The sequence below is a fragment of the Paenibacillus sp. L3-i20 genome (genome assembly GCF_022180385.2).
Lineage (GTDB): Bacteria > Bacillota > Bacilli > Paenibacillales > Paenibacillaceae > Pristimantibacillus.
The window spans coordinates 570,172-627,842 of the sequence record NZ_BQME02000001.1 but is presented as its reverse complement, the minus strand read 5'-3'; the positions used below and the strand labels follow the sequence as shown (position 1 = coordinate 627,842).

At 41.8% G+C, this 57,671-nt stretch carries 60 protein-coding genes (2 of these 60 only partly in view); 43 read left to right on the top strand and 17 right to left on the bottom strand.

What is annotated here, in order from left to right; all coding sequences use genetic code 11:
* The 5 genes from MFF31_RS03120 to MFF31_RS03100 all read left to right on the top strand — a co-directional run.
* On the top strand, positions 1–4,865 hold the 3' portion of the coding sequence (locus tag MFF31_RS03120; RefSeq protein ID WP_238186669.1) for an S-layer homology domain-containing protein. It extends 445 nt beyond the left edge of the window; the window shows 4,865 of its 5,310 coding nt (coding positions 446–5,310); its start codon lies off the left edge, out of view; it ends in the stop codon at positions 4,863–4,865.
* Between the two features lie 70 nt (positions 4,866–4,935).
* Positions 4,936–5,865, top strand: coding sequence for a DUF4430 domain-containing protein (locus MFF31_RS03115; RefSeq protein ID WP_238186668.1), 930 nt, complete (start codon positions 4,936–4,938; stop codon positions 5,863–5,865).
* Positions 5,862–6,755 carry an energy-coupling factor transporter transmembrane component T gene (locus MFF31_RS03110; protein ID WP_238186667.1) on the top strand — a complete coding sequence of 298 codons (894 nt, stop codon included), beginning with the start codon at positions 5,862–5,864 and terminating at the stop codon, positions 6,753–6,755. Before MFF31_RS03115 ends, MFF31_RS03110 begins: the two co-directional genes overlap by 4 nt.
* On the top strand, positions 6,728–8,407 hold the full coding sequence (locus MFF31_RS03105) for an ABC transporter ATP-binding protein (RefSeq protein ID WP_238186666.1): 1,680 nt from the start codon (positions 6,728–6,730) through the stop codon (positions 8,405–8,407). The genes MFF31_RS03110 and MFF31_RS03105 overlap by 28 nt, the downstream gene beginning before the upstream one ends.
* Positions 8,386–9,108 (top strand): ECF transporter S component, encoded by a 723-nt coding sequence (locus MFF31_RS03100; protein ID WP_238186665.1) that lies wholly within the window; start codon positions 8,386–8,388, stop codon positions 9,106–9,108. The genes MFF31_RS03105 and MFF31_RS03100 overlap by 22 nt, the downstream gene beginning before the upstream one ends.
* 120 nt (positions 9,109–9,228) lie before the next feature.
* Here the strand turns inward: MFF31_RS03100 and MFF31_RS03095 are convergent, their stop codons facing one another.
* Positions 9,229–9,366: a YjcZ family sporulation protein gene (locus tag MFF31_RS03095; RefSeq protein WP_238186664.1), complete on the bottom strand. Its 138-nt coding sequence runs from the start codon at positions 9,364–9,366 to the stop codon at positions 9,229–9,231.
* Positions 9,367–9,637: 271 nt separating this feature from the next.
* Between MFF31_RS03095 and MFF31_RS03090 the strand changes: the two genes are divergently transcribed.
* Positions 9,638–9,808 (top strand): hypothetical protein, encoded by a 171-nt coding sequence (locus MFF31_RS03090; protein WP_238186663.1) that lies wholly within the window; start codon positions 9,638–9,640, stop codon positions 9,806–9,808.
* A gap of 105 nt (positions 9,809–9,913) precedes the next feature.
* On the opposite strand, the gene MFF31_RS03085 is transcribed toward MFF31_RS03090, so the two are convergent.
* The 4 genes from MFF31_RS03085 to MFF31_RS03070 are packed head-to-tail and all read right to left on the bottom strand — an operon-like array spanning position 9,914 to position 13,836.
* Positions 9,914–10,378 carry a RidA family protein gene (locus MFF31_RS03085; RefSeq protein ID WP_238186662.1) on the bottom strand — a complete coding sequence of 155 codons (465 nt, stop codon included), beginning with the start codon at positions 10,376–10,378 and terminating at the stop codon, positions 9,914–9,916.
* Between the two features lie 45 nt (positions 10,379–10,423).
* Entirely contained in the window at positions 10,424–12,028 is a 1,605-nt protein-coding gene (locus MFF31_RS03080; protein ID WP_238186661.1) for an N-acyl-D-amino-acid deacylase family protein, read from the bottom strand.
* Positions 12,029–12,058: 30 nt separating this feature from the next.
* Positions 12,059–13,180, bottom strand: a complete 1,122-nt coding sequence (locus MFF31_RS03075) for an alanine racemase (RefSeq protein WP_238186660.1) — start codon at positions 13,178–13,180, stop codon at positions 12,059–12,061.
* Positions 13,177–13,836, bottom strand: coding sequence for a helix-turn-helix transcriptional regulator (locus tag MFF31_RS03070; protein ID WP_238186659.1), 660 nt, complete (start codon positions 13,834–13,836; stop codon positions 13,177–13,179). The genes MFF31_RS03075 and MFF31_RS03070 overlap by 4 nt, the downstream gene beginning before the upstream one ends.
* A gap of 181 nt (positions 13,837–14,017) precedes the next feature.
* On the opposite strand from MFF31_RS03070, the gene MFF31_RS03065 reads away from it, so the two are divergent.
* The 6 genes from MFF31_RS03065 (at position 14,018) to MFF31_RS03040 (ending at position 22,164) form a co-directional block, all read left to right on the top strand.
* A complete protein-coding gene (locus MFF31_RS03065) occupies positions 14,018–15,796 on the top strand; it encodes a cache domain-containing sensor histidine kinase (RefSeq protein WP_238186658.1) in 1,779 nt (592 codons plus the stop codon).
* Positions 15,793–17,211, top strand: a complete 1,419-nt coding sequence (locus tag MFF31_RS03060; protein ID WP_238186657.1) for a response regulator — start codon at positions 15,793–15,795, stop codon at positions 17,209–17,211. Before MFF31_RS03065 ends, MFF31_RS03060 begins: the two co-directional genes overlap by 4 nt.
* 138 nt (positions 17,212–17,349) lie before the next feature.
* The gene (locus tag MFF31_RS03055; protein ID WP_238186656.1) at positions 17,350–18,705 is read left to right on the top strand and encodes an extracellular solute-binding protein; all 1,356 of its coding nucleotides are present in this window, start codon (positions 17,350–17,352) and stop codon (positions 18,703–18,705) included.
* Positions 18,686–19,684 carry a CobW family GTP-binding protein gene (locus MFF31_RS03050; RefSeq protein ID WP_238186655.1) on the top strand — a complete coding sequence of 333 codons (999 nt, stop codon included), beginning with the start codon at positions 18,686–18,688 and terminating at the stop codon, positions 19,682–19,684. The genes MFF31_RS03055 and MFF31_RS03050 overlap by 20 nt, the downstream gene beginning before the upstream one ends.
* Positions 19,685–19,789: 105 nt before the next feature.
* Positions 19,790–20,251: a hypothetical protein gene (locus tag MFF31_RS03045; RefSeq protein ID WP_238186654.1), complete on the top strand. Its 462-nt coding sequence runs from the start codon at positions 19,790–19,792 to the stop codon at positions 20,249–20,251.
* 167 nt (positions 20,252–20,418) lie between these two features.
* Positions 20,419–22,164 (top strand): ABC transporter ATP-binding protein, encoded by a 1,746-nt coding sequence (locus tag MFF31_RS03040; RefSeq protein WP_238186653.1) that lies wholly within the window; start codon positions 20,419–20,421, stop codon positions 22,162–22,164.
* Between the two features lie 166 nt (positions 22,165–22,330).
* Here MFF31_RS03040 and MFF31_RS03035 read toward each other — a convergent pair whose 3' ends face one another.
* The gene (locus MFF31_RS03035) at positions 22,331–23,191 is read right to left on the bottom strand and encodes a DUF4358 domain-containing protein (RefSeq protein ID WP_238186652.1); all 861 of its coding nucleotides are present in this window, start codon (positions 23,189–23,191) and stop codon (positions 22,331–22,333) included.
* Between the two features lie 189 nt (positions 23,192–23,380).
* Between MFF31_RS03035 and MFF31_RS25360 the strand changes: the two genes are divergently transcribed.
* Positions 23,381–23,527: a VOC family protein gene (locus tag MFF31_RS25360; protein WP_375541296.1), complete on the top strand. Its 147-nt coding sequence runs from the start codon at positions 23,381–23,383 to the stop codon at positions 23,525–23,527.
* A gap of 154 nt (positions 23,528–23,681) precedes the next feature.
* Here MFF31_RS25360 and MFF31_RS03030 read toward each other — a convergent pair whose 3' ends face one another.
* From MFF31_RS03030 to MFF31_RS03010, 5 genes are all read right to left on the bottom strand, one after another.
* Positions 23,682–25,019, bottom strand: coding sequence for an FAD-dependent oxidoreductase (locus MFF31_RS03030; RefSeq protein WP_238186651.1), 1,338 nt, complete (start codon positions 25,017–25,019; stop codon positions 23,682–23,684).
* Between the two features lie 216 nt (positions 25,020–25,235).
* Positions 25,236–26,006, bottom strand: coding sequence for a TSUP family transporter (locus tag MFF31_RS03025; RefSeq protein WP_238186650.1), 771 nt, complete (start codon positions 26,004–26,006; stop codon positions 25,236–25,238).
* A 200-nt stretch (positions 26,007–26,206) separates the two neighbouring features.
* Entirely contained in the window at positions 26,207–26,689 is a 483-nt protein-coding gene (locus MFF31_RS03020; protein ID WP_238186649.1) for a hypothetical protein, read from the bottom strand.
* Positions 26,690–26,893 carry a helix-turn-helix transcriptional regulator gene (locus MFF31_RS03015; protein ID WP_238186648.1) on the bottom strand — a complete coding sequence of 68 codons (204 nt, stop codon included), beginning with the start codon at positions 26,891–26,893 and terminating at the stop codon, positions 26,690–26,692. It abuts the gene before it with no gap.
* 70 nt (positions 26,894–26,963) lie between these two features.
* Positions 26,964–28,001, bottom strand: a complete 1,038-nt coding sequence (locus tag MFF31_RS03010) for a M23 family metallopeptidase (RefSeq protein WP_238186647.1) — start codon at positions 27,999–28,001, stop codon at positions 26,964–26,966.
* Positions 28,002–28,212: 211 nt separating this feature from the next.
* On the opposite strand from MFF31_RS03010, the gene MFF31_RS03005 reads away from it, so the two are divergent.
* Positions 28,213–28,971, top strand: a complete 759-nt coding sequence (locus tag MFF31_RS03005; RefSeq protein ID WP_238186646.1) for a response regulator transcription factor — start codon at positions 28,213–28,215, stop codon at positions 28,969–28,971.
* Positions 28,968–30,749 (top strand): ATP-binding response regulator, encoded by a 1,782-nt coding sequence (locus MFF31_RS03000; RefSeq protein ID WP_238186645.1) that lies wholly within the window; start codon positions 28,968–28,970, stop codon positions 30,747–30,749. Before MFF31_RS03005 ends, MFF31_RS03000 begins: the two co-directional genes overlap by 4 nt.
* Positions 30,750–30,877: 128 nt before the next feature.
* On the opposite strand, the gene MFF31_RS02995 is transcribed toward MFF31_RS03000, so the two are convergent.
* The 3 genes from MFF31_RS02995 to MFF31_RS02985 all read right to left on the bottom strand — a co-directional run bounded on the left by MFF31_RS02995 (position 30,878) and on the right by MFF31_RS02985 (position 33,017).
* Complete coding sequence (locus MFF31_RS02995) at positions 30,878–31,852, bottom strand: glycine-rich domain-containing protein (RefSeq protein ID WP_238186644.1); 975 nt, start codon at positions 31,850–31,852, stop codon at positions 30,878–30,880.
* Between the two features lie 217 nt (positions 31,853–32,069).
* Entirely contained in the window at positions 32,070–32,738 is a 669-nt protein-coding gene (locus tag MFF31_RS02990; protein ID WP_238186643.1) for a PspA/IM30 family protein, read from the bottom strand.
* 63 nt (positions 32,739–32,801) lie between these two features.
* A complete protein-coding gene (locus tag MFF31_RS02985; RefSeq protein WP_238186642.1) occupies positions 32,802–33,017 on the bottom strand; it encodes a PspC domain-containing protein in 216 nt (71 codons plus the stop codon).
* Positions 33,018–33,353: 336 nt separating this feature from the next.
* On the opposite strand from MFF31_RS02985, the gene MFF31_RS02980 reads away from it, so the two are divergent.
* Complete coding sequence (locus tag MFF31_RS02980) at positions 33,354–34,640, top strand: MFS transporter (protein ID WP_238186641.1); 1,287 nt, start codon at positions 33,354–33,356, stop codon at positions 34,638–34,640.
* Positions 34,641–34,739: 99 nt separating this feature from the next.
* Here MFF31_RS02980 and MFF31_RS02975 read toward each other — a convergent pair whose 3' ends face one another.
* Entirely contained in the window at positions 34,740–35,843 is a 1,104-nt protein-coding gene (locus MFF31_RS02975; RefSeq protein ID WP_238186640.1) for a metallophosphoesterase, read from the bottom strand.
* Positions 35,844–35,992: 149 nt separating this feature from the next.
* On the opposite strand from MFF31_RS02975, the gene MFF31_RS02970 reads away from it, so the two are divergent.
* Positions 35,993–36,826 carry a lipoate--protein ligase family protein gene (locus MFF31_RS02970; protein WP_309296655.1) on the top strand — a complete coding sequence of 278 codons (834 nt, stop codon included), beginning with the start codon at positions 35,993–35,995 and terminating at the stop codon, positions 36,824–36,826.
* A 220-nt stretch (positions 36,827–37,046) separates the two neighbouring features.
* Here the strand turns inward: MFF31_RS02970 and MFF31_RS02965 are convergent, their stop codons facing one another.
* Entirely contained in the window at positions 37,047–37,592 is a 546-nt protein-coding gene (locus tag MFF31_RS02965) for a TetR/AcrR family transcriptional regulator (RefSeq protein ID WP_238186639.1), read from the bottom strand.
* Between the two features lie 211 nt (positions 37,593–37,803).
* On the opposite strand from MFF31_RS02965, the gene MFF31_RS02960 reads away from it, so the two are divergent.
* The 5 genes from MFF31_RS02960 (at position 37,804) to MFF31_RS02940 (ending at position 42,048) form a co-directional block, all read left to right on the top strand.
* Positions 37,804–38,787, top strand: a complete 984-nt coding sequence (locus MFF31_RS02960) for an ABC transporter substrate-binding protein (protein WP_238188463.1) — start codon at positions 37,804–37,806, stop codon at positions 38,785–38,787.
* An 84-nt stretch (positions 38,788–38,871) separates the two neighbouring features.
* Positions 38,872–39,864, top strand: coding sequence for a FecCD family ABC transporter permease (locus tag MFF31_RS02955; protein ID WP_238186638.1), 993 nt, complete (start codon positions 38,872–38,874; stop codon positions 39,862–39,864).
* 4 nt (positions 39,865–39,868) lie between these two features.
* On the top strand, positions 39,869–40,882 hold the full coding sequence (locus MFF31_RS02950) for a FecCD family ABC transporter permease (RefSeq protein ID WP_238186637.1): 1,014 nt from the start codon (positions 39,869–39,871) through the stop codon (positions 40,880–40,882).
* A gap of 631 nt (positions 40,883–41,513) precedes the next feature.
* Positions 41,514–41,786 carry a DUF6881 domain-containing protein gene (locus tag MFF31_RS02945; protein WP_238186636.1) on the top strand — a complete coding sequence of 91 codons (273 nt, stop codon included), beginning with the start codon at positions 41,514–41,516 and terminating at the stop codon, positions 41,784–41,786.
* 76 nt (positions 41,787–41,862) lie between these two features.
* The gene (locus MFF31_RS02940) at positions 41,863–42,048 is read left to right on the top strand and encodes a hypothetical protein (protein WP_248565385.1); all 186 of its coding nucleotides are present in this window, start codon (positions 41,863–41,865) and stop codon (positions 42,046–42,048) included.
* 338 nt (positions 42,049–42,386) lie between these two features.
* Here the strand turns inward: MFF31_RS02940 and MFF31_RS02935 are convergent, their stop codons facing one another.
* Positions 42,387–42,809, bottom strand: a complete 423-nt coding sequence (locus tag MFF31_RS02935) for a macro domain-containing protein (RefSeq protein WP_238186634.1) — start codon at positions 42,807–42,809, stop codon at positions 42,387–42,389.
* 232 nt (positions 42,810–43,041) lie between these two features.
* Here MFF31_RS02935 and MFF31_RS02930 point away from each other — a divergent pair, with 232 nt between their 5' ends.
* The 21 genes from MFF31_RS02930 to MFF31_RS02835 form a co-directional block, all read left to right on the top strand.
* A complete protein-coding gene (locus MFF31_RS02930) occupies positions 43,042–44,235 on the top strand; it encodes a LolA family protein (RefSeq protein WP_238186633.1) in 1,194 nt (397 codons plus the stop codon).
* Between the two features lie 148 nt (positions 44,236–44,383).
* On the top strand, positions 44,384–45,580 hold the full coding sequence (gene alr / locus MFF31_RS02925; RefSeq protein WP_375541266.1) for an alanine racemase: 1,197 nt from the start codon (positions 44,384–44,386) through the stop codon (positions 45,578–45,580).
* Positions 45,581–45,802: 222 nt separating this feature from the next.
* On the top strand, positions 45,803–46,084 hold the full coding sequence (locus MFF31_RS02920; RefSeq protein WP_116048851.1) for a CopG family ribbon-helix-helix protein: 282 nt from the start codon (positions 45,803–45,805) through the stop codon (positions 46,082–46,084).
* A 3-nt stretch (positions 46,085–46,087) separates the two neighbouring features.
* The gene (locus MFF31_RS02915) at positions 46,088–46,438 is read left to right on the top strand and encodes a type II toxin-antitoxin system PemK/MazF family toxin (RefSeq protein WP_087569551.1); all 351 of its coding nucleotides are present in this window, start codon (positions 46,088–46,090) and stop codon (positions 46,436–46,438) included.
* A 261-nt stretch (positions 46,439–46,699) separates the two neighbouring features.
* Positions 46,700–47,440, top strand: a complete 741-nt coding sequence (locus MFF31_RS02910; protein ID WP_238186631.1) for an SAF domain-containing protein — start codon at positions 46,700–46,702, stop codon at positions 47,438–47,440.
* Positions 47,437–48,288, top strand: coding sequence for a CpaE/TadZ family protein (locus MFF31_RS02905; RefSeq protein WP_238186630.1), 852 nt, complete (start codon positions 47,437–47,439; stop codon positions 48,286–48,288). Before MFF31_RS02910 ends, MFF31_RS02905 begins: the two co-directional genes overlap by 4 nt.
* Positions 48,285–49,661, top strand: a complete 1,377-nt coding sequence (locus MFF31_RS02900) for an ATPase, T2SS/T4P/T4SS family (RefSeq protein ID WP_238186629.1) — start codon at positions 48,285–48,287, stop codon at positions 49,659–49,661. The genes MFF31_RS02905 and MFF31_RS02900 overlap by 4 nt, the downstream gene beginning before the upstream one ends.
* Entirely contained in the window at positions 49,654–50,589 is a 936-nt protein-coding gene (locus MFF31_RS02895) for a type II secretion system F family protein (protein WP_238186628.1), read from the top strand. The genes MFF31_RS02900 and MFF31_RS02895 overlap by 8 nt, the downstream gene beginning before the upstream one ends.
* 13 nt (positions 50,590–50,602) lie before the next feature.
* Positions 50,603–51,493, top strand: a complete 891-nt coding sequence (locus tag MFF31_RS02890) for a hypothetical protein (protein WP_238186627.1) — start codon at positions 50,603–50,605, stop codon at positions 51,491–51,493.
* A gap of 32 nt (positions 51,494–51,525) precedes the next feature.
* Positions 51,526–51,675 carry a hypothetical protein gene (locus MFF31_RS02885; RefSeq protein ID WP_238186626.1) on the top strand — a complete coding sequence of 50 codons (150 nt, stop codon included), beginning with the start codon at positions 51,526–51,528 and terminating at the stop codon, positions 51,673–51,675.
* A gap of 128 nt (positions 51,676–51,803) precedes the next feature.
* The gene (locus MFF31_RS25140; RefSeq protein ID WP_282570410.1) at positions 51,804–51,926 is read left to right on the top strand and encodes a hypothetical protein; all 123 of its coding nucleotides are present in this window, start codon (positions 51,804–51,806) and stop codon (positions 51,924–51,926) included.
* Positions 51,923–52,348 (top strand): hypothetical protein, encoded by a 426-nt coding sequence (locus tag MFF31_RS02880; RefSeq protein WP_238186624.1) that lies wholly within the window; start codon positions 51,923–51,925, stop codon positions 52,346–52,348. The genes MFF31_RS25140 and MFF31_RS02880 overlap by 4 nt, the downstream gene beginning before the upstream one ends.
* 20 nt (positions 52,349–52,368) lie before the next feature.
* Positions 52,369–52,854: a hypothetical protein gene (locus tag MFF31_RS02875; protein ID WP_238186623.1), complete on the top strand. Its 486-nt coding sequence runs from the start codon at positions 52,369–52,371 to the stop codon at positions 52,852–52,854.
* Between the two features lie 54 nt (positions 52,855–52,908).
* On the top strand, positions 52,909–53,388 hold the full coding sequence (locus tag MFF31_RS02870; protein ID WP_238186622.1) for a PH domain-containing protein: 480 nt from the start codon (positions 52,909–52,911) through the stop codon (positions 53,386–53,388).
* Entirely contained in the window at positions 53,381–54,949 is a 1,569-nt protein-coding gene (locus MFF31_RS02865) for a PH domain-containing protein (RefSeq protein ID WP_238186621.1), read from the top strand. Before MFF31_RS02870 ends, MFF31_RS02865 begins: the two co-directional genes overlap by 8 nt.
* Positions 54,950–55,130: 181 nt before the next feature.
* Positions 55,131–55,673, top strand: coding sequence for an RNA polymerase sigma factor SigY (gene sigY / locus MFF31_RS02860; protein ID WP_238186620.1), 543 nt, complete (start codon positions 55,131–55,133; stop codon positions 55,671–55,673).
* Complete coding sequence (locus MFF31_RS02855; protein ID WP_238186619.1) at positions 55,651–55,992, top strand: DUF5345 family protein; 342 nt, start codon at positions 55,651–55,653, stop codon at positions 55,990–55,992. The genes sigY and MFF31_RS02855 overlap by 23 nt, the downstream gene beginning before the upstream one ends.
* Positions 55,977–56,198, top strand: a complete 222-nt coding sequence (locus tag MFF31_RS02850; protein ID WP_238186618.1) for a sigmaY antisigma factor component — start codon at positions 55,977–55,979, stop codon at positions 56,196–56,198. Before MFF31_RS02855 ends, MFF31_RS02850 begins: the two co-directional genes overlap by 16 nt.
* 26 nt (positions 56,199–56,224) lie before the next feature.
* On the top strand, positions 56,225–56,428 hold the full coding sequence (locus tag MFF31_RS02845; protein WP_238186617.1) for a PLDc N-terminal domain-containing protein: 204 nt from the start codon (positions 56,225–56,227) through the stop codon (positions 56,426–56,428).
* 2 nt (positions 56,429–56,430) lie between these two features.
* Positions 56,431–57,384 carry an ABC transporter ATP-binding protein gene (locus tag MFF31_RS02840; RefSeq protein ID WP_238186616.1) on the top strand — a complete coding sequence of 318 codons (954 nt, stop codon included), beginning with the start codon at positions 56,431–56,433 and terminating at the stop codon, positions 57,382–57,384.
* Positions 57,381–57,671: the 5' end (the start) of an ABC transporter permease gene (locus tag MFF31_RS02835; RefSeq protein ID WP_238186615.1), read on the top strand. It continues 576 nt past the right edge of the window; 291 of the gene's 867 nt are visible here — the first part of the coding sequence; it begins with the start codon at positions 57,381–57,383; the stop codon falls past the right edge of the window. The genes MFF31_RS02840 and MFF31_RS02835 overlap by 4 nt, the downstream gene beginning before the upstream one ends.

Sequence of the window (57,671 nt, the reverse complement as noted above, 5' to 3'; positions counted from 1 at the left end):
TCGAAGAAAACTTTTATTTAACCGGAATAAAAAATAGTGATGCTCGTCCAGTTAATATTCCAACTAAGATAGTAGATGCAATAAGTAAAGACGGTTCAATAGGAACAAAAGTAGATCCGAATTGGCTTGGAGCATCTGACTATTATAAAATGTCCGGCTGGATGGCGTCAGTCAATAATGCTTTTCTTAGCGTAGGGATGTCAGCTTATTTCCCTAAAGATGGGGATGTCATAAGAACACAATTTACTCTCTACGGTTATGGAGCGGATATTGGAGGGGGCTGGGATGGTAATGTTATAACGCCAGCGAACAAAGATGCGCTTACAGTAGCGATTAGTGATATTAACGTAAATCCGAATAAGACTGCTCTACTGTTACAAAAAACGATTAGAGTAGCTTACCTCCATGCCAATGAAATATTGGCTAACTTAGAGAGTACACAAGAGAGTATCGATGCGGCAAATGTACAATTACAAGCTGCAATTTCAAAAGCTAACGAGCCAGATAAAACCGCACCAGAAATTGTGGTGGAAGGTTTAGCGGCGTATCAGTCTGTTTCAGCGAATAATATTGCATTTAATGTGGCAGTAACAGATAACATCTATGACGCAGTGGACACAGAAGTTAAGTTGAATGGAGTTTCATTAGAGAAAACAACTGGCCCCTACAAAGTTGTTCTAAGTGAGCAGGACAATTTGATTACTGTAGATGCCGTTGATGTGGCAGGCAATAAAGCAACAAAGTCATTTTTTGTACTCTATTACGACATCGATCCGAAAGGTCATTTGGTCAAATCGTTAGAATACATACTTCAAACGTCTCAAAATCTGCAATATGGGATGGAGTGGACGATTCTTGCTTTGGCGAGATCAAATTACCCCGTAAATCCTGGTTATTATGATACCTATTACAATAATGTCGCTGAAAAAGTAAAAGAAAACATGGTTAAAAATAATGGAGTGCTGCATAAATACAACAGTACAGAGCATTCCAGAACAATATTAGGTCTTACTGCTATTGGCAGAGATATAAAAAATGTTGCCGGATACGATCTAAGTGCTGCGCTTGCGGATCACAACTATCCGAGCAAACAAGGCATTAACGGTTCTGTCTTTGCTTTATTGGCGATGGATAGCAATAAATATACAATCCCTAAGGCAAAAGAAGGAATTACTCAGACAACGAGAGAGAATCTTATCACTAATATTCTTGATAAGGAATTGAATAAGGGAACGGAAAAGTGGGGCGGCTGGGCATTCTTTGGAGCAAAACCAGATCCAGATATGACCGCAATGGCTATTCAAAGCCTCACGCCGTATTATAATTCGAATGCTGAGGCTAAGGCTGCTGTTGATAGAGGTATAAACCTATTGTCACAGCTACAAAATAGCAATGGTGATTTCGTATCCTATGGTGTAGCCGCAAGTGAAAGTGCTGCACAAACGATTGTAGCTTTAACGGGTCTTGGCATTGATCCGCATAAAGATCCGCGTTTTGTTAAAAACGGCAAGTCTGCTCTTGACTCGCTATTAAGTTTTGCTGTGCCAAGTGGTGGATTCATACATGCTTTGCCCAAAGATGCTAAGGCAGTCAAAGCGAATGGTATGTCAACTGATCAAGGGACATATGCCTTAAATGCATATGATCGATTTATTAATAAGAAAAACCGCTTTTATGATATGACGGATGTTCCTGAGAAGATGCCAGAAAAGCCTACGCTGATCAATCTTCCAGAGGGCAATAAACCTGAGGTTACAGTTCCACAAGATTATAAAGAATATTTTATTCCAATTAAATTAACAGACAGCGCAAAGGATATAGCCATAACAATCCCTAGCGATAAACAGTCTAAAGTATTCCTGCAATTGCTAGACAGTAATCTTCCGGGTATTAAAGCTGTTAAAGGCCAAGCGACAATTGTCATTCCAAAAGGTACAAAAATTATTAGCGGCAACAACAATAATATTGAATTAATTACGAATGTGGACGTTGCTGATTCGTCCCTGCGCAACAAAATTAGGGATCTTGTCCCTTCGAACAGAAATTTAAATGAGCTCGTTTTTGGTACTCGCATGGGCGGTACGATTAAGACTGAGTTCAGTGATTTTGTTACGTTAACGTTCGCAGGCATGGCCGGTAAAGAAGCAGCATTCCTACAAAGTGGAAAAGCTCAAGTTATTCAAAAGTACGGAAGCGATGAGCTTGGCAAAGCAAGCGGCAAAGGGGAATATGCTTATGATAGCGGTAGTGATTTAATCGTTAAAACAAAACATTTTACCGATTTTATTGCTTATTCTACAACGGCGAAAGATAACGGTAGCACATCTCCACTGCCAATTAACCAAGTAACGGTATCCGTTGATAAACTGACGATTAATAAGGGATACACGGTGTCGACTACGACTGTAACGTTGATTCCTGGCGATACAGCTTGGTCAGTATTGAAGAGAGTACTTGATAGCAGAAACATTGTGTATGACTACAGGTGGTACTCTAATTTTAACAGCGTATATGTTGTATCCATTGCTGGCGACGGTGAATTGAATCATGGAAGCGGCAGCGGCTGGATGTATAACGTCAATGGGACATATCCGAATATCGGAGCTAGTCTTACTGAATTAAAAAATGGCGACAAGATAGAGTGGCGCTATACGAAAAATATGGGTGAAGATTTAAAAGCCAATAACGGAACGGGCGGGACGAATTCAGGTGGCGGAGCGTCTGGAACACTTGCGCAAGAGAAGTTAGTTGAACTAAATGGCAAGCTTACTGTGGTCGACGTGCCACGCGACATTCAGAAGGATTACACGCTTCGTCTATCGAAAAGAACGACTGATATCGAGAGTGTAACTATCAATATCCCTGATGTGAAAGCAAAAGTTTTCTTAAATCTAGTCGACGTTGTCAACGATATTCCGCAGCTTACGATTAATAAAGGCAATCTGTCGGCACGTATTGAGAAGGGAACTAAGCTAACGACGAAATCTAACAAGCTTGAGCTGTTTACAGCACAGGAGCAAGGAACGACAAAGTGGCAGGAGTATATTGCGTCTAGCCTAGCTAGTCAAAATAAGTTTGATCGTATTCAGCATGGTTTTGTTATCGGTGATGCAGCTAATCCGATTAAGGTTGATAAACCGATTACCGTTTCAATTAAAGACGGTAAAGGTCAGCTGTCAGGAACAATAGCAAACGGTGCTTTCTTGTCCATTCCAACTTATGAAACGGAAGCAGAGGGCAACACAGCAGCAAAAGGCAAAGAACGTATCGCTTATGCTTTTGTTCAAGGCAATGATTTAATCATCAAAACAAACTATGTAGCATCATTTGTTATTTACACAACAAAAAAGACTGAACTTCAAGAGTTGTACGGTGATGCAGCTACAATATCCGATTGGGCGAAGCTAGCGGTTGCTGACGCTACAGCAAAGGGTATTGTTCAAGGGAATAACGGCAGCTTTAAGCCGAAATCCACCATTACGCGTGCTGAGTTTGCAAAAATGCTAGTTTCCGTAGTTGGTCTCGACACGAGCAAAGCCAGCAATAGCAGCTTTAGTGATGTTACCGTTAAAGACTGGTACTATCCTTATGTTCAAGCAGCGGCTGGGGCGGAGTATATAACTGGCTACAACGGAAAGTTTAACCCGAACCAAAACATTACGCGTGAGCAAATGGCTGTAACAGTAAGCAGAGCGCTCAAATTACAAGCTATTTCTGGGCAGTCTGGTCTTAAGGACATTGAAGATGTGTCCTCATGGGCTAAAGAAGCAGTAGAATCAATCGTTGCAAAACAATTGATGGTAGGAAGCGAAAATAATTTCGAACCACAAGATGTAGTAACAAGAGAAATGGCAACTGTTGTTGCATTAAGAGCTTTTGACTACAAAAATAAGAGTGGAAACAAGCAAGTCGATCCCATAGCGGATCTTAAACCAGCCGTTGACAAGCAAATAAAAGAAACAGCGGCTTATCTGCAAAAGACAGTCAAAGACCCCGTTATAGCAAGCATTGGTGGAGAATGGACGGTATTTTCTCTAGCGCGCTCGAATGTTCCGGCAGATGAAGCGTACTATGCGAAGTATTATGCCAATGTTGAACGTATCTTGAAAGAAAAGTCCGGCAAGCTGCATTCTATCAAATATACGGAATATGATCGGGTAATCCTTGCGTTAACTGCTATTGGAAAAAATGTTGACAACGTAGCAGGTTATAACTTGAGAGAGCCTCTTGCAGACTTCGACACGTTAACAAAACAAGGCATTAACGGACCTATCTTTGCGTTGTTAGCATTGGATAGTAATAAGTATGAAATTCCACTTGTAAAAGATGTGAAAACACAGACGACAAGGGAGTTATTGATCGACTTTATTTTGAACAGAGAAATTGCTGGCGGAGGTTGGGCGCTAGGCGAAAAAGCTGTCAACGCCGATCCAGATATTACTGCAATGGCGATTCAAGCGTTGACGCCTTACCATGCAACGAATGCAAAAGCAAAACTTGCAATAGAACAAGGTTTGAACTGGTTGTCTAAAGCTCAAAAGGCTGATGGAAGCTACGCAAGCGGCGATTCTATTAATGCTGAAAGCATCGCTCAAGTGATTGTAGCTTTAACAGGTCTTGGCATCGATCCTCATAGGGATGCTAGATTTGTCAAAAACGGCAAATCGGCTATAGACGCATTGCTTAGCTTCGCCGCTCCAGGTGGCGGTTTCTATCATATTAAAAAAGAAGGCATCACAAATGGAGGGACGAAACCAGGCGAAGTAGATATTATGGCTACTGATCAATCGATGTACGCCCTTGTAGCTTACGAAAGATTTTTGAATGGTAAAAGTCGTCTTTATGATATGACCGACGTGAAGTAATGACATAAAGAGCTGAGCAAGGGTGGTTGCATACACCCTTGCTTATCTATTTAAGGTGGGATGCTGCAATATGAATGCGAAGAATTGGCTTTGGGCTTGCCTCATTGCAGGGGTACTGGCTATCGCTTTTTTCTGGGGCGAAGATGTGCCGAATGATACGGAAAAGCTGCCAGTCGAAACGTTGGAAATGTCGGAATCAAAGTCTGCGTCATCTGCGGAAGTTCAGCAAGAACCTACTCCTACAACCAATGTTAAAGGGACAGATCAACCAACGAGTACACCTTCACCTGTTCCAACGGTAAAGCCGACCGAAGTGAGTGAGACATCGGAACCAGCCGGTCAAGTTAGCAAAAAGCCGGAAGTTGAGAAGCCCATAAAGCTTGAAAAACCTTCAAAGACTTCAAAGCCTACAGAGACTACAAAGCCTGAAAATCCTGAAAAGCCTGGCAAGACGACAGCTAAAGCGAGTCCTACAACAACAGCAAAACCGAAAAAAGATAAGTATGAAACAGAACCAGTACCAGAAGGTAAGCCAAAGCCAGTTGAGTGGCAAGACACTACGATCAACAAGAAAAAAACAGGATCAGTGACGTTGTCGATATCGGCTGCAACGATTTTGAATAACTTGGATAAGTTCAATGAAGATAAGCTTGAAGTATTGCCGGAAGACGGGATTATCTACCCCGAGGCAGCAGTTGCCTTTTATGAAGGGGAATCTGTGTTTGATGTACTTCTCAGAGAGATGAAAAACAATAAAATTCATATGGAATTTAATATGACCCCAATCTATAACAGCAATTATATAGAAGGCATTAACAATATATATGAGTTTGACTGTGGCGAATTAAGCGGATGGCTATATAAGGTGAATGATTGGTATCCGAACTACGGAAGCAGCCGATATGCTTTGACAGATGGTGATGTTATTGAGTGGGTGTACACTTGTGATTTAGGCCGTGACGTTGGCGCAGACACTGCTGCAACGAGTAAAGCCGAATGAAAAGAGACAGCTTTTCTTCCTATCATCCTGTCGTCAATATAATCTATTTCGCTCTTGTTTTAATGTTTAGCATGGTATTTATGCATCTTTATATGCAAGGCATCGCATTAATAAGTGCTGTCCTGTACGCTGTCTTGCTGAATGGCAGGAGAGCCATTCGATTTAATTTAGTCTATATGCTCCCGCTACTCCTTGTTATGGCAGTTTTGAACCCTGTGTTTAATCATGCGGGTGTTACCATTTTGTTTTATTTAAAAAACGGCAATCCCATTACGCTTGAATCGATTTTGTTCGGAGCAGCTGCGGCATGTATGTTCGTAACCGTGCTGATATGGTTTTCTTGTTACAATGCAGTGATGACCTCAGACAAATTTATTTACCTTTTTGGCAAAATAATGCCTGCACTTTCTTTGATCCTCTCCATGGTGCTTCGTTTCGTTCCAAGGTACATTGCCCAATTAAAAGTTATCTCTTATGCTCAGAAAAGTATAGGGCGAGATGTTTCGCAGGGGAGTCTGCTGAACCGAGCACGACAAGGACTAACGATTCTTTCTATTATGACGACATGGGCGCTTGAAAATGCTATAGAAACAGCCGATTCTATGAAATCGAGAGGATACGGCTTGCCTAATCGAACCAGCTTTTCAACTTATCGATTCGTACGACGTGATCAAATTATCGCCATTATAATGACGAGTTTATCTGCTGTCATTATTTTCGGAGCAATCAGGGGATATATCGAGATGCGGTTTTTTCCATCAATAAAAGCAGCGGAAGTGACTCCTATTAGCCTCATTATCTATTTTGCATATTTTTTATTATGTATGCTGCCTGTCATTATCCATCTGTTGGAGGAAATAAAATGGAGATCTTTGCAATCAAAGAGTTGAGCTTTACATTTCCCGAACGAGATAAGGAAGCTTTATCACATATTAATTTGTCGATTAAAAGTGGGGAGTTTGTTGCAGTATGCGGCAGATCGGGCAGTGGGAAAAGTACTTTGCTGCGACATTTAAAGCCTGCGCTGACTCCGCATGGAAATAGAAGCGGCTGCATTTATTATTCAGGGGAGCCAATTGAGTCGCTTGATGCTCGGAAGCAGGCAGCCGAAATTGGATTTGTGCTGCAAAATCCTGACAACGGGATCGTAACAGACAAAGTATGGCATGAGTTGGCATTTGGACTAGAGAGCTTAGGAATGGATACTCGTACGATTCGATTGCGGGTAGCCGAGATGGCAAGTTTTTTCGGTATTCAAGGATGGTTTCATAATAACGTATCGGAGCTGTCCGGCGGGCAGAAACAGTTGTTATGTTTGGCATCTATTATGGTGATGCATCCGCAAGTGTTAATTTTGGATGAGCCAACCTCTCAACTTGACCCGATAGCGGCATCAGACTTTCTAGAAACGGTAAAGCGGATTAATCGAGAGCTTGGAACAACCATTATTATGACGGAACATCGATTAGAAGATATTATACCAGCAGCTGATCGTGTTATAGCTATGGATCAGGGAACAATCATTGCTAATGATACACCTCGTAAAGTTGGAGGGCTATTGGGTCAAATGGGCCACCCGCTTTTTCAATCGATGCCAACGCCAATGCAAATTTATGCTGAAGTGGATAATGAGCAGTTAAGTCCGCTCACGGTGAAAGAGGGACGGCAATGGGTGAATTCGCTCCTCCATAATAAAAGTGATACCGCTGATTTTCTAGAAGCTGGCAATGAGCCATCAGATAACTCGAAAAAAACGATCATCTCGCTTCAAGATGTTTGGTTCAGATACGAAAAAAACGGACCCGATCGGATTAAAGATTTGTCGCTTGAAGTAAAAGAGGGACAGTTTCATTGTATAGTTGGAGGGAATGGCACAGGCAAGACGACTGCCTTGTCCCTTATAAGCGGTATGCTAAAGCCTTATCGTGGCAAAGTACTGCTTGGCGGCAGCAATCCAGCTGCAATGAAAGCAAAGGAACGGTTTACAAACTATTTAGGCGTACTTCCGCAAAATCCACAGTCAATCTTTGTGAAGAAGACGGTAGAACTTGATTTGCTTGAGATGTTATCCGGCACGCCATTGTCTAATGAAGTGAAAGCGCAGAAAGTAGCCGAAGTCGTTCGTTTAACTGAGCTTGAACATGTGCAATTTGCGCATCCTTATGATTTGAGTGGAGGGGAACAGCAGCGGGCAGCATTAGCGAAAATATTGCTTCTGGAACCAAGGATATTGCTTTTGGATGAGCCGACGAAAGGACTAGATAATTTTTTTAAAGAAAAGTTAGCTGTAGTGCTGAAGAAGCTGATCACGCAAGGTGTAACGATTGTGATGGTATCCCATGATATTGAGTTTTGCGCTAAACATGGCGAGGTGTGCTCGATGTTCTTTGATGGGGGAATTATTACAACGAATACAGCGAGGACATTTTTTGGAGGGAATAGCTTCTATACAACAGCAGCTAATCGAATGGTTCGTCATATGTGGAGCGAAGCAGTTACGATTGAGGAAGTGGTGGACCGATGCCGGCCTTACAAAGTGTGAAAAAACCAATGAATCGTCGAGCTCTACTTGCCGCTGTTATCATTTTAGTTATCATTCCAGCGACTATTCTAATGGGCATTTTTGTTCTGGATGATCGGAAATATTATTTTATTAGTCTGCTTATTATTTTGTATACTCTGATCCCTTTTGCGTTAGTGTTCGAAAATCGGAAGCCGCAAGCGCGCGAGCTAATTATAATAGCAGTAATGTCGGCTATAGCTGTAGCGGGAAGAGGCGCGTTTTTTATGTTGCCGCAATTTAAACCGGTCGTTGCAATCGTCATTATTGCAGGTATTAGTTTAGGAGCAGAAGCAGGCTTTCTCGTTGGTGCAACAGCGGGGTTCGTCTCTAATTTTTTCTTTGGTCAAGGACCTTGGACGCCGTGGCAAATGTTTTGTTTCGGCATTATCGGTTATTTGGCTGGTTTATTGGCGACTAAAGGATGGCTTAAGAAATCGAAGTTTTCATTATGCCTATTCGGAGGTCTGGCGACTTTTATTATTTATGGAGGAATCATCAATATAGGATCATTAATGATGTTTACTTCCCAATTTTCGTGGAATGCGCTGCTTGCAACGTATGTGTCGGCATTCTGGTTTGACATGATACATGCAATCTCAACTATCGTATTTCTTTATTTCCTGTCAAAGCCGATGATCGAGAAGCTCGATCGTGTGAAGAGAAAGTACGGACTTTTGTGAAGTAGCAGGTTCAGTGATTAGTAACACAAAGACAAGGAAGACCCATGCGGGTCTTCCTTGTTGTCTTCTATGAGGCGTGTTCAAGTCTGAATGCATGGAGGTTACATTATCAGAATTGAATTAACACCATTTGCCGCCTACTCCGCCAACACCGCCGAAGCCAAAGCTACAAGCGATGATTACTAGAAGGATAAACAGAACCAAGATAGCCCCTACATTGTTTTCTCTACCAAATCCACCAACTCCGCAACCACTCATTGTTTCATGCACCTCCTTACGTTTTGACTACTCTGTAGGTTATGCGCCTCTGGAACAATGTGATTGGGCATTTGTTGCCATGGCAAGTAACTTCGGCATATGCCTATAATTATGGACAAGTGCTCAGAAAGTACTAGATATTCGCCGTGACAGAGTATGGAAGGTGCGGGCAATCTGCAAATATGCGCAAACGCACAATTTTCCCATCAGCCTATACATCTTGCGCAAATATACATAGGATACTGTACCTTAATAAAAAGGAGATGAAAAAATGAACTATGCAGCGAACGTTTCTGGAGGAGCTAATTCTCACTTCCCTGTAGGAGGTGCACATCATCACAATCATTGTGGTCCAGTTGTAGGCGGATGCAGCAACAACGTTGGAGCCATCCTAGTACTCTTCATTTTATTGGTTATCATCACGCGTGCTTTCTTGTTCTAAATCATTGCATAAATGAGCGTTTAAGCGTGTCCACAAGCTGAAATAGCATGAAAATCCCCAAGCGATGTTCGCTTGGGGATTTTACATGATATAGAAGTGTTATGATTAGTCACGAACTTCAGCAATTAGTTCAATTTCAACTGGCGTATGGAAAGGCAAGTCGCTAGTTCCAATAGCTGAACGAGCGTGACGACCGTTTTCTCCGAATACCTCGATAAGCAGATCAGAAGCGCCGTTAATGACGTAAGGTTGGTCGCCAAATCCAGGTGCGCTGTTAACGAAAGCAAGGATTTTAACGATTTTTACAACGCGATCCAAATCGCCAAGATGAGCTTTCATAGCAGCAAGCAAGTTAATAACAACTTGGCGAGCAGCTTCTTGACCTTGCTCAATCGTTAGGTCAGAGCCAACTTTACCTTCATACATAAGTACACCATCAATACGGCAATCGAAGCCGGACGTGTAAATAAGGTTGCCTGTTTGGTTAACTGGCTTGTAAAGAAATTTTGGTTCAGTAGTTGCTGGCAATGTAATTCCTAGCTCAGCAAGGCGTTGTTCGATTTTTGACATAGTAGTTAGCTCCTTTTAAATTGTATTATTTGTGCTTGCTATCCGTTAAATCGAACAGCAATGTTGTGCGCGAATGAGTGAACCTTCACGTTTATGCGTATGAACACCATGTTGCATCGTAAGCTGACCATTTACAACGACATGGGAAATACCAGTAGGGAATTGACGAGGATCTGCGAAGGTAGCAGTATCCTGAATCGTGTCCATATCGAACACAGTAATATCAGCAAGATAACCTGGAACGATTAGACCGCGTTTGCCCAGCTTGAAGCGCTGTACTGGGAATGAAGTGAGCTTGCGAACAGCTTGCTCCAGCGACAGAACCTTATCTTCACGAACATATTTGGCAAATACACGAGGGAAAGTGCCATACGTACGTGGATGAGGCTTGCCGATTTCACAATTCAGGCTGTCTGATGCGATCAAAGATTTTTCGTATGCGATAACTTGCTTCACATCATCATCTGACATATGGAAATAGACGATTGCGATCTGTCCATTCTCCTCCAGAAGCAAATCCATCATGCAATCAACGGGATGTTGACCACGTATCTCTGCAACTTCAGCGATATGTTTGCCTTCAAGTGATTTGTTCGCTTCGGATTGAACAGCAGAGATAACGATACTATTCCAACCAGTAGAACAAACGAGATTATCCCAATGCTGTTGTTCATGACTGAGTTCTTCCTTAATTCGTGCTCTTAGTGAAGGGTTGCGGAACGCTTCCAATGTTGCTTCGATACCGCCTTCTAGAACCCATGGTGGAAGAACGGTAGTTAGTGTCGTTGAACCAGCATTGTATGGATATACATCAACCGTAACATCCATACCACGTGCACGTGCATTTTCGACAAGCTCTAGCGCTTCCAGCACTTTACCCCAGTTGGCTTTGCCAGCAGCCTTCAAATGACTGATGTGAAGGGAGATGCCGGCACGTTCTGCGATCCAAATAACCTCAGCAACGGACGGCAGCAGATTGTTTCCTTCTCCGCGAATATGGGTAGAGAACAAGCCATTGTATTTTGGTAGAACGCTGCACAGCTCTACTAATTCTTCTCGTGAAGTATAGCTTCCCGGTGCATAGAGTAGACCAATTGATAGACCAATGGCGCCAGCACGAAGGCCTTCTTCTAGCAATTCTTTCATCCGTGCAATCTCTGCTGAATTAGCAGGACGATTCTCAAACCCCATAACAGCAATACGCAGAGCACCATGTGCAACATACGTAGCGATATGTTCGGAAGGTTGGGAGCGGGCGACAAAATCCATATACTGACCGACAGTCTCCCAAGGCCATTCCCAGCTTGTACTGCCTAATACAGGCTGAACATAGGTTTGCAGCAGCTCCGCTTTGCTGCGGACGAATGGTGCAGGCGCTAAGCCGCAGTTGCCTACAACTTCTGTTGTCACACCCTGCTGAAGCTTAATATCACTATGGGGATGATCGATAATCATGAGATCGGAGTGACAATGACCATCTATGAAGCCAGGTGAAATAATTTTGCGATTTACATCAATAACGTTATGAGCTTCTTGATCGATTTGTCCAACAGAGACGATAACACCGTCTTTTACACCGACATCTCCCAGGTACCAAGGATTGCCGCTGCCATCTACGATTTTTCCATTTTTCAATACTAAATCCAACATGTTTTACTAAGCTCCTCTCTCATATCAACCCTACTCTAGTAGTCCCCGAGCGGCTACTGCTACTTTAGAAAGCTCGCCATCGGAATTTTGGAGATAAACAAAGTTATGCAAGTTTACAGTACTGCAGATATGGTTAGGAATAATGGCGATCACGTCACCAACTTTATACTCGCTGCTTGGGCTAACACGAATGACACCATGTTCTTCGTTCATACGTTCGAATATAGCCTCGTCATCCCCAACGATATGTCCGAAGCCTGCTAGATTAAGCGGTGCTTTGTCAGGCTGTACATCGGTTGCAAATGTTTTGCTTCCGCCATCGATAACGATACGTTCAGGAGTTGGGCGACTAACTACAGTTGCCCATACTGCTCCCGCACATTCTTCGAGGGAGCAAATATTAAACGCAGCTTGCATCCGATCTTGATAAATATAAGTACCAGGGCGAACTTCGGTAATCCCTTCAATCTCAGCGGCATACAGGGCTGTTGGTGAAGATCCTACACTTATATCCTTAATATCAAGTCCCTCAGCACGAAGAGCTTCGGCTACGGCTACCATGATTTGCCCTTCTTCATGTCCAGCAGCTCGCAAATCCATCGTAGGCGCACCGCCTAGCATAGCGCCACGATAGGTGAATATGCCTGTTAGATTAACGCCTTCCAGCACTGCAATTTCCTTCGCAAGTAACGCAGCTGATGAAGCTGCTACGCCAGTACGATTAAGACCAGATTCAATTTCTAGGCGAGCTTCAAGTGTTACTCCATGCTGGGTGGCTACTTCGGATATACGCTTCGCACCATCTAGGCTATCGACTCCTATAATTAGACGGATGCCAGACGCAGTAAGCTTGACAGCGCGTTCAAGCTTGCTAGCAGCAACGATGGGATAGGCTACGAAAATATCTTTAACTCCGCCAGCTGCCATCACTTCTGCCTCTGCAATTTTGGCTACTGTAATGCCAGTCGCTCCAGCTTTCAGTTGGCGAAGCGCCATCTCAGGAAGCTTATGCGTCTTCGCATGAGGACGAAGCTCAATTCCGATTCGACTAATCGTTTCAGCCATCCCTTTAATATTGCGGTCCACCATATCACTATTAATAACGACACACGGTGTTTCGAATAAGACGTTTGTGCTTATGTTTTGGCTCATTCCTTAGAACCTCCCAAGTCATCGGATGATTTTGATTCTTCTAAATAGTTGTATAGTGTAAACTTGGATATACCTAAATAGCTGCATATTTTCTCGCCAGACTTCTTTATAAGGAAGGCACCTTTCTGGTCAAGCAGTTGAATCAGTCTTATTTTATCTTCTTTACTCATAAGTGCTGGCGGTCTGCCAATAATCTCTTGCGTTTCTTGCAACAACGTATCGAGAAGCTCGTTCACATTGCTTACGAATGATTCTCGTATAGGCTGAAGGCCGCTTGCTGTCAAAGATTGCAGCGTTCTTTCTGCCATCATCAGATCGGTAATATCAAAGTTAATGCATACCGCTCCAATTATCGTTCCTTCATTGTTCTTCACATACATAGAAGTAGAACGAAGGATACGTCCGTCTGCCGTTTGGGTGACGTAGTTATGGCGATTGTCGCCTTCTGACGTGCCGCGCATAATTTCTAAGCCCAAGTTGGTTCCAGGGTCCCCTACGTTGCGACCAGTAACATGACCATTCTCTATAGCGACGATAGTACTTTCATAGGGCTTTGACCAGTCATGGATAACAACTTCGCAATTTTCACCGAATTGTGCGGTAATACCTTTGGCAAGCTCGGAGAAAAATAAAAATTCCTGCGAGATAGATTCCATTTCATGTCCCCTTTTCACACTATCAACCTTTTCTTTGACCACATGGTACACCTATACGACTGAAAAATCAAACAAAAAATTTGTTAATCTAAAAAAAAGTATGATAGGATTCGATTAATATAGTAAGCTGCCATCTTGGTAATGATAAAACGATGAAATTACGAGGGAATGAGGAGTGCCGATGCGCTGGATTAGCAGCTCTTTGAAGAGGAAGCTATCGACTTTATTGCTTTTTTCCGTATTAATTCCGTTACTTGCCTTAGGACTGTTCGCATATAACATGGCTTCTACAACAACAGAAGAAAAGGCCAAGCAATCGGGCACAAGTATTTTGCGGCAAATAAGTATGAACCTGGAATTTATCGTTCATGATATCGAGAATATGTCATTGTTTATGATTGGTCAAAAAGACATCCAAAAGTTTCTAAGCAGTGAGGATGTTGATCCGATTAAGCAAACGCAAATGATTGAGTTTCTTTCTAATTTGGTCTACTCAAAGGGTTATATTTCGGATATAACGATATATCCTCTCAATAAATACCCGCCTGTTTCTAACGCAACAATCTTTGACACGGGGCTTACAGGCGACGATGATCAGCGTATTTCACAGTATCAATCGGAAACAAAATTTTGGACTGCGAGATATAAGACAGATACCGCTTCGGGCCCAAAGCAGGTTATATCGTTAATAAGACCGATTCGCAGCTTGAATAGTTTCAGACAATTGGGGACGCTTGTCATTAGCTTGGATGAGAAGGCGATATCGCAAATTTTGCGACAAGCAAACTTGCCGGGCAGCGGGGAAGTAGTGCTTTCGAACAAGGATGGCTCTATTTTGTCCAGTACGAGAAATGAGTTAATAGATGATAACATCGAAGCGATGTTGCCTGGTTTTCAGCTGAATGGACGTTCAGGTTGGCTGAATTATGGGGAGGGCGATGAGAAACAAACGCTACTGTATGATTCCGTTGGTGATGTTGGCTGGACACTTACTGGTATTATGCCATTTGCGGAGTATCGTAATCAGAATAGCTATGTACTAAAGCTGATGGCTGTTGTTATTGTTGTCTCTGTACTGCTAGTATCGGTTCTTGTCCTTTATTTCGTTCAGCGTGTGACGAACCCACTTATTATGCTGACGCAATTTATGAAACATTCTAATCCCGATGAGCCGTTGCAAACGTATCCAGTTGCGACGATGGATGAAGTCGGACAATTGGTTCGGAGCTACAATAAGCTGAGTGATCGGATCGAGCATCTGACTCATCAAGTAAAGCAAGAAGAGTCTTATAAGAAGGAAGCAGATATGCAGGCTTTGCAAGCGCAAATTAATCCTCATTTCCTTTATAACACCCTGTCATCCATCCACTGGATGGCACTTATGAATAAGGATGAAAAAATAGCCGATATGGTAGGAAGCTTAAGCGATTTCCTTAGATTTAGTTTGAATAAGGGTGAAGAATTTTGTTCTGTTGATCAGGAGGTGGCTCATGCTATGCATTACGCTAATATTCAATCCATTCGTTTCCCTGGAAAATTCAAGCTTCAAATGGATATTGAACCTGAATTGTTGCAAACAAGGATGCTTAAGTTGCTTCTCCAGCCATTAATCGAAAATGCCTTAATTCACGGTATACAGAAGCAGCCTGCGATGGGAGAAATTAAAGTAAGTGCAAAATTAGAGTCGCAGTGGATGCATTTTGCGGTAGAGGATACGGGTGTTGGGATGGATGAAACAAAGCTGAATGATATAAAGAGGGAACTCCATGCTCCGAATGATCAGAAGAAAGATCGGGAGAGACTAGAGCGTGGAAGCTATGGGCTACGTAATGTCCACCGCCGTCTACATTTGCATTATGGCTTAGAATCTGGACTGAAAATTGATAGTGAAATCAATAAAGGTACGTCCGTATCCTTCACAATTCCGTTTGACAACGAGGGAGGTAAGGACATCGAATGAAGCTGCTCATTGTAGATGATGAAGTGATCATACGAACGGGCTTATGTACAGTCATACCATGGGCTGATTATGGGTATGAGCTTCTTGAGCCAGCTGCTTCAGCGGAGGAGGCGATTGCCCGTTTGGATGCCGAGCAGCCGAATATAATTGTGACTGATATCCAAATGACGGGACTGACGGGTCTAGACTTGGCGAGGGAAGTTACGAAAAGGCTACCCGAAAGTGAAGTGATTATTCTATCTGGGTATGATCAATTCAAATATGCACAGAAGGCGATACAAGAAGGGGTTAGTGATTATTTGCTCAAAACTAGTCGTCCTGATGAAATTATGAGGGCAGTTGGCGGGGCGAGGCAACGAATTATTATGCGCGGGGAGTCTTTGAAGAGGGATCATCTGCGAGACGAAGTAATGGAGGGGCTTGTAACGGGTAGAGAATTCGACCAGTCTACTTGGATGCAAGCAAAGGTGCTGCTTCCGAAACTTATCCTTCATGAGCCGAATAGCTATTTGGTCTTAAAGATCGGTGCTGCGGGATGGGGAGAAGATAGCAGTATTCAGAAACTTCTATTGTTCGCTGTACATAATGTCATTAGTGAGCTCTTAGAAGGTGAAGCGGTTATTAGTGGCAAAAAAGTGGTGTTAGTAGTGAGACAAAGCGGTGACGTCTCTTCTCTAGAACAATTGGAAGTTGAGTTTGCGCGGATTGAAATGAAGCTAAAGTGCAAAATTTATGCAGGTGTTGGGCAATTAGCAGAGACCAAAGAGGGGTTGCCGCATGCCTATGATACAGCTTCTTATTGCTATTTGTTTCATGGATTACTCCCATTGAAGCGAGCTATTACTTATGAAGCTATTCAAGGAAGAAAAGGTGGAAAGACTCGCATATCACAAGAAGAAGAGCGCCAACTAACAGCTATTTTGGCACAACGAAACGAAGCGCATTTACGTATTTGGGTTGAAGCTATCATTGGGGCTCAGAAAGAAGACAATGAAACAACCCCGAATTCGCTTCTGTCTTACATTCAATCTGTATTGAGTTCAGCTAGGAATTTGCTGGGGTGGAAAAGTGATGGTAGCGAATCGACTCAACCTCTAGACAGCAACAATATCCTTTCATCGTTATGGAATCCAATCCCATTAGAACGTGTTACAACAAATGCCGATGAGTTATTGCTGGGACGATTATTGGAAATGATGAAGGCGGACCCGTTACTTTCAGAGCAGTTGAATATACCTCATATCAATCGTGCAATAACCTATATTCACGAGCATCTGAGCGAAAATCCTACACTTGAGCATGTTGCAAATTACGTTCAATTATCAGCCAGTCATTTCAGTGAAGTATTTCACCGAGAAACGGGACAGGAATATAGCCAGTATTTACAGCGTATAAGAACGGAGAAAACCAAATAACTTTTGGCTGAAAATGATTAAAAGCGGCAGTGAATCTGATATTTTCCCACCTTGTTGCCGAATTCTAACCCTGTCCATATTTTCCACATTTATTTATACTTGGATGATAGAAAAACATATAAGGGGAGGAAGCATGAGATGAAAAGGCTGATTTCTGCTATAATTCTGATGTCCCTACTTATTTCCGTAGTTACGGCATGCAACTCCCAAAAAAGCGGTTTTACAGGCGCTGAAGCAATAGATAAAGCAAACGAGAAAATAGAAATTTCGTTGTGGCATAACTTTACAGGAGATGATCTGCGTGCACAAACGATGCGAGCAATTATTGATGAATTTCAAGTAAAGAACCGCAATATAACCTTTAATATACAAGCGATTCCACCAGATGGTTATCGCTCAAGACTAAAGATAGTTGCTGCAGCTGACGAGATGCCGGATGTATTTGTCATGTGGAGCGGTGCGATGACGCAAGAATTTTCTTCTGCTGCATTGATTCAACCGATTAATGAGTTAATAGATGCCTATCCTATTTGGAGAGATGAATTTCTACCGAACTCATTAGAAGCCTTCACCGAAAATGGGAGTACCTACGCGGCTCCGATGGGACTGTCTCCAACATCAATTTTGTATTATAACAAAAAAGTATTAGAGCAAAACGATCTATGCGTGCCAAAAACATGGGATGAGTTAATGCATGCTATAAAAAAGTTGAATGACAATGGTATTACTCCGATTGCATTGGGAAATAAAGCTGCTTGGCCTGCACAATCCAGTATTTTCAGCACGTTGGCAGATCGTGTGACGGGTACGGAGTGGTTTATGAAGGCTGCGAAGCAGGATGGAGCAAGCTTCACTGATCCAGTATTTGTAGAGGCTTTGACCTATATGAAAAAACTAGCAGAAGCGGATGCATTTCAAAAGGACTATAACTCGATCGATAATATACAGATGGAGCTTATGTTCGCACAAGGCAAAGCAGCAATGATGATAGATGGTGGTTGGGCAGTGACGAAACTTGCTGCCAACACTACGAAAGAAGTAATGAACGAGATGGGAGCAACCGTATTTCCAACCATACCTGGAGGTAAAGGTGATCCAAATACGTTAGCTGGAGTAGTAGGCTCTGGCATGGCGCTTGGCAAAGATGCGCTTGGAGCTAAGAAGGAAGCTGCTCTGAAGCTGATTTATGCAATGTCAGGCCCCGAAGCTCAAAGACGTACACTTGAAAGTAATCAGTTGGTAAGTTATAAAATTGATCTCGATAAAAGTAAAGTTTCACCGATCTTCGCGGAGGTTTATGACCTGGTGAATAGTGTTCGATTGACGCCTGTTTACGACGGTGTATTAACATCTGGAAGTTCAGAAGCTGTTAATAACGGACTGCAAGAGCTGCTTGCAGGCGGAGATCCAAAGGAGATCGCAGAGAAAATTCAAGAGGCCCATAAGAAGGCGTTGGCACAAGGGAGTTATAACTATGATAATAAATCACAATAACGGGGAGCAGGTCTCTAAACCAACACCTGTACACTTACTGTCTGGTTTTCTCGGCAGCGGGAAAACAACTCTTTTGACAGAAATATTGTCTCATTACAAAAGTTTAGGACTTAAACCTGCTGTCATAATGAATGAGCTTGGCGATATTAATTTGGATGGTGAGCTTGTAGACAAAGAAGTTCCTATGGCGGAGATGCTAAGCGGATGTATTTGCTGTTCTATCCGAGGGGATCTTGGTATTGAGATCGGTAGATTGGTGGAGTTGCATAAACCTGATGTTATCATCATTGAATCTACAGGAGCAGCAAATCCAATGGAAACGCTAGATAGTGTGACGGATGCTGCAATGTACCAATTGATTGCTTTAAACTCAGTTATTACAGTAGTTGATGGGCCTGAGCTGCTTGCGAGAAGTCGCAAAGGAAAAGGAAAGACGTTTAAGTTGATGCGAGATCAGATTCGGACAGCAACTACGCTTCTGCTCAATAAAAGCGATAAGCTTGGGGCGGAAGAACTTGTAGAAGCACAGCAAATGTTGAGAGAAATGAACAAACATGCGGAAATTACGGCAACTGTTCGTTGCCAGTTAAAGGATTGGAGCTGGCTGGCAGAAGCTGATTATCAAGACACGAAGATGGAACAACTAACGGGTACAGAATCAAGTGAGCTGTCACATCATCATCATTCCCATGAACATGTAATGGTCGTGACCCATTATTTCAGTGGAGCTGTCAGCAGTAAAGCATTTGAGGAATTGTTACGGCGATTGCCTGATAATATTTATAGAGCGAAAGGTATAGTCTCTTTTTCAGATACTTCAGCAACTAGTCGATTTTTATTTCAATATGCTTATAAAGAATCTGATTTTATACGTATTGAGCCGCAGGGTAAAGTTAATGATGTTGCGGTGTTTATAGGTGAACATTTCTCAAAGGAATGGCTGCTCTCTGAATTGAAAGCATTAGAGTCGCAGTCATAATTTGCAGAATCATGTCTAATCATATGTACGTATGGGCAAAATAATCCAGAAAAGATCGATGGATTAGAATGGTTGTCTATGTATTTATGATATAGAAGGATGGTTATGCAACCGATGTATAAAAAAATGTATGTGACTCTAACGGCAGCTGTTGTTATAGCTGCTTCTTTTACTTATTCAGCACAGCCTGTAAAAGCTGAACGATTGATAGCGAAGTCATTTTTTGAGGGACCAATCCATCTAGAGGACGCAGAACATAAGCATCATCAGGGCGGAATGTCTCGCGAGAAATTTGAGGCGTATCGATTGAAAAAGCTACAGGAGATGGCAGTCTACTTCAACATCCCAACTGAAGGGAAGACAGCTCAGCAGCTCAAGCATGAACTAAACATAGCAAAAGAAACAAATAAGGAAAAGTGGGAAGCTTTCAAGCGTGAGCATGAAGCGAAGCGATTGGAGCATCTTCGAAGGATAGCCCAAAAACATGGCATCGCTACGGATGGGAAATCAGCAAAGCAACTTCATGAAGAGTTGGTTAAATTACATGGCGACAATGAAAAGAAATAGAAATAATAATGAATAATAGCAAGGGAACTGCCTTAATTTCAGGTAGTTCCCTTTGCTGCTTTCCATACAATTTGACGATAAAGACACAACAAAATGTATAAAATCACTTGCTCCTAACGTTACGTCAAGTGATATGCTCAAAGCAGATAAACAAGGAGGGAACACAAATGGACGTTAAACCGTTTATTAAATTAATTGGTAAGCATATGCCGGCAAAGTGGCTGGTAGCTGTCGCAGTCATTCTTGGACTTGGTGAAACGATATTATCGTTGTTTATTCCATTGTTAACAAAAACGTTAGTAGAACAAGTTTCAAATTCCGCACTTGAGACAATGACTATCGTTTTACTTGGATCAGTATTCGTCTTACAAACAGCGATGTCAGGCTTTTCTGTCTACACCATGTATTATGTAGGACAGTATATGATTAGCGGGCTTCGTAAGGAAGTATGGGGACATGTACTTCGTTTGCCGGTACCATTTTTCGATCGTAACACGTCAGGAGAAACAATGAGTCGTGTCACCAACGATACGAATGTCATTAAAGACTTTATTGTAGGACATGTCATTTCGTTCTTAGGCGGTATCGTTTCCATTATCGGGGGCGTCGTCATTTTGTTCTATATTGATTGGAGAATGACATTGCTAATGCTTGTTGCAGTGCCAATTTCTCTTCTTGTTTTGTGGCCATTAGGCAGTAAAATGTTCAAAATATCAAAGGCGATGCAAGACGAGACAGCACATTTCCAAGGCGATTTGGGTCGGGTGCTTGCAGAGATTAGACTCGTAAAAGCTTCGCTTGCTGAGAAAGAAGAGTATAACCAAGGTAAAACTCGCATCAGCAGTTTATTCCGATTTGGCTTGCAGGAAGCGAAAATATTATCCATTGTTACCCCATTAATGATGACCGTTATGCTTCTTATTCTAGTGATGCTAATTGGATATGGTGGCGTTAGAGTTGCTCAAGGATCAATTTCAACCGGGGAGCTAGTAGCAATCATCCTATATATGTTCCAGATTGTCATGCCGTTTACTCAAATGGCTTCTTTTTTCACACAGTTTCAAAAAGCGATGGGGGCGTCTGAACGTATTATTGAATTGATGGATGAAAAACCAGAGGAAGATAGCGATGCGATTGCAGGAAATAAAGTCAGTAGCAATGTCGTATCTATGAATAAGCAAGCGCTCGTTTTTGAAAACGTCAGCTTCTCTTATTCCCCGGATAGACCCATTTTACATTCCTTATCATTTAGAGCTGCACCCAGAGGCATGACCGCAATAGTAGGTCCGAGCGGTACAGGTAAAACGACGTTATTTTCGCTTATTGAAAGGTTCTACCAACCAACAGATGGGAGGATCGAATACGGCACAGAGGATATTGCATCGATGACACTAGATAACTGGAGGAAACGAATTGCATACGTATCTCAAGAAAGTCCAATGATGGCAGGATCCATACGTCATAATCTAACCTATGGCTTAGAACAAGTAAACGACAGCAAGCTGAAAGAAGCGTTGGAACAAGCTAATCTAAGTGAGTTTATGGATTCGTTGCCAGATGGTTTGGAAACAGAGGTAGGGGAGAGAGGCGTGAAGCTGTCCGGAGGGCAGCGGCAACGTCTTGCAATAGCAAGAGCACTGCTGCGTGACCCAGATATTCTGTTGTTAGATGAAGCGACGGCTCATTTAGATAGTGCCTCAGAGAAGTTGGTACAAGCAGCTCTGCAAGTTCTAATGAAGTCTAGAACAACGTTAGTTATCGCACATCGGCTGTCGACAATCATTAATGCGGATAGTATTGTCGTTCTTGAAAATGGAGCAGTGACAGGTCAAGGCACCCATACAGAGCTGCTTCAAACACATGAGTTATATGCGAAGCTTGTACAGCAGCAATTTATCGAAAATGAAGCATAATAGCATCATCAAAATAAGCAGCATCGGATGTAATAATCATCTGATGCTGCCTTTTTGGAAATATAACAGTTTATAAGTTTGATATCTTATAAATGGCTTATATTTCTCCGCGAAACGATAGCTATGCTTCCAAATGGCGGCTTTAGAGTTTTACGCTTGTGTGCGACTATTTGAAGTAGCTATTGAAAATGTCAGCAATGTCATCCTGCTGTTCGGAAATAGAGAATAGGACATAGTTTCCATTACGTATAATTTGATAGTTTTTTGCAAGTTCATATTGGTTAGGCAAGTAGAACTCAAACGACTTTTTCACGACTTCAGCACGGAATTTGAATGCTTCCTCTATCGTTTCGTAATTATCTCCGGACTTAAGTTTAACTATAGAATATTCACTGGAGGATAATATAATCATTGCTTGTTTGAATAGACTCTCTGACAGTAACTTGTCAGGATCAATATCGTTGTACATGTCAGGAATCATCGCTTTATCTACGTCCATTAACGATAAGTTTTTAATTTCTTTATCTATTTTTGCAGCAATGTCGGATATCGCAACATTATCCTTACCGCCGTTAGGAGCTGGTTTTCCAGTCGGCTTAGGAGTTGGATTCGGTTTAGAAGGTTTCTCCGTAGGTTTTGGTGTAGGCTTAGTTATTGGCTTTTCGGATGGCTTTAAAGTTGGTTTTTGAGATGGTTTGATCTCTGGTTTCTGGGTCGGTTTAGCAGTAGGCTTAACGTTTGGTTCTTTGGTAGGTGCTTGTGTTGCTGGGTTAGACGACTCCGTTGGTGGAGCAATAGTCGCAGGTGGGACCGTTGGGGTTGGCACCGTTGTTGGCTCTGGGGCTCCGCCTGTTGTAGCTGACTCGTCTGAGGGGCTTGCTGTTGGAGAACTTGTAGCGGCAACATTGTCGCCATTCGTCTTATTATTGCTTGCAGATTGATTGGAATCACCACAGCCAGTAGCAATAATCGATACTGCTACGATAAAAGAAGCTAGTTTGAGAAGTTTGCTCTTGTTGTTTGTCATGTTGGTCTCCTAGAGTTTGATGAGTGATATAAACTTTCAAAGATGTAGACGAGGGATGAGATGCTAAGGTTGCATACGAAAATACTATATGAAGAACATTGTAATCAACCGCACATGGTGCTCAAATGGATTGGACATCCCATGAATAGGGTGATGTGCTACTTTCGATTGGCACCCAAATCTATATGAATAAAACAGGTAAATAATACCGACGATATACATAAGGCTTACCAATTCATGAAAGATCGAAAAATTGAGCTTGCTACCGATATAGAGAATGGTCATTGGTTTAATTTCAAAGATCCGGACGGTAACATGTTGATAACTTGTATGTAATAGTTTCAATCATATTGTTGCAATAAAGGAGAATGATTTTTGAATCAATAAAGCGACAGTCAAGACATTATTAACATGTCTTGAACTGCCGCTGTGTCTTAAAATATTTTGTTGAGAGTGCGTTTATCAGTTACCGCACTCTCGTGATACTATATTAAACAGCCTGCAAGCCAGCTTGGTTTAGTAAATTCCATGGCTTGTTATAATGAGGCTGGAAGAAGAAGTCGACAAAGCTGAGTTCATCCATCGTCATACCTTTTTGGATACAAACCGAAAGGGTATTGATCGACTGTGTCATATCGACCTTCGAGAATAGTTGAGCACCAATAATTCGTCCTGTTTCCGCTTCGTAAACCACTTTTAACGTGACGGCTTCATAAGTTGGCATAAACTCTAGACGGTAGTTGTCTACAATTGTGACTTTTTTCACATTCATACCTGCCTCAAGAGCAGCCGTTTCTGTCATCCCAGTTGCGGCAATGTTATAGTCATATATTTTGATACCCGAAGTACCTTGTGTACCCAAGTATTTAATCGTTGGTTCCATCAAGTTTCTTGCTACAAGTGTTCCCATCCGTACAGCGTTGGTAGCTAGCGGAATGTAGGCATGATCACCTGTCGGATTGTAATGGACGGCACAGCTATCTCCAGCAGCGAAAATGTCCGGGTTGCTCGTACGCATATAGTCGTCCACGAGGATTGCACCATTTGGAAGCATATCAATTTGTCCCTTTAATAGCTCTGTGTTTGGACGGAAACCGACACATAGGACGACAAGATCTGTTTCATATTGTCCAGCAGTGGTCAGGACAGTTGTAACTTTGCCGTGCTCATCTCCAACGAACGATGTCACCATCTGTCCAAGTGCTAGCTGAACGCCTCGCTCAACAAGAGCTTGTTCGGTTACGTCTGTAATTTCTTTGTCTAAATATTTGTACAATACACGATCCATATTATCGATTAATGTAACCTCTTTGCCAAGCATCTCGAATGCTTCTACAAGTTCGACTCCAATGTAGCCTGCACCAATGACAGTAATTCGATTCGCTGTTTTAGCTTTTTCAATAATAGTTTGTGCATGGTTATAGTTTTTGCAAAGGACAACATTTTCTAAATTGATACCATCCATCCCCGGAATAATCGGCCACGATCCAGTTGTGACAACAAGCTTATCATAGCTATGGGTCGTTTGCTCGCCAGTTGTTAGATTACGTGCTTCAATCGTTTTGGCTGCTGCATCAACGTTTAACACATCATGGCGCATAAGTGTTGTTACACCAAGTTCGGCTAACTGCTGGGGCGATGCATAGAACAACTCCTGAGCATTCTTCACAACCCCACCAACATGAAGCGCAATTCCACACGATAGGAAAGAGATGTTGTCATTCCGTTCAAAAACAGTTATTTCAGCTTCAGGGTATAAACGAGCCATATTTGTAATGGCAGCAGTGCCAGCATGCGTACATCCAATAACAGCAATTTTTGTTTTCATCGTATTTCCTCCTTTGGGTGAGTGGGGCGCGGAAACTTGCAGCTGAGCTATGCCCTACTAGGTGAATTATTTCACAACCTATTTTATAGTGTGAAAACATTCACAATCTTTTCTTGTTACTAGCATATGATATTTTTGCGGAAATGACAATGACTTTTTTGTGACTTTTTTCACAAAGTATTTTGTGAGTCTCCGACAAGATCGGAAGATCTCTTCCTAACCGGCAATCATGACCCAAATCTGTCGTGTAATTAGTAGCGTACTAACTCCAATAAACAGCGGTTTTACATAACATGCACCTTGACGAATTGCGACACGGGAACCTACTAATGAGCCCAATACCATAGCTGCACCCATCAAAAGTCCGATTCCATAGGATACCGAGCTGAGACAAATAAATACGACTAGACTGCATACATTGCTTGTTAAATTAAGCAATTTAGCATTGCCAGCTGCTTTCACGAAGTCAAGCCCAAGAATAAGAAAGGCGAATATAAGAAATGAGCCTGTACCCGGTCCAAAAAAGCCATCATAGCTGCCGAGGAGAAGTGCTGTTACTGCCATTGCAATCCAGCTCCGCTTGGAGTGAGAGCGAAATGTAGCAATCGAACCCCAGTCACGACGAAATAGTGTATAGATCGTAACAATTATAAGTAGAACGATCACTAGTGGACGCAGCCATTCGGAAGGCACGAACTGTACAAGCAATGTTCCTGTAATCGCTCCTATTGCGGCTAGGGGAACTAGCTTGCTTGTCATTTTAAGGTCGATATTCCCTGATCGAAGAAATGTAATTGTGCTTGTCAGTGAAGACATTGTTCCTGCTAGCTTATTCGTCCCAAGTGCTAAATGGGGTGGAAGACCAGCGGCGAGAAGAGCCGGCAAAGCGATGAGTCCGCCTCCGCCTACAACGGAATCAATAAATGCTGCGAGAAAACCTCCAACTACAATAATAATTATGATCTCCCAAGTTAGCTCAATACCCATCAGCGTATCAACATTCCTTCTCCACGAGGTCCGATTATAGTACAAGGCAACATCATACCGTAAATTGTTTCACTTAGCTATATGAAATTGGATATGTCTGCACTAATTACGATAGGGGTAGGGAATTGCAGTAGTTTAGTTTTTTCCGAAATGAGTAAAGCGCCAAGTCTCGACTATGAGACTTGGTGCTTCAGAAGGGTTTATTTAACACTAGTTCGACGAACAATAATAAAAGTGATGGCAAGATTCAGCAGAAATGGTGGTATCGCAGCTAATAAAAACTTCCAATCTCCAGTGACAATTGAAATAATCGTGAAGATGAGCAATATGAATAGTCCAAAGTATAAAGAAAGTTTCAGGTGCAACTTCGGATTGGAATGAGATTGTAAAGGCTCAGAAGTCATACGGATTGAATAGAAAGCGCCAGAGATTCCCCAACTGCTCAAAAGCACTGCTAATAGAATGGATAGAGCAGGCATCATTTCGATTTGAATTCCTGAAGCTCCTAGCATAAGCATGATGTAAATAGCAGCAAGTGTACAAAACCACGACGTTGATCTTGCTTTGCTCCAAATATATCGGTGCACTTCATCCAAAGCATTGTTTTTGATTGCGGCACGTCTCCCGAAGTACCAGCCGAAGAATGCAAATATCAATCCACCATATAAACCTACATACGCCATTTATTTATCCCCCTCACTAAAAATGAAAACTTCTTCAATCGTTTTGCCGAAAGCACGCGCGATCTTATAAGCTAATTCCAGTGAGGGATTATATCTCGTTGACTCAATGGCGATGATGGATTGCCTAGATACACCTACAATATCCGCTAATTGTTCTTGAGTCATATTGAATTGCGAGCGTAAGCTGCGAATATGATTTTCCATTGATTCACCCCAAATGTAAAGTTAGCTTTACGTAAAGTATGCTTTACATTTAAGAGGGAATCAATCCCTTTTATGGTTTTGCAGTAAAGATTTCTCCACGTATAGGTTTAACACCATCTTTCCAATTTACATGAAGGGATTTGGAAGTGAAGAGATCTTTTCCATCGGAAACTTGAAAGTGCAAATGAGCTTCACTTGAATGTCCTGAATTACCAAGCAAACCGATTTCTTGACCGCGTGTAACTTTATCTCCTACCTTTACAGTGACAGAACCCTTCTTTAGATGTGCCAACATACTAAATTCACCGCCATGATCAATGACGACCATATTACCAGCAGGCTCTTTTTCATTCATAACGCCAACAGGCTCATTGTCTACAATATCATTCACGACTGAAACAACAGTCCCTTCAGCAGGTGCGAGAATAGGCAGACCAAATGCATAGTAGCTTTCATTTTTCGAAGGATCGCCTTCAAAGGAGAAATCATCCTTTAACTGAACTAAGTCATAAGCGTAGCGCTGGCTTTCATGCTCGTAATGATAGTTGGCCAGTACATTTGTACCGCCCCAAAACACAAACAAATCGTCTTTAAATGGTGGTGAAAACTCCGTATTTGTATAGCTACTGTCCGTTTCTGGATGAGAGGTGAGGTGCTGAACTTGTAGTCCAATAATAGATTCATTCTCATCAAATGCAACTAATATTCCTTTATCTGCGGAAGGGGATGTCCACACATGCCAATTATTACCGTTTTGTTTGAAGTTCGTGAATGGCTCGAATTGATCAACACCACTTGTAAATTCTGTCCCCATCTTGCTGAAATCTTCTAAACTGACATGTTTCATAAATGATGGACTGAACTGACTATAAAGCGATTCATAACGACCTTCAAGCATAGCTTTCGGCAAATCCGCGGGTTTAATCTTATCGCCCTCTTTCTTTTGCTCCACTGCAGCTGTTGACGTTGTTTGAACTTTATTACTGTTAGTATTTTTTTGTTCAGCACCAGTATTTCCACATGCAGTAAGGATCGAAACTAGTGTACACATAGCAAGTACCCCTGTTAATTTTCCAAATGTCCGTTTCTTCAATTCGCTTTTTTTCATTTTTATATTTCCTCCTATGTGTTTTCCTTGATAACTCTATAATAAGGTCTCAATCTTATGTGCTATGAAACTGTATCTTTACTGGATCTTAATTATGAAGGATGCAACTCGAATAAAAATTAAGACTCCGTTAAGAGAGTCAATCGGCATGTCTACTTAAAATTCATGATAAAATAATAATCTACTAACCCATTTACTAGGAGGAACTGGCTTGAATGACGCATCAATTCTGCTTGTGGATGACGAACAAGCGATACTGGATATGCTAGAAACAGTACTTCAGAAAGAAGGTTTTACTACTATTAGTAAGGTGACATCAGCAGAAGAAGCGCTAACTGCCTGTACGAATAGTAGGATTGATATCATTGTGCTCGATGTTATGCTTCCAGGACGAAGCGGTATAGATGTAGCTCCGTTTCTAAGGCAATTAACAAATGCGCCGATTCTATTTCTAACAGCTCGAACATCTGATTTCGACAAGCTGACAGGTTTTGCTGTAGGCGGTGACGATTATATTACGAAGCCTTTTAATCCACTTGAGGTTGTTGCGAGAATTAGATCGCAGCTTCGGCGGTATTTATCAGCTCAAAGGGGTCAACATGTTGTAAGTCATTCCGTTGAAGAATCGAATAGCCAATCATCGAAAATATACGACTACGGTCGATTTCAAGTTAACGAGGAAGCTTGCGAGCTGCAAGTAGACGGACAAGCAGTAACGTGTCCAGCACTTGTATTTCAACTGCTGCTTTTTCTTTGCAAGCACCCTAATCGGATATTTGGCAAAGGCGAGCTTTATGAGTCCGTATGGGGCATAGATGCGCTTAAAGATGACAATACAGTTATGGTACATATTCACCGAATAAGGGAACGAATCGAAGTTGATCCATCTAATCCGCAATTCATCATTAATGTGAGAGGGCTAGGTTATAAGCTCGTCCAAAAAAATAATAAAGGGATCGATGCCTTATGAATATGAAGCATCGTCTAACGATAAGATTCATTTTGCAATTGGCACTTGCAGGCGTTGTAACACTGTTGCTAGGATTAATTTCTTTTTTTTGGATTATGACTAAATTATCGGATATTGACTCTTCACGGATATTCCCGTCTCCAGAGCTAGGAGTAAAGATCATTGAATCGTCAACGGTAACGAAGGAAGGCATTCAGTATGATGCTGAACTTCTTAAACAAGTGAAACAAAATAATGGTTGGCTGCAAAGTTTAGATGAGGACGGGAAAGTGGTTCAATCTTTTAATACACCTAGTGATGTTCCAAAAAGTTATTTGCCTGGACAATTCGTTTCGTATTTCACAAAGAAAAATTCATTTCCGTATCACGTATACTTTTGGGTGAAAGAACGGGATGGGCAAATATTCTCAATCGTTTACGGTGTCCGAGACGAATTAGGTACATTATTAACGAAAGTTGCTACGGAAGGATCAGTTAGTTCGAAAGAGGGGCTTAAGCTGCCAGCTGGAGTAGCAGAACAGGTTAAAGCACTTGGAGGATATATTCAGTTATTGGACTCTAATGGAATGGAGTTAGCGTCTTTCAATAAGCCAGATTCAGTAGTAAATAACTATACGCTTCAAGATTTATCGCTTCGTGTTGTGTACCAGGAGCAATATGGTTTTCGAATCGATTCATCCTATAATGAGGAGACAGGTCTGACTTGGCTCGTTGCTCTTCCTTATTCCAATGGCAGCAATGACGGAAAAGGTACACAGATGAAAGAGGAAACGAAAGTTTTACTTATTGGCATAGGGTCTACGTTTCTTGCATTAATGGTTATATTTATACTTCTTTCGCTGTGGAACGCCCATCGATTTGGAGGACCAATGCTGCACATGCTTGCTTGGCTGGATTCTTTGGGAAAATCTAATTATGAAGAACCTAGGGATAGGAAGGGTATTACTCGAAGTCGTACTAGAAAGGGAAGATGGCGCTCTCGTTATCGTGTGTTCAGTGATGTAATGGATTCCATTCAAACATTGTCAGCAACTTTGCTTCGCGACGATGAGCTACGCAAACAGAACAACAACTATCGGGAGGAATGGATCTCTGGTATTACACATGATCTAAAGACACCTCTATCTTCAATTAAGGGATATGCTCATATGCTCTCGGAGGATAACTATGAGTGGAGCCCGAAGGAGGTTCGCAAGTTTTCCCGAATTATGCTGGAGAAATCAGCCCATATGGACTCACTAATCAATGATCTGGCGATGACTTACCGACTGAGTGCAGGCGTTGAAGCTCCAAAAGGTGATCGGATTGAATTAAATGATTGGCTTCGTTCTTCACTTGAACAAGTTGCGATGAATCCGTCTTTTGATAGGAGTAGAATTTTATTTGTACCTGCGAACAAAGACGTGATGGTTCAGCTCTACACGCCTTGGCTAGAACGAGTAGTAATGAATATTGTAGCAAATGCGCTGCTTCATAATCCGCCGCAAACGCTTCTAACCGTTTCTCTATTAGAGCCCATGGATCAGAAGGGGATGACGATAACTTTTTCTGATAATGGTAAAGGAATGGATGAGTTGTCCGCAAGCAGGCTATTTGATCGATATTATCGTGGTACAGACACTTCTTCTATGTTGGAAGGTTCAGGCTTAGGGATGGCTATATCTAGAGGTCTTGTTGAAGCAATGGGTGGTGAGATAACAGTAGATACTGCTTTGGGCAAGGGAACGACGATTCGATTGATTTGGTCATCGTTTCCAAGTGAAAAAGAGAAAGAATAATTAATTTACACTCATGCGTGTTACCAAAAGAGCCCGAGTTCGTCGTTGTTATCTAAACGGACTCGGGCTAATGGGTAGAATGTGATATACGTATATAATTTCAATTGTTCCGTGTCATTGTTTTGTAATTAGCTGCTTCCGCAACCTCCGCCGCATGAGCTGCATGAAGAACTGCTCGAACTTCCGTCCGATGAACCCCCATCAGATGAGCCTCCCGATGAACCGTCAGAACCTTTATGAGAGGAATCAGAATCAGTAGACGATTTTGTTTTGGAATTGCCGCTTCCACAAGCAGCGATTGCAACTGTACTACATGAAGCCTGCTTTTGCTCCTCCATAGGGACTTCGGCAGTTGGCGTAAAGAACAACATAGAAGTAACAGGAAGACTGCTCAGCGCCAAGTTTCCGCTCACCTTTTTTGTAGCTCGATGAGCATTTTTTATATTCTCAATAATATCAACTTTTACATTATGAAACGTATCTCTAGTCCGCCTGTTGAAGTATTTTTCTATTACATGACCCTCTGAGAAGGTTTCAATATCATAAAATAGCGTATCATTCACATTATAGCGGAAGAATGGCTGCACTAAAGATTTATTTTCATCATAAATGTTGAATAGAAGACTATAAACGAGATCAAACATAGCCCGTTGATCTTCATTTGCTTTTTCACTTCTTACTTCGCCTGTTGTTACGGTTGGCTGGTGATGGATAAAGTGACCACAATAGTTGCTGCAGAAGACCTCATAATCTCTCGTATGCAGGATCATTTCGTGCCAGATGACATCTACATCTTCACTATACATAGGAACATCCTTCATAACGGAAGTTAGGATGAAGAAACGTTTTAGTTCTAGCAGCATCCAATCATATTTTTGGTTGCTATAGTTATATTTTGATATTAATCTCTGGCGCACAAGAGTCATATAGGTATCGTCCAAAGCCTTTTCGAGCTGTTCTACGATCGTAATTAATTGTGGTATTGTCGGGTTAATGCCCAATTGATGCGGTATTTTATGAGTGAATTGTGAGTTAGCATCGATTACATTTTTTTTCGTTGTTTCCTTAGTTTTTCCGAAAAAAGAGGCTAGTCTTCTCCTCATCTAACATTCCTCCTAAGTCATCATGTATTTCCTCATATTTAGGAAGCATACCACTTGAAATATTATTCTGTCACGCAGCTATGTAAACTATTGAACGCTCTAACTAAAGAAGGCTACATGCACAGACTATCATTTCATTTGCATCAATAGGATCAATCAAATCACGAAGAGACCGATTGATATAGTATCAAGTCGGTCTCTATATAGATAACGATCACTAGCTGCTTTGTTTCTTTTGCAGAAGACGATTTAATTCTTCATCTACACGTGCATTGCGTTGTTCTTGTTGTTGTTCGAATCGCTGCCCGCTAGGATACACACCGTAAGAGCCTTTTGCAAGATCACGTTCTGCTTCCCATACCATTACCTTTTGCTCAATGCGCTCAAAGCCTTGTGCTGCCGAGCTGCCATAAGGGGAATGTGCAGAAGGGGTGCCAGTTGTTCCGCTTGTTTGCCTAACACGAGTAACCAGCTCATCACGTTTCGCCTGCAATCTAGTCTTTTCTTCCTTAAGGGACTCAAGGCGATGAGTAAGATCTATCGTTGCTTGCTCTGCTAGGTGGTGAAGTCTTGTGTTCTCTTCAGCTTGCTCCAGATAGAGAAGCTTAGCTTCTAGTGCTGTACGTGCTTCTGCTTCACGGCCTTCTAATGCAGCTTGTTCTGCTTTTCCTTCGTAATAGCTCGCTTGAGCATGTAATTCAGCTATCTTTGATTGTAGCAAACGAACCTGAGCTTGCTGAGCTGCAATTGTACGTTCAACCTTAGCTATTTCTTCGTCCAAGTCTCGCAAGTAATGGTTTAGCATCATTACCGGATTTTCAATTTTATCAAGAACCTCATTTGCTGCTGCTTTCGTCATACTAACTACACGTTGTAAAATACCCATTTCTCATCTCTCCTCAATCATTTTTATTTTGACCGTTATTTCTTATACATTCTGCTATTTGTATTAATAATGATCGACTGTTCTAAAGCCGTTGCTTGTATCTTTTGGGACAAACAGGGTGGCAATAAAGTAAGCTAAAATGGTTCCTCCGAAGCTGAAGAATGCTGATATTACAACTAGAAGTCTTACAATAGTAGAGTCAATGCCAAACCATTGTGCTAGCCCTCCGCAAAGTCCTGTAAGCTTGCTATCCGTCGTTGATCGAAACAATTTTTTCATATCCAATCATCCTTTCGTGTTGCTCATCTATAACCTAATTGTAGGGGATGCGAGTCGTTTAAGTAACGGTCCTCCGACCATTATTGGGGCTGGTCTTTAGGCGGGGAATGTATGCGACGGACGTCGGGGTTGGAGTCGGATGTTGTTTAAAGAAAATAAAGTATTAGACTCGGAAAATGGTTAGTGATAAGTTAAATTGTAGGTGGAATCTAATTGAATCGGAGAAGCTTCTTTCATAGAGTGCAGATACAGAACTTTTGTATGAGGCAACGAAGCAATTTCATTATTAAGCTATTTGAAAAGTAAATGCACTTAATAGAGAGGACTACCTCATATATGCCAAATAAGAATAGAAACAGGGACACAATAGAAAGTCCCCCTGCTTGGCTGCAGAGTTATGTAGATTCACCAACTAAGCAGCAGCAATTGTATAAACGAACGTTAATTATTATCGTCCTTTCACAAATTTTTGGAGGCGCGGGTCTTGCAGCCGGTATTACTGTCGGAGCGCTGCTTGCGCAAGATATGCTTGGTTCAGAGGGGTTAACGGGTGCGCCAACTGCACTTTTTACCCTTGGATCTGCAATTGCAGCACTGCTGGTAGGAAGGCTTTCAGAGAGATATGGTCGCCGAATAGGATTAGCCGCAGGATTTTTGGCTGGAGGCATCGGGGCAATCGGTGTTGTAATTGCTGCAGTTACAGGAAATGTAACGCTGCTTTTTGTCTCATTGTTTATCTATGGGGCAGGTACGGCTACAAATTTGCAAGCTAGATATGCGGGAACAGACTTAGCAACCCCCAAAAAGCGAGCAACTGCAATAAGTATCGCCTTGGTATCAACTACACTTGGTGCTGTTGCAGGGCCAAACTTAGTTGATGATATGGGGAGATTTGCTCTTTCGATTGGAGTGCCAGCACTAGCTGGACCATTTATTCTTGCAGCTGCCGCATTTATCGTTGCTGGCTTAGTGCTGCTAGTTATGCTGCGTCCCGATCCTCTCATTGTGGCAAAAGCAATTGCATCGATGCAGAGACTAGCAGACAATAATCAAACGAATACGAATCGTCCAACTAACACGCGAGGAATCGTCGTTGGAGCAACAATTATGGTATTAACCCAAATTGTTATGGTAGCCATTATGACGATGACACCGATACATATGAGTCACCATGGGCATAGTTTAAGTGATGTAGGCTTAGTCATTGGCATTCATGTTGGAGCGATGTATTTACCTTCATTAATTACCGGCATTCTCGTTGACAAGTTGGGACGTACTGCTATGGCAATTGCTGCAGGTGTCACCTTGCTTGCTGCGGGTATAATTGCCGCTACTGTACCTGCTGATTCTATGCTGCTGCTAATCCTCGCACTTGCATTGCTTGGATTAGGTTGGAATTTTGGATTGATTAGCGGAACAACTCTTATTGTGGATGCGACGACCCCAACTACTCGTGCTCGAACGCAAGGTAAGGTTGATGTAACGATCGCACTAGCGGGAGCATCAAGCGGAGCGATGGCGGGCATGGTTGTAGCCAGTTCAAGCTATGCGGTTCTTTCTCTCACAGGAGGCATATTGGCTCTATTGTTTATCCCTGTCTTGATCTGGTACCGTAGGAAATAGGCTATAATTGAAAAGGGCAATGACTGATGAGAGATCATCGATCATTGCCCTTTTTACAACGAAATTTTTAAGAAACGAGAAAGATTTGATTACAGTTGGTTATTGATTAAAAGTAGCACGAATATTTACAATTTCAGCTCTCGATCCTATTCGAATAGGAGGCCCCCAGAAGCCAAAACCAGAGGAGACAATGGAATGAAGCTGTTTCTTCTGCAGATAACCCCAATCATTTTCAAAAATAAGGCCAGTAATCAGATTTGCAGGTGCAATTTGACCATAGTGCGTATGCCCTGATACGACTAGATCAATGCCATTCTGCTGTGCGATATCTAAACCATGAGGCTGATGATCGAGCAGAAATGTGACATCGTCGCGATTAATGTTCGTTGTTAGCTCTGCAAGTTCAGCTCGATTAGTATCGCTGTAGTCCTTCCGACCGATGAGTGTCAACCATTCGGCAACTTCTACTTTTTCATCGTACAAAATGTGCATCCCGCTTTCTTCCAAAAACGAAATTAGCTCATCCATCGTGCCCTTATATCTATCATGGTTTCCTAAAGATGCATATACGCCGTAAGGAGCTTTTATTTGTGCCAAAATATCATTGATTCCCTGTTCTCTATATGGAACGATGTCGTCGTCAATTAGATCGCCTGGGAACAGAACAATATCTGGTTTTAGTGCATTAATTTCTTTTACCATTGTTATTGCATGACTTTTTCCAGACAAGTAGCCGAAATGCATGTCGGATGCCATAACGATATTTAGCTCGCCGGATGCTGGTCCTTTTTTGTCCACATGAATGTTGTAACTTCTTACTGTAGGGCTGTAGGCATTAAAGCTTCCAAAACCGATAAGGAAGATGAGTGTACATAATGTAACGATCCCTGCCCACTTCTGTACATGATGACGTGGCAGCGCAGTTAGCTTTGTTAACCAAACAATAAGATGAACAAGAGGTAATAAAAGTACAAGTAAACTGAATATTGCAAGCCAATAAGAGCCTATTATATTCAAAATGAGGGAACCCTCAAATACTCTTGCTAGGATGAAGGAGCTTGCCAAAAAAATAAGCGAGATAATGTAAATGATACGAAAGCGTTTCGTTACAATAGATTTCATCCATGACCAACCGCTTCGGCCAATATAAAATACGATTAGCGCATATAAAAGGATAAATACGATTCCAATGACTACAAACATGACAGCCTCCTTGAGCATAGTGCAACTATTATACCAATAGTCATCGAATATCGGAAATGATGAACAGAGCGGTGCAGAAGTATATATGTATTCGTTTGGCGGGTGTTATGATAGTAGCATCATGATTACAGTCAGAGAGGGAAAAGACAATGATGAACGATAACTGGGGTAAAATGTTGCTGTTGAATCGAATGAATGAGCTTGAGCATATTGATCCATTTTACTCATTTGCCCTCGACGAGTTGTTATGTCATAACGCGGGTAAGGGAGGACCTCCTATTTGTCATATTTGGCGGCATCCACAAGCATTTATATTGGGTCACCGTGACAGCAGATTGCCTGAGGCAAAGAAGGCGCAGCATTGGCTGGAGTCACAGGGGTGGGCGACTATTGTACGTAATTCAGGTGGAGCTGCTGTTCCTTTAGATACTGGTGTAGTCAATATTTCACTCATCTTTCCTAAGGATAACGTACTTGATCACCACTTCCATGATGATTTCGAACATATGTATGAACTGATTAGTGAGGCACTTCGTAGTACAAAACGCATTATCGAGAAGGGTGAAATCGCAGGTGCTTATTGTCCAGGCGATTTCGATTTAAGTATAGATGGTTACAAGTTTTGTGGTATTGCACAGAGACGGAAGACTCATGCGTCCATCATTCAAGCTTTTGTTGTTGCTGAAGGCTCGGGAAGTAATCGCGCAGACTTCGTAAGTTCCTTCTACGATATCGCAGCAAGCGGGCATAATGACCTTGGTCACCCGATTGTGGTCGGTAACAGTACAGCTAGTCTGGAGGAGCTTGCTGGACTTGGTCCTCAAGCGGCGAACCAATTCGCCGATGCGATTCAGGCGGTCATTCGCAGCCGGCAATCGGAGGAAGGTGTTAATGCCTCTTCAATGAATCTTCGTTTGCCAGAGCCATCCGAAATCGATGAGATGATTGCAGTCCTTCGAGCGCGTTATACTATTCCGGAATAGAGGCTTCATGATGCATCGAAACGTTAACCCTCCAATCCAGTGAAACGGAATGGAGGGTTTTGTTTGCATATATCCAAACTCCAACACTTAATAAGACAAGTTGTTGGGACGACTTTGCTTACGGTTTAGTTTAAGAATTAACATTCGTTCAGTGTAAATGAGCTTTCCGAACAATAGGAAGTTAGCAGGGGCATGTATGTTCTAACCATTATAATGTAGTTTATTCCATACACTCACGCATCGAAGCTGTCAGTTTGCATACTAGAGCACCCATGTCTTCTGGTGAGTGATAGAAGTCTTGTAGCGTCCACTCCACTAACAGATTATGAATGGTTGAACAATAAGCACGTCTTGTATAAAAATCAATAGAGGTTTGTTTACTCGCAAATTGCTTGTCAACATAATCAGTGATGCTTTTGTAAATAAGCTGTCTAATTTTACGATCCTTAAAGGTAATATTGTATAGCAAAGAGGGAGGGATATGTTGTTTCCAGTTGCGGAATAAGGCAGCAAATACTTCCTCTCTATTGCTTCGTATATCATCAAATTGTTTCCATACTTCATTCATCAACTTATTTAAAATAGTTAGTAGAATAGCATCCTTATCTGTAAAGTGCAGATATAGCGTTTGCCGAACGATTCCTGCAGTTACTGCGATCTCGGTTATTGTTATTTTGGTATAATGATTATTTTCCATTAGCTTCAATAGTGCGGTTTCGATCCATTCATTGGTCTGTAACGAAAAATCAAGAGGTGCTGGCTGCAAATTGACACATCCTCCATTCTGTCTATTTGTCGTTATAACGGCAAGTAGAAGCATTGCGTCATAACGCTAGTCCATAGTACTATCATACAAGTGTTACGTTTACCTTGTAGCAAAAAAAGACTTATACATTATTATAAGTTATTTTTTTTGCTTTTGTATTGATAATAGTTATTATTATCAACAAAAATAATGGAAGAAATGAAAGGGGTTAATTAAGTTGTTTAAGAAAAAAGGTTTATCTGCTCTATTAATGTTACTCATTGTTTCAATAGTTGTAACGGCATGTGGGGGAAGTAATGACAAATCAACACCAACTCCGCAAGCAAGTTCGGAACCAGCAGCACCACGTGTAGTTAAACATGCGATGGGAGAAGCAAAGGTTACGGCTGAGCCTAAGCGTGTAGTAGTGCTCACAAACCAAGGGACGGAGTCTTTACTTGAACTTGGAATTAAGCCTGTTGGTGCTGTAAAGTCGTGGATTGGTGATCCATGGTACGATCATATTAAAGATCAGATGGCAGATGTGACAGTAGTAGGTGACGAAACGCAGCCTAACTTGGAACTAATAGCGAGTTTGAAGCCTGATCTTATACTTGGAACTAAAGTTCGTCAGGAGAAAATTTATCAACAGCTTGAAGCGATCGCTCCAACTGTACTCACAGAAAATCTTGGCGATAGCATGATTGAGAACTTCGAACTTTACGCACAAGCTCTGAACAAAGAGAAGGAAGGCGCTGCTTTCTTAGAGGCATACAATAAGACGATCAGTGATGTGAAATCTCGTCTTGGAGATAAGACCAAAGCAAAAGTATCATTAGCTCGTTTCCAGCCTGGCAAGGTACGCGTATATTACAAAGAAAATTTTGCAGGTGTAATCCTAGAGGATCTAGGTTTCTCTAGACCGGACGCACAAAATAAAGATGATTTTTCTGCAGATGTAACGAAAGAGCAGATTGATGTGTTAGATGGTGATGTGTTGTTCTACTTCACATCAGACCGTGATGGAGACACGGGTGCTACCAAAACAGCAGATGAATGGTTGAAAGGCCCTCTTGCTGAGAAGTTAAATGTGGTTACTAAACAACACATATTTAATGTTAATGAGCCAATTTGGAATACAGCAGGTGGCGTTATTGCCGCTAAATTACTCATTCAAGATATCGAAGAGAGATTCTCTAAGCTGACAATACAATAGATTTGGTTAAAAAACTTTCACTGAAGAGGAGGAACTGCTCTTTAGTGAAAGTTTATGCTTTATAGGGAGGGGAATCTCGAAGCTATGCTTCAAAGCAGGTTTAGTTTAATTTCTTGCTTCATTTTGGGTATCGTTTTTTTAATTGTTGGTATCATTTGTAACATATTATATGGATTTCATACTTATTCTATTAACACCTTATACAATGCACTCTTTCATTATGATGATTCTAAGGCACATATAACCATTGTGACACTCTCTATTCCACGAGCGCTAATTGCTGCTTGTGTAGGAGCTAGTTTGGCTGTAGCTGGTGCCATTATGCAAGCATTAACACGTAATTCATTGGCGTCTCCTTCTATATTCGGAATAAATGCCGGAGCTGTTTTATTTATTACTTTGGCAATTAGCTTTATTAATTCAGGACTAACTTTACAGGCTTTAGTATGGTTTGGATTTGCAGGGGCTGCAATAACAGCAGTACTGGTATATAGTATTGGTTTACTCGGCCGTGGCGATTTGCAAGTGAATATCGTATTGGCAGGCGCGGCAATTTCAGCTTTTTGTTCCTCATTAACGTCTATTATTTATTTGGTTAAAAAAGAAAATATGGATACTGTGCTATTCTGGCTTGTTGGTTCACTGTCAGGTCGAGAAATGAGTCATTTGGTTGCAGTCCTCCCTTATATAATTATTGCGATGATAGGTGCTTTCTGTACATCTGGCTCCCTCAATGTTTTGTCAATGGGAGAAGATGTATCAAGGGGGCTGGGACAACGGACGAATCTTATTAAGATTGTACTTGCGATCATCGTTGTATTGTTAGCAGGAGCTTCCGTCTCGATTACTGGACCTATTGGACTAGTCGGACTCATTATTCCGCATGTATCAAGATTTTTGGTTGGTATTAATTACCGTAGAATTATACCGTACAGCATGGTGTTAGGCGCCAATTTGTTAGTTTATGGTGATCTGATTGCAAAGCAGCTACTGCCAACAGAAGATTTGCCAATTGGTGTAGCTACAGCAGTATTAGGTGTTCCATTCTTTATCTATTTAGCTCGAAAGCGAGGGTGAGTAAGTGGCTGGAATAATTAGAAAGCAGAGAAGTATCGTGTTCATACTTTTCACCCTGCTGCTTCTTTTGTCTTTTCTTAGCATACTAGCGGGATCGTTATATATATCTCCTTATGACGTGGCGAAGGTGCTAATGGGATTCGGAGATGAGACATACTCCTTAATTGTATGGGACATTCGTTTGCCTAGAGTAATTCTTGCCTTATTGGTGGGGATTGCGCTGGGAGTAGCTGGTGCCATTATGCAAGGTGTCATTCAAAACCCGCTGGTCTCTCCAGATTTAATCGGAATTACAGGGGGAGGAAATGTAGCAGCAATCGCATTTCTAACGATGACAGGTGGCCAATTCAGTATTCATTGGATGCCTGTTGTAGCGATAGCGGGCTCCCTCGTAACGGGATTATTAATCTATTTTCTCGCGTGGAAGAGAGGGGTATCTCCAACACGAATCGTATTAATCGGATTAGGTGTGTCAGCGGCGATGTCTGCATTGATTGTCTATTTTATTATAACGGGTCCAACTTATTTAACAGCTCAAGCGATGAGCTGGCTGACAGGCAGTGTGCATGGAGCTTCTTGGCTGTCGGTTTGGACGCTCACTCCATGGATTATTGTCGTTATTCCTCTGGTGTTGTATGCGTCTAGACATATGGATGTACTGCAGTTCGGCGAGCAGATCGCGGGAGGTTTAGGAAGTAGAGTTCAGAGAAGTCGTCTTCTTTTGCTTGCAGCTAGTGTTTTGTTAGCGGGAGCAGCCGTAAGCATAGCAGGGGGGATAGCATTTATTGGCTTGATGGCTCCTCATTTGGCACGTAAATGGGTCGGTTCGCCAAGTGTACGTTTGATTCCTGCGGCTGGCTGTATCGGAGGTATGTTGCTTATTATTGCAGATGTGATGGGGAGAACGTTATTTTCTCCCTTAGATATTCCAGCAGGTGGATTTATCGCGTTATTTGGTGCACCTTTTTTCATTTATTTGATGTTAACGAGTCACAAGAAGGGGAGAGGAAGTAGTTAGTGGTCTAAAACCTAAAGCCTTTTGACCATGAAGGGTGCTATAAGAAAGATTCAAAAGTATGACAGACAGTTGTCATACTTTTTTTTTGTGTGCCCAGCATGGGCACTGTCTTTAGTTCCGAATGGTGAAGGCAGTAGTAACCATAGCTCAAGGCAAGGGTGTCCATCATGAGGTAGAATCTGAAGGAAGCCGGCGGCAAATCTCTGGTCTGAGGAACATAAACTTTATATAAGGCTAGTGTACGTTGGATGAGATTGCATAACAAATCAAAGTCCATACTGCCGAAGGCATGCGAGAGTAAATGATTCAGATAGATGTAGAGAAAGATAGTGCTCTTACCTGGGGTAATACATGGAAGAAGTACTGGAGGATTGCAGGTAGTCTCATTCTTTAATCCACGTTAGATAAGCGTTATTGGTTATCTAACGGATTAAAGAGTTTAACGGAGAGGTATAACTCACTACGTAATAATTCATGAACCACCGTATACCGAAACGGTATGTACCGGTGGTATGAGAGCTCGGGGGACTAGGCACCAATGTTGTCAGGTCAGTAGAACTTGGTATGATTTGAATATAAGAAAAAGGATTTTAGGACATGGCCAACATTTTTAGAAGATAGGAGGAAATATATGAGATATTGGTATTGGAAGCATCATGATGATGGCAATATTTTGCCAAGACGCAATTATGTTGAGATGGATGAATATGGATATGAGATTAGGAAAGTTGTGTATTACAGAAATAACGAGATCGAATTTGCTGATGAGGCGCATGAGTCGGAAAGAACCTGGCTTGGTGTCAGGCCTCTTCCTGGGCTTTCTGTATTCAGCGAGATGATTGAGACAGCCGTTACCGTTATTACAAAGGAACAATTCGAAAAGGTATGGGAAGAATGTAATTAAAATATTCAAATTGGATCGTGAATAGGCTGTCCCACAAGGCAATGTTCTAGTGGGGTAGCCTTTTTTTATGAGGGAAATGAACGAATTTGATGAGCTGCTAAGTAAATTGGAGGATGTAAGAGCGTTGTTTAAGAGAAATGATCCAGGCGGGATTACTCAGCAAATAACTTATTTGCTAGAATTACTAGACGACTATCAAAATGCTCATCTTTCAGTTGCTGCAAAAAAAATGGTTAGTTATATTCTTATTCTGGAAGGATAAATTATTACCTATCTTTCATTGAAATCACGCTATATTAGAGAGTAAATACTAATCAGAGCTAGTAGATCTTACGATAGCGGATGAGTTGCTTGCTCAACAGTTTAATGTCGAATAAATCAGAGAAATCCTGTTACAAAAATAAAGAGATGTCGATTTTGAAAAAGAGGTTAACGGATTAAATCCTCTTATGTTTTAGGAATATGAAGCAGAGTTAGAAAGATGGCATTTGCATCGAAACAAACTTAAGTAAGCATGAAGGAATTGTACTGTTTCGGGATAGTTGATCGAACTGACATTGCTCTCCGAAGTTTCTTCCAATATGGATGAAGTGTTTTTCGTTATAATGTGCAAATTACAATATCAATTTCGGTATCTTCAAAGGTTTCTTGAATAATTTCTCTGACTTTTCCCCATTGAAGCTTGTCAAGACCACAGCCTATTTGCGGCATAGCAAGTTTAGTAATTCCATCATCCAAGCACACGTTTCTCATAGATACAATGGCAGCAGTAATTGATTCGTATGTTGGCTTGTGCCAATATTTTGATTTTGTGATAAGATTCAAAGCTCTACCCGCTTTATAGCATTTTCCTATTTCTAGAGGATTGTTATTTGCCATGTCTTGAAGAGATTTAAGCTTAAATTTCTTTTTGAACTCAACGGCAATTCCTGCTCCCATCTTGGCATCGGAAGAAATGCAGTGCGCCAAGTAATAGTCATCTGATAAAGCGAACAGGTCTTTTTTTATTTCTTTAAAATTCACAACGAATCACTCCTTTTTTAGACGGCCTATAAGCATTTACTAGTGACATTTTTAAAGTTGATTTTACACGAAAGTTGAGTATTTTAAAACGGAATTATCTATTACAACCAATAATGCGGGTCATCGCGTAATTAAAAATTGCCCAAGCTGTTGCTAGTCCGCATAAATGTCCAAGTCCCCTCATAGACATGTTATCAGCCAGTAAAATTGATGTTGTAGAGGGGATGATCACATGCGTCGTATGATATGGACCGTGGCAATAGTTTTGTGTTTCTCGATCGTATTGTCCGCTTGCGGTACAAAGGACGCCGAGTCCGTTGTTAAGGAACTCGACAAAGTAGCAAACAACCTGGAAAGCTATCAAGGAAGCGGCACGATGACACTGCATACCGGCCAGCAGCCGCTGGAATATCAAGTGGAAGTTTCTTATCAGCAACCGCAATACTATCGCATCAAACTTACGAATGAGGAAAAAGGCATTACCCAAATCGTACTTCGCAACGATGAGGGAGTATTCGTTCTGACACCAAAGCTTAACAAAGTGTTCCGCTTCCAAAGCGACTGGCCGCAAAATCAAGGTCAAGTTTATTTGTATCAAACATTGATCCAAAGCATCATTGTAGATGGTTCTAGATCATTTGCTGTAAATGATGATGCTTATGTGTTCGATGTTATGGCGAATTATAACAATGGATCTCTTGCACGTCAGAAGATTTGGCTCAACAAGTCGGATCTCAGTCCAGTACAGGTAGAAGTTAGCGATACAAACGCATCTGTATTAGTAGATGTGAAATTTGATTCTTTCAAATTCGGGCAAAAATTTGATAAAAACGTATTCGAGACCGAAGCTAATATGAATGCTGCACCGCCAACAAGTGGAGAGAATGGCGAGGAGCCTACTATTACGACTCCTGAAGGTCAAACGGACGAGACGGTAGTCCCAGACGATCAGGCTGTTGAAGGTGAAGGCAAAAAGAATGAAAGTGCAGTAGACGGAGAAGAACAGTCTAGCGGAGAAGAGGAAGAGGCAACAACTCCTGACGATGATGCGTCTACCGGAGTAGACGGAATAAAGTCGGAAGACTTTGTTGTACTTGGTCCTACATACTTCCCTGAAGGTGTTGCACAAAAGGATACAACAGATATCGTCTATGGTGGTAGCCCGGGACAAATTACAAGGTATGATGGTGCATACAGCTACACGCTTATACAGACAGAGCAAAAGGATCAAGCAGCTTCGTTTACCCCTGGTACAATCATTGATCTTGGCATCACTATGGGTGAACTAACTTCTAGTGAAAATGATAATCTTCAAACGCTCACATGGACTTACCATGGTAGTCAATTCCGTCTCACAAGCGACAATCTACCAGAGTCAGAAATGACTAAAGTAGCCCAATCGGTATTAGGTGAGATGGGTAAATAAATAAATATAAACAAAATTACCATATATTTATCCGAGACATTATAGCCATTTCTGGAGCCCAATTCATTGACAGTCCTAGCGGCAACGTATAACATTAATTTAATTAGTGTTTGCTGCTCGGACTGTATTTTTTTTGTAATAGGGGAAGGTGAACGTCTTGGAATCGTTTTATCGACATACTTGGGCAGAAATATCAATAGATGCTCTTCAACATAATTTAAAAGCGATGAGAGACGCACTACCGGAACAATGTTTGCTTATGGCTTCAGTGAAAGCTAATGCATATGGACATGGAGCAGTAGAAATTGCAGAAGCTGCTGAGCGCTTCGGAGTAGATTATTTGGGCGTTGCTTTTCTTGATGAAGCGCTACAGTTACGCAAGGCAGGCATTAAGATGCCTATTCTTGTGCTTGGCTTTGTTCCGCTTGAAGCTTTGGAGCTTGCTAGGGACAACGAGATAACGATAAGTCTGTTTCGAGAAGATATTCGGCAAGCAATAGAGACGTTGGGGATCTCAGGAGATGGCCATAAGCTCAAAGTCCATATCAAAATCGATTCAGGTATGGGACGACTTGGCGTGCTTGGTCACGAAGAAGCGATAGCTTTTATCGAGAAATGTTTAAGTACATCGCAGCTTGAGGTAGAGGGATTATTTACGCACTATGCCAAAGCGGATGAGTTAGATAAAAGTTATACAAAGTTGCAATTCGACCGTTTTAATGACATTACGGAATCGGTAAAGGAACGCGGCTGGTCTATTCCAATTATTCATGCTGCGAATAGTGCGGCTGGAATTGATACCCCCCATTGGGCGGGGAGTATGGTTCGACTTGGCATTGGCATGTACGGTTTATATCCTTCTGAAGAGGTAAATCGGACACTTATTAGTCTAAAACCAGTGCTGTCGCTCAAAACAAAAATATCTTGGGTTAAGTCAGTCCCGCAAGGTTGGGGCATAAGCTATGGTACTCGTTATATAGCGGAGAAGGAAGAGAGAATCGGCACTCTTCCGATCGGTTACGCCGATGGCTTCAGTAGAATGCTGTCTGGCAAAGCCCATGGCTTGGTGCGTGGCGTGAAAACCCCGATTCTAGGTACTATTTGTATGGATCAATGCATGATTGCTCTCGATTCAGTCGAACAGGCTCACGGAAACTTGTCTATCGATGCTGGAGAAGAGGTCGTTCTTATCGGTTCACAAGGTGACGCTTTCATCTCGGTAGAGGAAGTTGCTGATCAGCTCGGCACGATTAATTACGAAGTTATATGCATGTTGGCTGCTAGAATTCCTCGCCTTTATGTAGAGGCAGGCGACATTGTAAAGGCTCGTAATCATTTAATCTAATAAGCGATTGGTAAAAATTACAATGGAACTATTTTTATTATGATGCAGGGAAAGTAAAAGTTGTATCGAATGTAGTATGGGGCGCTCCTACAAGATTTATGCTGAATAGGTATATAGCATAAATGATATACGACCAACATAGATATGTTGAAGTATAGTTATGTCATTATTTTGTCATAATGTGTAATGGGGTTTTGGAAAAGTTTTGGGGGTGCGAGTTCGGTGGCCAATGTGCATAATACGAAAAGGATCATGATTAGCTTGCCTGATCAATTATTGGAGGAGGTCGACGGGATCGTCGCCAAAGAAAACTCCAATCGCAGCGAGTTTATTCGTCAAGCAATGAAGCTGTATTTGGTTGAACGCAAAAAACGTCAAATCCGTGAGTCTATGCAACGCGGTTATATGGAAATGGCGAAAATAAACCTGAATATGGCCTCGGAAGCGTTTCAAGCGGAGGAAGAAGCGGACCATACATTAGGTCGTCTTGTAAGCGGGGTGTAGAGCTTGATCGTAAAACGCGGAGATGTATTTTTTGCTGATCTTTCCCCAGTTGTCGGCTCGGAGCAGGGTGGAGTTCGTCCTGTACTCGTTATTCAAAATGACATAGGAAATCGCTTCAGCCCAACCGTTATAGTAGCAGCCATTACTGCTCAAATTCAAAAAGCAAAACTGCCAACGCATGTAGAAATGGATGCGGCTACGCATGGCTTCGACCGTGATTCTGTCGTACTGCTAGAGCAGATCCGAACTATTGATAAGCAGCGTTTAACTGATAAAATTACGCATTTGGACGATGAAACGATGCGTAAAGTAGATGATGCCTTGCTTATTAGCGTAGGCTTAATTGACTTTTAATAATGTGCAATAGCTTATGTCAACAGTGGGGGCATAGGCATGTTTGGCGATCATTTTTATTATTCATAAAGACACAATCTATACACAAACTTTTTGGGTTTTGAAAATTAGGGATAGACAAAAAGCGACAGTATTTGCTATTATAGGCTCAAATTAACTTTGATCAATTATATGAGCACGATAATGCGAAGAACGCAAGCAGCTTGCCGAAACACTGGCAACTGATTGCGTTCTTTTTTGTTTGCTCAGAAAGGGGTAGTTATGAGGGGAAGACGAAATTTGTGGATGAGTGTGACAGCTGCATTGTTGTCAGCTGCACTCGTATACGGACTATATGTTCTCCAGAGGCAGCAGCTACAGCAGCAGGAGACAATCGCTGTTGTAGTGCCAGCACGTTTTATCTCAGCAGGGGAGCGGATAGAACGGGGGGATGTGGAGTTAGCGAGGCGTCCATACGAAGTGTTTTCTGATGAGATGGTTACAGAATTAGATTTGGCTGTAGGTAAGGAAGCAGCTATTCCTCTAGGAAAGGGGGAAGTAATCTTGAATTGGAAGTTCAATGATCATCATCTGCAACCACGAGGCGAAGAGTCGACATTCCAAATTCCCAAGGATTACATTCGTTCAGTTTCAAACGGTATCCGGGCAGGAGATCGCGTGGTGCTATATACATCAGGCAACGAAGATGAATCGAGGAGAATCTTTCAGCAAGCAGTTGTTGTTGCTTCTGTGAAGAGTTCGGGAAATGTAGAGATTGATAATTTGGAGCAATCACACTTGTTATCGCTAGCTGAGAGCAATAAGGATGGTATGTATGTCGCTAGACGTGATGCTAATGCGATGATTGAATATGTGAATCTTAATTTGACTGAAGAGCAGTGGCTTCAGATTGATCGATTGTGTAAGAGTGGTGAGAGCAAGCTAGTCATAGCATATAGTTCAGAATCGTTTGATCGTCTAGATACTGATTCAAGCCTGATCAACGAGGGGGAAGGAAAGTGAGTAGGAAGTCAGCACCACTTGTAGCCTTTGTTGGTACGACGCCCAATATCGGTACGACAACTGCCGCATTTGCAACCGCTTACCGAATTGCGGAGTGGAGCGGCAAGCCTATCGGATATTTATGCCTACACCTTAAGAGCGCCAAGTTGCATCGATACATCGGAATGGACGAGCCGACTGTAACTTTGGATAAGCTCCAGCCCGAGCTCAGAACGGCAACGATGACGGTTGATATGCTTCGGAGTGCTAGTCAAGAAGTAAGAGGACAAACTAATTTGCGAGTATTATTCGGTAATTTAAATAGGGATCAGGCAGAGTTTTTTAGGCCAGAAGATATTGATCATCTTTTGAGTGTAGCGGAGAAGACCTTTTCATTAGTTATTCTCGATCTGGGGGCTTATTGGGACAATGCTGCCACGATATGTGCAATCCGAAGAGCAGATTCACGTGTACTAGTCACCACACCTGCTTTATCGCATTTTCAAGAGGATGGTCGCCGCTGGATTGGAGGAGTTTCTCCGCTATTTGAAATAGATGCAAATCAATACGATTGTGTGGTTGTTCAATATCCGTGGGGAACAGGAGGTTATCGCATGAAGGAGATATGTAAAGAGCTTGGAACAAAAGCAATAGGAGAGTTTCACTTAAACGATACGTTATTCGCAGGATTAGACAAAGGTGCATATGATGAGTGGTTAAAAAATGATAATGCTGGAAGAGTGGCAATGAAGGCACCAGCTAAAGTATTGATGGAACGTCACGGTGTGCAAGGGGTATTTTCTCCTATTGCCCGTCAACCCTGGTATCGTAAGCTTCTGACTCATCGGAATGGAGTGAGCTCCTCTTGACGCTTGGGCAGAGTAAATTTTCGCCAACTGAATTTGCAGCAAAGATGCGTAACGAGCTGACGATTTCAAATGAAGTATCTTCTGCGGAGGAGTTAAAGGTATCAGATGCCGAACAATTCGATAGATTGGGAAGCGAAATAAGAACATATCTAAGTTCTCCTAGGGGACTAACGGAGGATGAGCGAAGGCAATATAGCGAAACATTGAATCGTGCGGTACTTGGCTTCGCTCAGGAACGAGAGCAGATTCTTGCTCTCATCGAAGATCGCTTGATCAGACTGAGAATCGATAATGTAAATACATCCAAACATCCGTATACAAATCTTGCGGAGGCATTGTTCGCAGAAGTTGTTGGTTTGAACATTTTAGAGCTTGTTCTTTCGAACAAGGAAGGACTGGAGGAAATCCAAGTAGTTGGTGTACGTATTTACGAAGTTCGGGGAGGTATTCCTACGCTCTCGAAATATCGTTTCGACTGCTTGAGAGAAGTGGAACGTATTCAACAAAATTTGGTGCTATACAATAATGATCGGATTAATCCTCGCAAACGTTGGGCTGAAGTAATGTTAAGAGACGGGTCACGCGTCACGATGACTGGTTTCGGCTTTACAGCTAATCCAACATTAACAATTCGATTCTACACAGTTAGCGGTATTAGTCTCGCTAACTTATGTGGACATCCATACTATACGCTTAATAACCAGTTGCTGCGAATGTTGAGGGATGTATTACGTGCCAGATTTAACATTGTCATTATTGGTGCAACCAACTCTGGCAAAACTAATTTAATGAAGGCACTTATTGCAGAGATTGCAGATGAGGAGCGAATCGTTACGATTGAAGGGAGATTTGAAATGATGTTAGGCAGAGATTTCCCGAGTAAAAATATTATCGAATACGAAACATCGGAGGAGGACCCTGTACATCGTTCCAGTCAAGCTTTCAAACTAGCGCTAAGGCAGTCGCCGCAAAGAATCATTCATGCTGAAATAAGAGACGAGGATGCCAATATTTATGTTCGCGCTTGTACAAGGGGCCATTCAGGAAGTATGACTACGGTTCATGCAAGTCACCTGGAAGATGTTCCTGAGGCGATAACCGATATGTGTATGTTGGACGGGAGGGGGATGAATCCTGAACGGCTAGCCAAAAGGGTCGCAGAAAATGTAACGGAAATTGGTATCGAAATGCGAGTAATGAATGGGCGAAGAGTAATTACTCGAATAGGTGAGTTTGGCTGGAGGAGTGGGGAGACCTATGTAAGGGATTGGGCCCGCTTTGATGTAGACAAGAATGATTGGATCTACCCGCATTTACCTTCTGAAAGGGCAAAAGCAAGGCTGCTGCAAGCGGGAGGTTACGAGAATGAATGATGTTTCTATTGTTGCAGCCGGCATATTATTATTCACGCTTTTGTTTATTTGTATCTTTTCGATTTTACTTTATTTAGTTCACAAGCGCCGTCTCAAAAACAGACTTACTTATGTAGCTCCTCGTCATTTCAGTCATCTTTTAGGTAGCAGGTACAAGCAATGGGGATTGCTCCGCAAGCATATGTCTGAGCTGCTGGAGACGCTGAGAATTAAAATTAAGGGTGATATATTTCTTGGTATTTCCGGGTTGCTTTTTCTAGTTGGGGTCGTCGTTGGTGGATTGTTTTTTCAAACAGCGAAAGGAACTATTTTATTCGGGTTAGTTGTAGGGCTTGCACCATACGTATGGTTGCGAGGGCTGCTCATTCATCGGAGAATGGGGGCACAAATGGATTTTCTGCCTGCTGTGGAATTGTTCTATCAATGTTATTTGGTTACGGGTGAGCGACAAGTTCGTATTGCGCTGCAAAGGACTGTTGAGGAGAAACGGTTGCTCGGTCCAATGCAGGCAGTATTCGAGCAGTTGTATCGTAATTTGTCTGTTCGCGGAGATGATGATACTAGTCTTAGATTAATGGCTGCTTCTCTCGGGAATGTATGGGCTGATTATTTTGTCAACATTTTACGTGTTTCTCTGTCGGAGGGCGTGTCCATTTCAGAAAGCTTACGTGAACTGCTCGGAGATATGCGGAAAGCGCGAAGAGCCAATGAACAGGAGAGGCATAGACTGCTGGAGATTAGGATTGCAAATTTCACCCCTATTTTATTCCTTGGCCTATTTATTGGTATCAATATTAAATACAACAAAACCAATTCTTATTATTACTATTTGTTAGACCCGCAAGGAAGGGATATGCTCCTTAATGCTTTACTACTAATATTCGCTTCATTTTTAATGGGGCTTTGGCTTTCTCGCAAAAAAATGTAGGGGGTTTGCTTATATGTACGAATGGGTGTCGACTTCTATTGGGTTGGCCTCGATTGCTTTGCAATTTGTATTCGCTGCACTAGCAGCATATGCACTACTTAGGTTATTGCCTAAACGCTCAGTTAGATGGAAGAGGTTACAATTTTTAAATTGGCGAACTACATCTCCACCAGAGAACTGGCTTCGATTCACAGGTATTAAGCGAGAAGCGCCGTCTAATCAAGAACGTGTATTGCTTATTTCAGGATGTGGAGTAACAACAGATCCTACTTGGTACATGTTGTACCGAAGAAGCGCAATCATTGTTTTTACGTTGTTAATTCTGCTTGTAGCAATTTTGTATAAGGGTTCGTACCTGTCCATGTTTGCTCAAGCATTAATAGGATTGCCGAGCTTAGTTTTGATCGGGCTGAAGTTGGATCGTATTTGGCTTCGTTCTATTCGTAAGATGCGTTCATTGCAAATGACAAAGGAGATTTATATCGTTAGCAATCAGCTTCTTTATTTATCTGACTCAGCCCTTCATATTCATTCAAAGTTAATGAGGTGTGTTCCATTCACTAAATATATGCGTAACGATCTTGAATGGCTACTGGCTGAATGGTATCAAGATCCTTCACAAGCTTTAAAAGGATTTAAGCTGCGACTAGGTACTGATGATGGTATGAGTTTTATAGAAACGATCGATGCGTTGCGTCAGCATGAAAGCGGACATTATTACGAGCTTCTTCGAATCCGAATATCCGATTATAAGGAGAAGCTAGAATTAGCCAAAGAGGGCCGAAAGGAATCAACCTCTTATGTGTTGTTTACAATTGCGGGTATTCCTATTTTATATACGTTTCAAGTTTTTATTTATCCTTGGGTAATGGAAGGTCAAAAGCTGTTTCAATCTTTAGGTTAATGAATCGTTCATAACTGAAGGGAGGTGATAGCATGCGTAATATTTTGATGACGGTGATGCTACTGGTTGTAGTAATTGTATTGTTCAACTCCATTATCGCTAAAGATACAACAGGAACGAGAAGCCAGGTTCAATCGCAAGGAAATGCAGCAAACACAAAAATTAGCGAGCTATTGCCATAATAGCGATGACATAGTTACTTATATTGAAGAAAGAGATAAACATATGGTTTAAGTAAAAATCTGCAATATGATGAATGGAGTTTGGAAGTTGGAGGTGCTTAAGTATACGCGCGATTCTCGCAACGTTAATGTTGATTATAACGGCGGTTCTGATCTATACGTCTGTTGCAGAGGGAGAAAACGGAATGAAACGTCAAGTCAAACGATCGGGCGGAGCAATGGGTGAATATATTAAGGGAATGAGCCCATGAAGCAGATTTTATTGTTTGTTCTGTTTTCTGCAATGTTGTGCTGGATCATGTTTTCTCCTATCTACAAACATGTTGTTATTGTAAGACAAGCTGTACTGCAACAGGAAGTCGATTACTTGCTTGAGGTTGGTGCTAGCGGAGCATATGGATACATAAGCAAGGATATGGAGAGGCAATCGAGTGAACGTCTCGTTAAGTTTGGACTGAAAGCGGGCTCCATTCGTTATGAATATAGCACCACCAGCGGCGTTGATCCCACAATTAGAAGTGCTCCTGTATCAAGAGGAACGGGCATATCGCTTTCCATCAGTTATCCTTATGAAAACTTATTTGTCATCGATTCCTTAATTGGTATAACACCAGTGTCAGCAGATGCGTCAATGCGTGCATATGGTATGAAGATGAGTGAGTATGTTCCGTAGGGGAAGGAGGCACGAGGAAGTTGTACAAGCTTGTGCTTATTGTTGCGATGATGATCGTGTGGCTATCGGTTCATCTGCTCCAGGTTGAAGAAGAAATGGCTATGAAGACATTGTTTCAAGGCAAACGTGCCGTTAATAGGGCGGCTCATGCGGCCGCTCAACAGTTTGATAAAACAGCGTTAAGCGAAGGTGTTTTGAAGATAGATAGTTCCTCGGCTAAGGGTGCAGCTTTACTTTATTTACAAGCAAATTTATTGCTAGATGCAAGTCTAATGCCGCTGCACAATTCGTTCCTTAAGGACCAAGTAGAAGTCGTTGTTTTTGATATTATAAATAGCGATAAAAGCTTTCCATTTTACTATCGCAACGATACTTATGATTTCGAAGTTACTTTGCAACGTCCAGGTGTCATCATAATTGCAAAAATGGAATATCCTAGACGTTTCTCTGTAATGGGACCTATTGAATGGAATATTAAGGGGGCGGCAGAGCTTGTAATGGGTTGACGGATTATTGGAAAATTGGTGTAATAGGAGGGGAAGATTAGGAGGAGAAATGAGATGAACAGAGAACTTACAAAACGACTACATCAAGACTATTTGAAGGTGTACCGCATTACGGAACTTATTAGCAATGGAGTTTTTCTATTGTTAATAATTGCGTACCTGTGTGTGGCGTTATGGCAAGAGTGGACGCTCATACCGGTGTGGATTTGCACTGGATTGCTCATCGTTTCTTTGATTGTGTTTACTTGGTTAATACCACGAGTTAAATATGCTAAGTTCAAATATGAACTATTTGAAGAAGAATTAGAAATCGAGTCGGGCATAATTTTTACTAGCAATGTATTAGTGCCAATGGTTCGGGTTCAGCATGTAGAGCTTGGAAGCGGGCCGCTTACGCGCAAGTTTGATTTGGCCAAAGTGTCTGTCGTTACTGCGGCAACTACGCATGTGATCGAGGGGTTAAAGAGGGATGATGCAGAAGCTTTAAAGCGTCGGCTTGGGCAATTGGCAAGGGTGGATGAACAAGATGAATGAACGTAAAACGCTTCATCCAACGTATATCCTCTTTGTCGTTCTTTCGGTTATTCGTGGTTTTATACCACTTCTCATTATAATGCTCATTAATGGAAAAAACTTATTTAAATTGGAATGGTACATATACGCAGGAATAGGTGCGGCCATTTTATTGTTAGTCGCTTCGGCCTTTATCAGCTGGAAGAGGTTCGGTTTCTGGATGGAGGAAGATCGTATTATCATTAGGCAAGGAATGTTATTCCGAGAAGAGAAGACAATTTATTACTCTCGTATCCATTCCGTTAACGTAGAACAGCCGTTCATTCAGCGGATATTAGGAGTAGCACAGCTCAAGATTGAAACACCTGGCGGCAACAAGAAGTCCGATGGGATCTTACATACGCTATCTGTAAAAGAAGCTAATCGTATTAAGCAACAGCTTCGTGATTTTACCCAGTCGCAAGGAAAAAAAGCGAGTAGCGAAAATGTTGGGATTGGAACTGAGGTTGTATCGTCTGATGAATCCGCTGATTTATCACTGAAGACAGTGGAACAAGCTGGTCAAGCAAGGACTAGTGAAAATGTTGCTTCTGTTATGACACAGTTGGATGTTAATGAGCAACAAAAGTCGGAGCCAGTTCTCGCATTAGATACCGTTCAGTTATTTCAAGCAGCTGCAACGTCGCTAAACTTTGGTTTGGCGATTGCCTTTATAGCGGGATTGTATTCCTTCGCGGATGATTTCCTTAAGTTGTTTCTGCCAGATCATTTTTTCGAAAATGTTGTGGAAGACTCTACGAAATTAATGCCTAATTCGTTGCTAATTATTATCGTCGTGGTTGCTGTTTTACTATTTGCTTGGTTACTGTCGATACTTCTTTATGTTCTTAAGTACAGCGGTTTCGCTATTCATAAGGATGGCAATCAAATTTCGTTATCGTATGGTCTGCTGGAGAAGAAAACAGTGTTATTCGATCCGAAAAATGTACAAGCTGTCATCACAAATGAAAGTTTGCTTAGACAGCCCTTTGGCTATTCCGAAGTTAAATTGCAGGTCGTTTCCTCTGATAAGCAGGAACAACTTATGCTTCATCCTTTTATAAAAACAGCGGACATTCAAAGTCTTCTTGATCAATTTGTTCCACAAATAAGTCAGCATAACGGAGGAGATATTGCTCAGTCACCGGGTAAGGGACTTTTTTATTATTTGCTAATTCCTTTGCTAGTTATTATTGCGATTTGTGCAGGCTGTATTGTTTATTTTGGATTGAACGGTGCATGGTCCCTGCTACTGCTGCCACTTGTAACCATATGGCGGATAGGTTGTCATCGTTCAGCAGGGCTATTGTTACAGGACGATCAGCTTACATTGCGTCGTCGTTATATTAGTCGGACAACTTATTATGTACGAAAGCGTAGAATCGTTACGATGAAAGTGAAGCGTTCAAATGAACAGCGTAGAAAGAACCTAATATCGCTGTCAGTACAAGTGCTCGGAAGTGCATTCGCATATAAGGTTTCTTTTATGAACCAAGGGGATGTAGAGCAGATCTGGAAATGGTATAGTCGGAGCAAAGTGTGATGGTTTTATAATACAAAAATGAAATAGAAACAATGGTGATGTGTTGTTGAACATGTCACCATTTTTTTATGCGAAATAAAGTCATTAACATTCGAAAATAATTTTAGAGTGAATGAACGAAAAGGAATACATAATCGTCTTATTAACAAAGAGACAACAAAGGGAAGGGAGAAAATGCCCCGTGCAGGATGAGGCAATGCTTGTGAAGAGAGCAATAAAAGGTGATAGCCAATCGTTGTCCGAGCTGCTGCGGCAACATTATTCCTTCCTATATCAATATGCACTTAAACTTACGATGAACAAGGTCAAGGCGGAAGATGTGACACAGGAGACAATGCTTAAAGCGATCGAGAAAATGGATACCTTTCAGGGTCAATCTAAGTTTTCTACATGGCTAATTGCGATAGCTTCAAGATTAGTAATAGATCGAGCAAGGCGAAGTGAGAGAGAGAATAAGTGGTTGCAAGAAGAAGGAATGCTCCGCTCCATTCGTTACGAGGCTTTAAATCGTATGAATGAATGGCCAGATGCTCTGCAAGCACTTGGTGAATTGGATGAAAGGCAACGTATGGCGGTATTACTCAAATACTATTATGGATATTCACAAGAAGAGATTGCCACAATGCTTGATGTGGCGCTTGGAACAGTTAAATCTAGATTGCATTCTGGCTTGAAGCAATTGAGAAAGGAGTTGACCACGAATGAGGAAGAACGGAACTCCTGAAGAGGATCAACTATGGTTTCAGGAGCATATTGGAGTTGAGCTTGAGAAGTTGGATGCTGCATTTGAACCAATGATGCCGCAGCTTGAGTCAATTAATGAGCTAGTTACTTCACATAAGCGAGAGCTGCGCAGAAAACTATGGAAAGAGCTTGGACTTTTCTGGCTCATCGGATTATTGCTTTTGACAGGCATGATGTGGGTTATCGGTAATAACTTGTTGTGGTTCGTAGCGTTGCAAGTGCTCGCCTCTGCGGGAGCATTCTGGTATATCGTTGCTTCGTACCGCAAGAAAGGAGAGCGAGCATGGAGGAAGAGCTAGCTCGTTCGATGTGGTTTTGGTTGTTAGTTGCATCGATTTTAATTTCACAATCTACCTGGTTGTTTCTGGATGCGCGCAAACGAGGGAGTAATTATTGGCTTTGGGGGTTATGGGGACTGATCTCCTGCCCACTCCCTCTCATTGTGTATTGGATTTTCGTAAGAAGCGGTTGGATTAAGCGTGGGAATAACGATAAAAGCAGGTAATCAAATAGCTGGCGGAGGTGCCGATTATGGAGGGAAGTTTAGAGCTTAGCAAGGTGATTGGTATAGTAGCTCCTATCATCGTCATTCAACTTATATTGATGATTATTGCGTTAGTTCTATGTGTGAAAGCAGAAGAAACAAAAGGTCCTAAAATGATGTGGGTGCTTATTATTATTTTTGGACAATTATTCGGCTCGATTGCATTTTTTATATTCGGACGGAGGAGTTAAAATTGACTGATCTTCTTCAAGTAAAGGGACTAACAAAAATATTTGGATCTATGCAGGCTGTTAATGGTATAGATTTCACTATAAAGGAAGGTCATTGTGTTGCATTGCTTGGACCAAATGGAGCAGGGAAAACGACGACAATACGAATGCTGACGGGATTGTTAAAACCGACGAAAGGAAGCGTCCAGTTTCACCAAGCTAACAGAGGTGATGATTCGCGTCAGTTACTTGGATACTTACCGCAGTCGCCATCATTTCATCCATGGATGAGTGGACTTGAGTATGTCATATATGCGGGCGAGTTATGTGGTTTAAATGGCTCAATGGCAAAGAAGCGAGCGATAGAGCTAATGGAAAGAGTAGGGCTCGGAGATGCAGCGAAAAGGCGAATTGGCGGTTACTCCGGCGGAATGAAGCAACGGCTTGGTCTAGCGCAGGCGTTAGTTCATCGACCAAAACTTCTTATTATGGACGAGCCGGTATCAGCACTTGATCCGTTAGGGCGACGCGAGGTTCTCCATTTGTTGCAGGAGTTGAAGAAAGAAATCAGTGTATTATTTTCTACCCATGTACTGCATGATGCCGAGGAGTTATGTGATGATGTGGTCATTATTAATAAAGGACAAGTAGCACTACAAGGGTCACTAGCGACTATACGTAATACACATCGCAAACCGATTATTGAACTGGAAGTGGAAATGAATCAGCAATCGAGAGCATGGTTGGCGACTTTTATGAATCGAGTTCATAATAAGCAGGATCAAGTATTGATGAAGTTTACATCTATTGAAGGAGTAGAATTAACCGATAATAGATTACGAATAACTGCAACTGATATCGATGCTGCCAGATGGAAACTATTAGAGGAAATAACGAAGGAACGAGTGAAAGTAAATCGCTTTACAGTTGGACATTCATCCCTTGAAGATTTATTTATGAAGGTGGTGAGTCAATGATGGCAACGAATACAATGAAATCGGATGTAAAAGGTGGAACGTTAGCAGAAGGGAGCAGAGATTGGATTCCAACCTCTGGAGCTGTAAAAATTACAGTGTTGCTAAGAAAGGAATTACTTGAGCTGACGCGAAGCTACAAGTTAATTTGGGTTCCGCTCGTATTTATCCTATTAGGCATTATGCAGCCTATTACGAATTATTATATGCCGTTAATACTTGAGAAGGCCGGAAATATGCCCGAAGGAACTGTTATTGATATTCCGAAAATGACAGGAGAACAAGTGCTT

Excerpts from the sequence above, each read along its gene's own strand:
- MFF31_RS03115 (WP_238186668.1), top strand. The coding sequence starts at position 4,936 with ATGAATGCGAAGAATTGGCTTTGGGCTTGCCTCATTGCAGGGGTACTG.
- MFF31_RS03110 (WP_238186667.1), top strand. The coding sequence starts at position 5,862 with ATGAAAAGAGACAGCTTTTCTTCCTATCATCCTGTCGTCAATATAATC.
- MFF31_RS03105 (WP_238186666.1), top strand. The coding sequence starts at position 6,728 with ATGGAGATCTTTGCAATCAAAGAGTTGAGCTTTACATTTCCCGAACGA.
- MFF31_RS03100 (WP_238186665.1), top strand. The coding sequence starts at position 8,386 with ATGCCGGCCTTACAAAGTGTGAAAAAACCAATGAATCGTCGAGCTCTA.
- MFF31_RS03095 (WP_238186664.1), bottom strand. The coding sequence starts at position 9,366 with ATGAGTGGTTGCGGAGTTGGTGGATTTGGTAGAGAAAACAATGTAGGG.
- MFF31_RS03090 (WP_238186663.1), top strand. The coding sequence starts at position 9,638 with ATGAACTATGCAGCGAACGTTTCTGGAGGAGCTAATTCTCACTTCCCT.
- MFF31_RS03085 (WP_238186662.1), bottom strand. The coding sequence starts at position 10,378 with ATGTCAAAAATCGAACAACGCCTTGCTGAGCTAGGAATTACATTGCCA.
- MFF31_RS03080 (WP_238186661.1), bottom strand. The coding sequence starts at position 12,028 with ATGTTGGATTTAGTATTGAAAAATGGAAAAATCGTAGATGGCAGCGGC.
- MFF31_RS03075 (WP_238186660.1), bottom strand. The coding sequence starts at position 13,180 with ATGAGCCAAAACATAAGCACAAACGTCTTATTCGAAACACCGTGTGTC.
- MFF31_RS03070 (WP_238186659.1), bottom strand. The coding sequence starts at position 13,836 with ATGGAATCTATCTCGCAGGAATTTTTATTTTTCTCCGAGCTTGCCAAA.
- MFF31_RS03065 (WP_238186658.1), top strand. The coding sequence starts at position 14,018 with ATGCGCTGGATTAGCAGCTCTTTGAAGAGGAAGCTATCGACTTTATTG.
- MFF31_RS03060 (WP_238186657.1), top strand. The coding sequence starts at position 15,793 with ATGAAGCTGCTCATTGTAGATGATGAAGTGATCATACGAACGGGCTTA.
- MFF31_RS03055 (WP_238186656.1), top strand. The coding sequence starts at position 17,350 with ATGAAAAGGCTGATTTCTGCTATAATTCTGATGTCCCTACTTATTTCC.
- MFF31_RS03050 (WP_238186655.1), top strand. The coding sequence starts at position 18,686 with ATGATAATAAATCACAATAACGGGGAGCAGGTCTCTAAACCAACACCT.
- MFF31_RS03045 (WP_238186654.1), top strand. The coding sequence starts at position 19,790 with ATGCAACCGATGTATAAAAAAATGTATGTGACTCTAACGGCAGCTGTT.
- MFF31_RS03040 (WP_238186653.1), top strand. The coding sequence starts at position 20,419 with ATGGACGTTAAACCGTTTATTAAATTAATTGGTAAGCATATGCCGGCA.
- MFF31_RS03035 (WP_238186652.1), bottom strand. The coding sequence starts at position 23,191 with ATGACAAACAACAAGAGCAAACTTCTCAAACTAGCTTCTTTTATCGTA.
- MFF31_RS03030 (WP_238186651.1), bottom strand. The coding sequence starts at position 25,019 with ATGAAAACAAAAATTGCTGTTATTGGATGTACGCATGCTGGCACTGCT.
- MFF31_RS03025 (WP_238186650.1), bottom strand. The coding sequence starts at position 26,006 with ATGGGTATTGAGCTAACTTGGGAGATCATAATTATTATTGTAGTTGGA.
- MFF31_RS03020 (WP_238186649.1), bottom strand. The coding sequence starts at position 26,689 with ATGGCGTATGTAGGTTTATATGGTGGATTGATATTTGCATTCTTCGGC.
- MFF31_RS03015 (WP_238186648.1), bottom strand. The coding sequence starts at position 26,893 with ATGGAAAATCATATTCGCAGCTTACGCTCGCAATTCAATATGACTCAA.
- MFF31_RS03010 (WP_238186647.1), bottom strand. The coding sequence starts at position 28,001 with ATGAAAAAAAGCGAATTGAAGAAACGGACATTTGGAAAATTAACAGGG.
- MFF31_RS03000 (WP_238186645.1), top strand. The coding sequence starts at position 28,968 with ATGAATATGAAGCATCGTCTAACGATAAGATTCATTTTGCAATTGGCA.
- MFF31_RS02995 (WP_238186644.1), bottom strand. The coding sequence starts at position 31,852 with ATGAGGAGAAGACTAGCCTCTTTTTTCGGAAAAACTAAGGAAACAACG.
- MFF31_RS02990 (WP_238186643.1), bottom strand. The coding sequence starts at position 32,738 with ATGGGTATTTTACAACGTGTAGTTAGTATGACGAAAGCAGCAGCAAAT.
- MFF31_RS02985 (WP_238186642.1), bottom strand. The coding sequence starts at position 33,017 with ATGAAAAAATTGTTTCGATCAACGACGGATAGCAAGCTTACAGGACTT.
- MFF31_RS02980 (WP_238186641.1), top strand. The coding sequence starts at position 33,354 with ATGCCAAATAAGAATAGAAACAGGGACACAATAGAAAGTCCCCCTGCT.
- MFF31_RS02975 (WP_238186640.1), bottom strand. The coding sequence starts at position 35,843 with ATGTTTGTAGTCATTGGAATCGTATTTATCCTTTTATATGCGCTAATC.
- MFF31_RS02970 (WP_309296655.1), top strand. The coding sequence starts at position 35,993 with ATGATGAACGATAACTGGGGTAAAATGTTGCTGTTGAATCGAATGAAT.
- MFF31_RS02955 (WP_238186638.1), top strand. The coding sequence starts at position 38,872 with ATGCTTCAAAGCAGGTTTAGTTTAATTTCTTGCTTCATTTTGGGTATC.
- MFF31_RS02945 (WP_238186636.1), top strand. The coding sequence starts at position 41,514 with ATGAGATATTGGTATTGGAAGCATCATGATGATGGCAATATTTTGCCA.
- MFF31_RS02940 (WP_248565385.1), top strand. The coding sequence starts at position 41,863 with ATGAACGAATTTGATGAGCTGCTAAGTAAATTGGAGGATGTAAGAGCG.
- MFF31_RS02930 (WP_238186633.1), top strand. The coding sequence starts at position 43,042 with ATGCGTCGTATGATATGGACCGTGGCAATAGTTTTGTGTTTCTCGATC.
- MFF31_RS02910 (WP_238186631.1), top strand. The coding sequence starts at position 46,700 with ATGAGGGGAAGACGAAATTTGTGGATGAGTGTGACAGCTGCATTGTTG.
- MFF31_RS02895 (WP_238186628.1), top strand. The coding sequence starts at position 49,654 with ATGAATGATGTTTCTATTGTTGCAGCCGGCATATTATTATTCACGCTT.
- MFF31_RS02890 (WP_238186627.1), top strand. The coding sequence starts at position 50,603 with ATGTACGAATGGGTGTCGACTTCTATTGGGTTGGCCTCGATTGCTTTG.
- MFF31_RS02885 (WP_238186626.1), top strand. The coding sequence starts at position 51,526 with ATGCGTAATATTTTGATGACGGTGATGCTACTGGTTGTAGTAATTGTA.
- MFF31_RS25140 (WP_282570410.1), top strand. The coding sequence starts at position 51,804 with ATGTTGATTATAACGGCGGTTCTGATCTATACGTCTGTTGCAGAGGGA.
- MFF31_RS02880 (WP_238186624.1), top strand. The coding sequence starts at position 51,923 with ATGAAGCAGATTTTATTGTTTGTTCTGTTTTCTGCAATGTTGTGCTGG.
- MFF31_RS02870 (WP_238186622.1), top strand. The coding sequence starts at position 52,909 with ATGAACAGAGAACTTACAAAACGACTACATCAAGACTATTTGAAGGTG.
- MFF31_RS02865 (WP_238186621.1), top strand. The coding sequence starts at position 53,381 with ATGAATGAACGTAAAACGCTTCATCCAACGTATATCCTCTTTGTCGTT.
- MFF31_RS02855 (WP_238186619.1), top strand. The coding sequence starts at position 55,651 with ATGAGGAAGAACGGAACTCCTGAAGAGGATCAACTATGGTTTCAGGAG.
- MFF31_RS02850 (WP_238186618.1), top strand. The coding sequence starts at position 55,977 with ATGGAGGAAGAGCTAGCTCGTTCGATGTGGTTTTGGTTGTTAGTTGCA.
- MFF31_RS02845 (WP_238186617.1), top strand. The coding sequence starts at position 56,225 with ATGGAGGGAAGTTTAGAGCTTAGCAAGGTGATTGGTATAGTAGCTCCT.